The following is a 57,465-nucleotide window of genomic DNA, read 5'->3' on the forward strand; positions in this document are numbered from 1 at the left end:
GCTCCCGCCCCCGCACCCCCCTTCACCTGGACCGCCGACTCCCACACCTGGGAGAACGGCTGCGGGCACATGTACCTCGTCGACCGCGCCCCGAGCGGCGTGGCCCCGCCCCCGCCGCCGGCCGACGCCGCGCCGTGGGCGGGGGCGCACGGGGCGGTGCACGGCGGCGAGACGCTCGTCCGGATCTCCCTCCAGGGCAGGTCGCCGTCGGCCTCCGTCGTGCTCCAGGCCCTCCATGTACGGGTCGTCGGCCGTACCGCGCCCCTCCCCTGGACCGCGTACCGGATGGACAACGGCTGCGGCGGCGCCGTCACCCCGCGCCACTACGCCGTCGACCTCGACGCGTCGCGCCCGCTCGCCCGGCCGGTCGACGGCTACGACGCCTCCGGCTCCGAGGGCCGGAGGATCCCCGCCGTCCCCTTCCCCTACACCGTGACCTCGTCCGATCCCGAGGAGCTGCTCGTCACCGCCGGGACGACGGGCTGCGACTGCCGCTGGTACCTGGAACTGGTGTGGAGCTCGGAGGGCCGCTCGGGCACGGTCCGGATCGCGGACTCGGCGGGGAGACCGTTCCGCACCAGCGGGATCAAGGGGCGGCCGGTCCAGGAGTACGACGTGATCGGTAGGCGCTGGATCACAGGCGAGGGCTCTGGACAGAGCGGGTGACCGCTGGGTAACTTCGAGGAGCAAGGCTGAGCAAGCGCTTAGACAAGCGCGAAGCGGACCAGGACCGGACACCGGACACGAAGGAGGCGGCTCGTGCGCCGTACCGTATTCAACGAGGACCACGAGGCGTTCCGGGAGACCATCCGCGCCTTCATCGAGGCCGAGGTCGTCCCGGTCTACGACGAGTGGTTCGCGGCCGGCCAGGCGCCGCGCGAGTTCTACGAGAAGCTCGGCGAGCTGGGCATCTTCGGCATCAACGTGCCCGAGGAGTTCGGCGGCGCGGGCCTGGACACCCACAAGTTCGAGGCCGTCCTCTACGAGGAGACCTCGCGCGCGGGCGTGCAGTTCGGCGGCTCCGGTGTCCACGTGCTGCTCGCCCTGCCCTACATCAAGATGCTCGCCACCGGTGACCAGAAGAAGCGCTACCTGCCGAAGTTCGTCACCGGCGAGGAGATGTGGGCCCTCGCGATGACCGAGCCGGGCACCGGCTCCGACGTCGCGGGCATGAAGACCACCGCCAAGCTCTCCGAGGACGGCACGCACTACGTCCTCAACGGCGCCAAGACCTTCATCACCGGTGGCGTCCACGCCGACCGCGTGATCGTCTGCGCCCGTACGTCCGCCCCGACGGCCGAGGACCGCCGCTTCGGCATCTCCCTCTTCGCCGTGGACACCAAGTCCGAGGGCTACTCCATCGGCCGCAAGCTGGACAAGCTGGGCCTGCGCACCTCCGACACGGCCGAGCTGGCCTTCGTCGACGTCAAGGTGCCCGTCGAGGACCTCCTCGGCGAGGAGGGCAAGGGCTTCTCCTACCTCGGTCACAACCTGGCCTCCGAGCGCTGGGGCATCGCCTTCGGCGCGTACGCGCAGGCCAAGGCCGCCGTGCGCTTCGCCAAGGAGTACGTGCAGGACCGCACCGTCTTCGGCAAGCCGGTCGCGCACTTCCAGAACACCAAGTTCGAGCTGGCCGCCTGCCAGGCCGAGGTCGACGCCGCCGAGGCCGTGGCCGACCGCGCCCTGGAGGCCCTGGACACGGGCGAGCTGTCCCCGGCCGAGGCCGCGAGCGCCAAGCTCTTCTGCACCGAGGTCGCGCACCGCGTCATCGACCGCTGCCTCCAGCTGCACGGCGGCTACGGCTACATGAACGAGTACCCGATCGCGCGTCTGTACGCCGACAACCGCGTCAACCGCATCTACGGCGGCACCAGCGAGATCATGAAGTCGATCATCGCCAAGTCGATGGGCCTGTAGGTCCAGGTGCCCGACGCGCACAGCGCCCTGGATGGCCTGCTCGATCTGCTCGACCTGGAGCGGATCGAGCGGGACATCTTCCGGGGTGAGTCCCGCTCCGCGCTCGTCCCCCGCGTCTTCGGCGGCCAGGTGGCCGCCCAGGCGCTGGTGGCGGCCGGCAGGACCGTACCCGCAGACCGCCTGGCGCACTCGCTCCACGCGTACTTCCTGCGCCCCGGGGACCCGGGCGCGCCGATCGTCTACACGGTCGACCGCATCCGGGACGGACGCTCCTTCACCACCCGCCGGGTCGTCGCCGTCCAGCACGGGCAGCCGATCTTCCACCTCTCGGCGTCGTTCCAGACGTACGAGGAGGGGCTCGACCACCAGGCGGACATGCCGGCCGCACCGGACCCGGAGTCGCTCCCGACCCCGGCCGAGATGCTGCCCCGTCACCTCCCCCGCGAGGTCGCGGACCGGCTGATCGAGGCCAGGGCGGCCGTCGACCTCCGCTATGCCGAGGTCCCGCCGTGGGGCTCGGTCGGGGAGCCGCGCGAGCCGCGCTCGCAGGTCTGGTTCCGCACGAACGGCAAGCTGGCCGACGACCCTCTCCTCCACGTCGTCCTCGCCACGTACGTCTCCGACATGACGCTGCTCGACTCCGTCCTGCTCGCGCACGGGCGGGGCGGCTGGGCCGTCGGGGACGTCGTCGGGGCGTCCCTGGACCACGCGATGTGGTTCCACCGCCCCTTCCGGGCCGACGAATGGCTCCTGTACGACCAGGAGTCGCCGACCGCGTCCGGCGGGCGCGGCCTGGGCCAGGCCCGGATCTACACGCAGGACGGCAGGCTCGCGATCTCGGTCATCCAGGAGGGTGTCGTTCGCGTGCCGCGCTGATGACCGGACATAGCGTCCGATGTCATGGCAGAGCAGTCGGGCAGCGGTGAGAGCACGTTCACGGTGATCGTGGCGGCGGTGGCGAATCTGGGGATCGCCGCCGCCAAGGCCGTCGCCGGTGTCATCAGCGGATCCAGCGCGATGCTGTCGGAGGCCGCCCACTCGGTCGCCGACACCGTCACCGAGGTCATGCTGCTCACCGCGCTGAAGCGGAGCGAGAAGCCGGCCGACGAGGACCACCCGGTGGGCTACGCGGGCGAACGATACGTGTGGGCGCTGCTCGCGGCCGTGGCGACCTTCGTGGGCGGCGCGGTCTTCTCCGTCTACGACGGCATCCACACCCTCACCCACGGCGAGGAGCTGGGCGACCCTCTGGTCTCGTACATCGTGCTCGGCGTCGCCTTCGTCCTGGAGGGCTACTCGCTCCGGACCGGCGTCCGGCAGATGCGGGCCGAGGCGGACCGGGCCGGGACCGCCTTCGCCCGCTACCTCCGCCTCACCCCCGACACCACGGTGAAGGCGGTGGTGATGGAGGACTCCGCCGCCCTGGCCGGCCTGATGCTCGCGGCGGGCGGCCTCCTCGGCGGCGAGATCACCGGCTCCGGCGTCTGGGACGGCATCGCGTCGATCCTCATCGGCGCGTTGCTCGTGTACGTGGCCTGGGTCCTGGGCCGTTCCAACGCCGAGCTCCTCATCGGCCGGCCGCTGCCGAAGCACGTGCGGGCCGAAGTCCGCGAGGAGCTGCTCTCCGTCCCGCACATCGTGGACGTCCTCGACCTGACGACCCTCATCCAGGGGCCGGACGAGGTCCTGATCGCGGCGAAGGTCGACTTCCGGGACGTGGCGTCGGCGGAGCAGGTGGAGTGGGCGTGCGAGGACGCGGAGTCGCAACTCCGCGAACGCTTCCCCCAGATCCGCCGTGTCTACCTGGACCCCACCCCGGCCCTGACCCAACACCGCCCCCGCACCTGACGCGTCCGCGGGCCCGGCAGCAGCGGGCGCGGGGCCTGGAGGGGGCCTGGGATCAGAGCAGGCCGGCCGCGTGCAGGGTGTAGGCCGTCATCGGTTCGTAGAAGCGCGGGTCCAGGACGTGGTCGTCCAGGGGGATCGTGACCTGCATCGTGCCCTCGGCCTCGCCGATGAAGAGGGCGGGGTCGTTGCAGTCCGCGTATCCGACGGAGTCGATGCCCCGCTGACCGGCCCGTCCGGCCCACCCGTGGTCCGCGATCACCAGGTCGGGCCGTCCGTCCTCGCCGAGCGCGTCGAGGATCGCGTTCATCGGCTCCGGCGAGTGGGTGTGCCAGAGGCTCGCGCCCCGCTCGAAGACCGCGACGTCGGCGAACTGCACGACGTACCCCTCGTCGGCGACGAGCCCACCGGGGATCTTCACGATGTCGCAGCCCTGGGCGCGCAGCCCGGCCGCGACCCGGCTGTGCACGTCGATCAGCGCGCCGGGGTGGCCGGTCGCGAAGAGGACCCGCTCCTTGCCGGCGGCGGCCTTGCGCAGCCGGGCGGCCATCCGCTCCAGGCCGTCCACGGTGAGCTCGGGGTCGATGGTGTCCTGGCCGGCCCGGTGGGCCGGGTCGTCGATGACACCGCAGCGTTCGGCCATCACGGCGAGCACGTCCTGCTCGTCGGTCCAGCGGTCGCCGAGCTCCAGGCCGAGCCAGTAGTGCCGGTCGCCGTTGGCGAGCTTGCGGTAGTGGGAGAGGTTGTTGTCGCGCGGGGTGGCGACGTCTCCCGCGATCCGGGTGCGGACGAGGTGCTCGACAAGGGCGGGGCGGCTGAGTATCGGCATGGGGCTCATTCTGGACGACGGCCTGCCGTTGTGGGCAATCGTTCCGTCCCGTGGACCCGCCCGGAGCCGGACGCCACTCAGCTCCGGAGCGCCCCGAAGGCCCCGTGGGCCAGGCGCCGGAGCAGCTCCTCCATGGTCCGGCGACCCACCGCGTCGAGGTGCGGCGTCGAGTTGAGCAGGCCGAACACCGCGTGGACCGCCGTCCGCGATTCCGACTCCCCCGCGTCCGGGTACAGCTCCCGCACCACCGTCACCCACAGTTCCACGTACTGCCGCTGGAGCTGCCGTACCCGCTTGCGGTCCTCGTCCTTGAGGCGGTCGAGCTCGCGGTCGTGGAGGGTGATCAGCGGCCGGTCGTCGAGGGCGAAGTCGATGTGGCCGTCGATGAGGGCGCCGAGCAGGGCCTCGGGGTCGCCCGTGGTCTCGCCGACCCGCAGCCGGCCGCCGTCGAGGAGCCGCTCGCTGATGCCGACGAGGAGTTCGGCGAGCATCGCGTCCTTGCCGGGGAAGTGGCGGTAGAGGCCGGGGCCGCTGATGCCGACGGCGGCTCCTATCTCGTCCACGCCCACGCCGTGGAAGCCGCGCTCGGCGAAGAGGCGGGCGGCCTCCTTGAGGATCTGCTGGCGCCGCGTCGGGGCGTCGGTCCTGCCGGTGGCGGTCCGGGTCGTGGCCGAGGTCGTGGTCATGGATTCGATTCTAGACAACCCGGTTAGCGGTCGTTAACCTGAACGACATACGTTAACGCTCATTAACCGAGCAAGGGAGCTCGAGGGATGCAGCAGGCACCTGTGCTGGCGAGTGCGGCGGATCCCGCCTCGCCGGCCTGGCAGGCGAACGAGGCGGCGCACCACGAGCTGGCGGCCGTCCTGCGCGCCAAGCTCGCGGCGGCGGCGCTGGGCGGCGGTGAGAAGTCCCGGGCCCGGCACACCGCGCGCGGGAAGCTGCTGCCGAGGGACCGGGTGGACACCCTCCTCGACCCCGGCTCCCCCTTCCTGGAGCTGGCGCCGCTCGCGGCGAACGGGATGTACGGCGACGCGGCCCCGGCGGCCGGGGTCATCGCGGGCATCGGCCGGGTCTCGGGCCGCGAGTGCGTGATCGTCGCCAACGACGCGACGGTCAAGGGCGGCACGTACTACCCGATGACGGTGAAGAAGCACCTCCGGGCCCAGGAGGTGGCGCTGGAGAACCGTCTCCCCTGCCTCTACCTGGTCGACTCGGGCGGCGCGTTCCTGCCGATGCAGGACGAGGTCTTCCCCGACCGGGAGCACTTCGGCCGGATCTTCTACAACCAGGCCCGGATGTCCGGCGCGGGCATCCCGCAGATCGCGGCGGTCCTCGGCTCGTGCACGGCCGGTGGCGCGTACGTGCCGGCGATGAGCGACGAGGCCGTGATCGTACGGAACCAGGGCACGATCTTCCTCGGCGGTCCGCCGCTGGTGAAGGCGGCGACCGGTGAGGTCGTGACGGCGGAGGAGCTGGGCGGCGGCGAGGTCCACTCGCGGATCTCCGGCGTCACCGACCACCTCGCCGAGGACGACGCCCACGCGCTGCGGATCGTGCGGAACATCGTCGCGACGCTCCCCGACCGCGGCCCGCTGCCCTGGTCGGTGGAGCCGGTCGAGGAGCCGAAGGTGGACCCGGCCGGGCTGTACGGCGCGGTGCCGGTGGACTCCCGTACCCCTTACGACGTGCGCGAGGTCATCGCCCGGGTGGTGGACGGCTCCCGTTTCCAGGAGTTCAAGTCCGAGTACGGGCAGACGCTGATCACCGGTTTCGCCCGGATCCACGGGCACCCGGTCGGCATCGTCGCCAACAACGGCATCCTGTTCGCCGAGTCCGCCCAGAAGGGCGCGCACTTCATCGAGCTGTGCGACCAGCGCGGCATCCCGCTGGTCTTCCTGCAGAACATCACCGGCTTCATGGTCGGCAAGGCGTACGAGCACGGCGGCATCGCCAAGCACGGCGCCAAGATGGTGACGGCCGTGGCCACCACCCGGGTCCCGAAGCTGACGGTCGTCGTCGGCGGCTCGTACGGCGCGGGCAACTACTCGATGTGCGGCCGGGCGTACTCGCCGCGCTTCCTGTGGATGTGGCCGAACGCCAAGATCTCGGTCATGGGCGGCGAGCAGGCCGCGTCCGTCCTCGCGACCGTCAAGCGCGACCAGCTCGGCGACGAGTGGAGCGCGGAGGACGAGGAGGCCTTCAAGGCCCCGATCCGCGAGCAGTACGAGACCCAGGGCAGCGCCTACTACGCGAGCGCCCGGCTCTGGGACGACGGCGTCATCGACCCGCTGGAGACCCGGCAGGTCCTCGGCCTCGCCCTGACCGCCTGTGCCAACGCGCCCCTGGGAGACCCCCAGTTCGGCGTCTTCCGGATGTGAGGGTGTGAGGACGTCCATGTTCGACACAGTGCTCGTCGCGAATCGCGGCGAGATCGCGGTCCGGGTCATCCGCACCCTGCGGGCGCTCGGTGTGCGTTCGGTCGCGGTCTACAGCGACGCGGACGCCGATGCCCGGCACGTACGGGAGGCGGACACGGCGGTACGGATCGGCCCGCCGCCGGCCTCGGAGTCGTACCTGTCGGTGGAGGCGCTCCTCGACGCGGCCCGCCGGACGGGCGCGCAGGCGGTGCACCCCGGGTACGGCTTCCTCGCGGAGAACGCGGGGTTCGCGCAGGCGTGCGCGGACGCCGGGCTCGTCTTCATCGGCCCGCCCGCCTCGGCGATCTCCCTGATGGGCGACAAGATCAGGGCGAAGGAGACGGTGAAGGCGGCGGGTGTCCCCGTCGTCCCCGGCGCAGCCGATCCCGAACTGGAGGCCGCGGCACGCGAGTTGGGTGCCCCGGTGCTGCTCAAGCCGAGCGCGGGAGGCGGCGGCAAGGGCATGCGGCTGGTCCGCGACCTGTCGACGCTGACGGAGGAGATCGCGTCCGCGCGTCGCGAGGCCCGCGCCTCCTTCGGTGACGACACGCTGCTGGTGGAGCGGTGGATCGACCGGCCCCGGCACATCGAGATCCAGGTCCTGGCGGACGCCCACGGAAACGTGATCCACCTGGGCGAGCGCGAGTGTTCGCTCCAGCGCCGCCACCAGAAGATCATCGAGGAGGCGCCGAGCGTCCTGCTGACCCCGGAGATCCGGGCGTCGATGGGCGCGGCGGCGGTCGAGGCGGCGCGCTCGTGCGGGTATGTGGGCGCGGGCACGGTCGAGTTCATCGTGCCGGGCGGCGACCCGTCCTCGTACTACTTCATGGAGATGAACACCCGCCTCCAGGTCGAGCACCCGGTCACCGAGCTGATCACGGGCGTGGACCTGGTGGAGTGGCAGCTGAGGGTGGCGTCGGGCGAGCCGCTGCCCTTCACGCAGGAGGACATCACCCTCACGGGCTGGGCGATCGAGGCCCGGATCTGCGCGGAGGACCCCTCCCGCGGCTTCCTGCCCTCGGGCGGCACGGTCCTGGCCCTGAACGAGCCGGCCGGCGAAGGAGTCCGCACGGACTCGGGCCTCTCGGAGGGTACGGAGGTCTCGTCCCTCTACGACCCGATGCTGTCGAAGGTCATCGTCCACGCCGAGGACCGCCCGACGGCCCTGCGCCGCCTGCGCGCGGCCCTGGCGGACACGGTGACCCTGGGGGTCCCGACGAACGCGGGCTTCCTGCGTCGCCTGCTGGCCCACCCGGACGTCGTCTCCGGCGCCCTGGACACGGGCCTGGTGGAGCGGGACGCGGAGAGCCTGGTCCCGGAGGGCGTCCCGGAGGAGGTGTACGCGGCGGCGGCGGCCGTACGGCTCGCGGAGCTGGATCCGGCACCTCGGGGCGGCTGGACCGACCCGTTCTCGGTGCCCAGCGGCTGGCGCCTGGGCGGCAGCCCGGCTCCGCTCCCCTTCCCCGTACGGGCGGCGGGACTCGAAGCCGTCATGGCGGAGGCGCCGGCCGGCGCACGGGTCACGGACACCTCGGTGACGGTCACGGTGGACGGCATCGTCCACCGCTTCCACCGGGCCGGCCGCTGGCTGGGCCGCGACGGCGACTCCTGGCACGTCATGGACCATGACCCCGTCGCCGCCGCGCTCTCCGGCGCCCGCCACGGGGGCGCCGACACGCTCGCCGCTCCCATGCCGGGGACCGTGACCGTCGTCAAGGTGGCCGTCGGGGACGAGGTCGAGGCCGGGCAGAGTCTGCTGGTCGTCGAGGCGATGAAGATGGAGCACGTCATCTCCGCCCCGCACGCCGGCACCGTCACCGAGCTGGACGTCACGCCCGGTTCGACCGTCGCCATGGACCAGATCCTGGCCGTGGTGACGCCCCGCGAGGAGGAGGACGCGTGAGCCTGCCGATGACCGTGGGGGACCCGTCCCTCCCCGCCCGGGTGCGGATCCACGAGGTCGGGGCCCGGGACGGGCTGCAGAACGAGAAGACGGCCGTCCCGACCGACGTGAAGGCCGAGTTCGTCCGGCGGCTCGCCGCCGCCGGGCTCGGCACGATCGAGGCGACCAGCTTCGTGCACCCCAAGTGGGTGCCCCAGCTGGCGGACGCGGAGGACCTGTTCCCGCTGGTCCGCGATCTGCCGGTCCGGCTCCCGGTGCTCGTGCCCAACGAGCGGGGTCTCGACCGCGCCCTCGCGCTCGGGGCCCGCGAGGTCGCCGTGTTCGCCTCGGCGACCGAGTCCTTCGCGAAGGCCAACCTGAACCGGACCGTGGACGAGGCGCTCGCGATGTTCGCGCCGACCGTCACGCGGGCCATAGAGTCCGGGCTGAAGGTCCGCGGCTATCTGTCGATGTGCTTCGGCGACCCGTGGGAGGGCGCCGTCCCGATCGAGCAGGTCGTCCGCGTCACCAAGGCCCTCGCCGAGATGGGCTGCGACGAGCTGAGCCTCGGGGACACGATCGGCGTCGCCACTCCCGGCCACGTCCAGGCGCTGCTGACGGCCCTGTACGAGGCCGGTGTCCCCGCCTCCCGTATCGCCGTGCACTTCCACGACACCTACGGCCAGGCCCTCTCCAACACGCTCGCCGCGCTCCGCCACGGAGTGACCACGGTCGACGCCTCCGCCGGCGGCCTCGGCGGCTGCCCCTACGCGAAGAGCGCGACCGGCAATCTCGCCACCGAGGATCTCGTGTGGATGCTCGACGGCCTCGGCATCGAGACCGGGGTCGATCTGGCCGCCCTCACCGCCACAAGCGTGTGGATGGCCGACCAGCTGGGCCGGCCCAGCCCCTCCCGTACCGTCCGCGCCCTCTCCCACAAGGAGTGACGTCCCCCATGTCTCTCGACCACCGGCTCTCCGCCGAGCACGAGGAACTCCGCCGTACCGTCGAGGCGTTCGCCCACGACGTCGTGGCGCCGAAGATCGGCGACTACTACGAGCGGCACGAGTTCCCGTACGAGATCGTCCGTGAGATGGGCCGTATGGGCCTGTTCGGGCTGCCGTTCCCCGAGGAGTACGGCGGCATGGGCGGTGACTACCTGGCGCTCGGCATCGCCCTGGAGGAGCTGGCCCGGGTCGACTCCTCCGTCGCGATCACCCTGGAGGCGGGTGTCTCGCTCGGCGCGATGCCCGTGTACCTCTTCGGTACGGACGAGCAGAAGCGCGAGTGGCTGCCGAGGCTCTGTGCCGGCGAGCTGCTGGGGGCCTTCGGTCTCACCGAGCCGGGCGCCGGTTCGGACGCGGGCGGCACCCGTACGACGGCCGTGCGCGACGGCGACCACTGGGTCATCAACGGTTCGAAGTGCTTCATCACCAACTCCGGTACGGACATCACGGGTCTGGTGACGGTCACGGCGGTCACCGGCCGCAAGCCCGACGGCCGTCCGCTGATCTCCTCGATCATCGTCCCTTCCGGCACCCCCGGTTTCACCGTGGCCGCCCCCTACTCGAAGGTCGGCTGGAACGCCTCGGACACCCGTGAGCTGTCCTTCGACGACGTCCGCGTCCCGGTGGAGAACCTGCTCGGCGAGGAGGGCCGCGGCTACGCGCAGTTCCTGCGGATCCTCGACGAGGGCCGGGTCGCGATCGCGGCGCTGGCGACGGGTCTGGCGCAGGGCTGTGTCGACGAGTCGGTGAAGTACGCGAAGGAACGTCACGCCTTCGGCCGGCCGATCGGCGACAACCAGGCCATCCAGTTCAAGATCGCCGACATGGAGATGCGGGCGCACATGGCCCGGATCGGCTGGCGGGACGCGGCCTCGCGGCTGGTCCTCGGCGAGACGTTCAAGAAGGAGGCGGCGATCGCGAAGCTGTACTCCTCGACGGTGGCCGTGGACAACGCCCGTGAGGCGACCCAGATCCACGGCGGCTACGGCTTCATGAACGAGTACCCGGTGGCCCGGATGTGGCGCGACTCGAAGATCCTGGAGATCGGCGAGGGCACGAGCGAGGTCCAGCGGATGCTGATCGCCCGGGAGTTGGGCCTGCAGGCCTGACCCGGTCCGGTCCGCACGGAGGGTCCGCCGCCCCGAGGGGGTGGCGGACCCTTCCCCCCTTACCGGCTTATGTGAGGTTAGGCTAACCTATGTTTTCATGACGAACCCCGAGACCGCCCCCTTCCAGTTCTTCCACCTGCGGGTGGACCGGACCCGGCGGCTCGGCCCGTCCCTGGTCCGCGTCACCTTCACCGGCGACGACCTGAAGAACTTCGCCGCCGGCGGCCGCGACCAGTCGCTCTCCCTCTTCCTGCCGCACCCCGGCCAGGACGCGCCCGCCCTGCCGCCGCTCGACAACCCGGACATGTACGCGATCCTCGGCGCCTGGCGCGCGATGCCCGACGACGTGCGGGCCGTGATGCGTTCGTACACCGTCCGCGAGCAGCGCACCGAGCAGGAGCACGCCGAGAACGCCGTCGACATCGACTTCGCGATCCACGAGGACGGCGGCCCCGCCTGCCGTTGGGCCTCCCGGGCCACCCCCGGCGACCGTGTGGTCGTCCTCGGCCCGGCGATCGCCGAGAACACCGGCGTCCGCTTCCAGCTGCCCGAGGACGCCGACTCCGTCCTGATCTGGGCGGACGAGACGGCCCTTCCGGCCGCCTCGGCGATCCTGGAGTGGCTGCCGGCCGGGATCCGCGCCCAGGTGTTCCTGGAGGTGCCGTACTCCGGCGACCGTACGGAGCTGGCGACACAGGCGGACGCGACCGTCACCTGGCTCGTACGCGAGGAGGGGGCGCCGTCCGCCGTGGACGCGGTGCGCGGCGTCGAACTGCCCGGAGAGGCCCCGTACGTCTGGATCGCGGGCGAGTCGGGCGCGGTGAAGGCGCTGCGCCGGCACTTCGTGCGGGACGGTGAACTCGACCGGCGCCGGGTGACGTTCGTCGGCTACTGGCGCAAGGGCCTGTCCGAGGACGCGCTGCGCGAGGTCCCGGACGAGACGCAGGAAGAGGCATAACCCGGGACACACCAGCCCGGTGCACACCCCGCCATAACCGGACAGTCCGGTCGATGGCGATCGTCAACTCCCGTGACACATGAGGGGCGAGGGTCGTTGCGGTGGAAAGTTAGGTTAGGCTAACCTTGTTTTCACCGCGTCGCCCCTCGCCCCTTTCCCCTGTCCGGAGGGCGCGACCGAGCCCCGTACCTGGAGGCCCCCCACATGCGCTCTCACCTGCTCAACGACGCCACGGCGGAGAGCTACCGGCGCTCCGTCACCGAAGGAGTCGAGCGGGTGGCGGACAAACTCGCCGCGACGCGACGTCCGTTCACCGGAGTGACCCCCGCCGAGCTCGCCCCCGTCATCGACGCCGTCGACCTCGACCGTCCGCTCGGCGACTCCTCCGCCGCGCTCGACGAGCTGGAGAGCGTCTACCTCCGGGACGCCGTCTACTTCCACCACCCCCGCTACCTGGGCCACCTCAACTGCCCGGTGGTCATCCCCGCCGTCCTCGGCGAGGCGGTGCTCTCGGCGGTCAACTCCTCCCTGGACACCTGGGACCAGAGCGCCGGCGGCACCCTCATCGAGCGCAAGATCGTCGACTGGACCTGCGGCCGCATCGGCCTCGGCCCCGCCGCCGACGGCGTGTTCACCAGCGGCGGTACGCAGTCCAACCTCCAGGCACTGCTCCTCGCCCGCGAGGAGGCGAAGACGACCGACCTGTCGAAGCTCCGGATCTTCTCCTCCGAGTGCAGCCACTTCAGCGTCCAGAAGTCGGCCACCCTCCTCGGCCTCGGCCAGGACGCCGTCGTCTCCATACCCGTCGACCGGAACAAGCGGATGCAGTCCGTCGTCCTCGCCGCCGAGCTGGAGGCCTGCCGCGCCGAGGGCCTCGTCCCGATGGCGATCGTCGCCACCGCCGGCACCACCGACTTCGGTTCCATCGACCCGCTGCCCGAGATCGCCGCCCTGGCCGACGAGTACGGCGCCTGGATGCACGTGGACGCCGCCTACGGCTGCGGACTGCTCGCCTCCCCGACCCGCCGCCACCTCCTGGACGGCATCGAGCGGGCCGACTCGGTCACCGTCGACTTCCACAAGTCCTTCTTCCAGCCGGTGAGTTCCTCCGCCGTCCTGGTCCGCGACGGGGCGACCCTGCGGCACGCGACCTACCACGCGGACTACCTCAACCCGCGCCGCACCATCGCGGAGCAGATCCCCAACCAGGTCGACAAGTCCCTCCAGACCACCCGCCGCTTCGACGCGCTCAAGCTGTGGATGACGCTGCGCGTGATGGGCGCCGACGGTGTGGGGCAGCTCTTCGACGAGGTCTGCGACCTGGCCGCCGAGGGCTTCGCGCTGCTCGCCGCCGACCCGCACTACGACGTCGTGGTCGAGCCGCAGATCTCCACCCTCGTCTACCGCTACATCCCGGAGAAGGTCACGTCCCCCGAGGACATCGACCGGGCCAACCTGCACGCCCGCAAGGCCCTCTTCGCCTCCGGCGAGGCCGTCGTCGCCGGCACCAAGGTCGACGGCCGCCAGTACCTCAAGTTCACCCTGCTCAACCCCGAGACCACCGCGGCCGACATCGCCGCCGTCCTCGATCTGATCGCCGGCTACGCCGAGCAGTACCTGGGAGAGACCCTTGTCCACGCCTGAGACGACCGAGATCCACGACTTCATCGGCATCGGACTCGGTCCGTTCAACCTCGGACTCGCCTGCCTGACGGAGCCGATCGACGAGCTGAACGGCCTCTTCCTGGAGTCGAAGCCCGACTTCGAGTGGCACTCGGGGATGTTCCTGGAGGGCGCCCACCTCCAGACCCCGTTCATGTCGGACCTGGTCACGATGGCCGACCCGACCTCGCCGTACTCCTTCCTGAACTACCTGAAGGACAAGGGCCGGCTGTACTCGTTCTACATCCGCGAGAACTTCTACCCGCTGCGGACCGAGTACAACGACTACTGCCGCTGGGCCGCCGGACGCCTCTCCTCCGTCCGCTTCTCGACCACCGTCGCGACCGTGACGTTCGACGAGGGCGCCGAGGTGTACGTGGTGACCACCGAGGGCGGAGAGACGTTCCGCGCGCGTCGTCTGGTCCTCGGCACCGGCACCCCGGCCTACGTCCCCGAGACCTGCCGGGGCCTCGGCGGCGACCTGATCCACAACTCGCGCTACCTCCCGAACAAGGAGGAGCTCCAGAAGAAGAAGTCGATCACCCTGGTCGGCAGCGGCCAGAGCGCCGCCGAGATCTACTACGACCTCCTCGGCGAGATCGACGTCCACGGGTACAAGCTCAACTGGGTGACCCGCTCCCCGCGCTTCTTCCCGCTGGAGTACACCAAGCTCACCCTGGAGATGACCTCCCCGGAGTACGTGGACTACTTCCACGCCCTCCCCGAGCAGACCCGCTACCGCCTGGAGACCCAGCAGAAGGGCCTCTTCAAGGGCATCGACGGCGAGCTGATCGACGCCATCTTCGACCTGCTCTACCAGAAGAACCTGAACGGCCCCGTGCCCACCCGCCTCCTCACCAACTCCGCGCTGCACACCGCCGCGTACGAGGAGTCGACGGGCACGTACACCCTCGGCTTCCGCCAGGAGGAGCAGGAGAAGGACTTCACCCTGGACACCGAGGGCCTGATCCTCGCCACCGGGTACAAGTACGCCGTCCCCGCCTTCCTCGAGCCGGTCCGCGACCGCCTCAACTGGGACGGCCAGGGCCGCTTCGACGTGGCCCGCAACTACGCGATCGACACGACGGGCCGCGGGGTGTTCCTGCAGAACGCCTCCGTGCACACCCACTCGATCACCTCGCCCGACCTCGGCATGGGGGCGTACCGCAACGCGTACATCATCGGGGCGATGCTGGGCTACGAGTACTACCCCGTCGAGAAGACCATCGCTTTCCAGGAGTTCGCGGCATGACCGTATCGATACGTCCCTTCGATCCCCTGAAGGACGCGGAGCTGATCCACCCCTGGGTCACCCACCCCAAGGCCGCCTTCTGGATGATGCAGGACGCCACGCCGCAGGACGTCGAGCGCGAGTACACGGCGATCACCGCCCACCCGCACCACGACGCCTTCATCGGCGAGGTCGACGGCGAGCCGGCCTTCCTCATGGAGCGGTACGACCCGTCGGAGCTGGAGCTGGTCGGGCTGTACGAGCCGCAGCCCGGTGACGTCGGCATGCACTTCCTCGTCGCGCCCACCGACACCCCCGTGCACGGCTTCACCCGCACCGTGATCACCGCCGTGATGGCGGAGCTGTTCGCCGACCCGGCGACCCTCCGGGTGGTCGTCGAGCCGGACGTGTCCAACAAGGCCGTCCACACGCTCAACGAGGCCGTCGGCTTCGTGCCGGAGCGCGAGATCCAGAAGCCGGAGAAGAAGGCTCTGCTGAGCTTCTGCACCCGGGAGCAGTTCCAGGCCGCTGTGGGAGTCGCCGTATGAGCACCATCGATGTGTCGAACCCCGTCGCGCACCTCACCCCCGAGCTCTGGGCGGACGCCAACCGCGCACTGATCCGCAAGGGGCTCGCGGAGTTCGCCCACGAGCGGCTCCTCGACCCGCGGGAGCTCGGCGAGAGCCGCTACGCGGTCCTGTCGGACGACGGCACCACCGAATACCGCTTCACCGCGGACCGGTACGCCCTCGACCACTGGCAGGTCTACGCCGAGTCGATCAGCCGCCACCGCGGTGACGAGCAGCTCCCGCTCGACGCGCTCCGGTTCATCACCGAGCTGCGCGGCGCCCTCGGCCTGAGCGACGAGGTCCTGCCCGTCTACCTGGAGGAGATCTCCTCCACGCTCGCCGGTACGGCGTTCAAGGCGACCAAGGAGCCGGTCACCTCCTCCGAGCTCACCCACGCCGGTTTCCAGGCGATCGAGACGGGGATGACCGAGGGCCACCCCTGCTTCGTCGCCAACAACGGCCGGCTCGGCTTCGGCGTGGACGAGTTCCGCGCGTACGCCCCCGAGGCGGCGAGCGAGATCCACCTGATCTGGCTGGCGGCGCGGCGCGACCGCACCACCTTCACGGCCGGCGCGGGCATCGACTACGAGGCCTTCGTCCGCGCGGAGCTGGGCGACGCGACGGTGGACGGCTTCGCGGCGACCCTGGCGGCCCGCGGCCTCGACCCGGCCGACTACCTCCTCATGCCGGCGCACCCCTGGCAGTGGTGGAACAAGCTGTCCGTCACCTTCGCGGCCGAGGTCGCGCAGCAGCGCCTGGTGTACCTGGGCGAGGGCGACGACACGTATCTGGCGCAGCAGTCGATCCGTACCTTCTTCAACACCTCCGACCCGGCCAAGCACTATGTGAAGACGGCCCTCTCCGTCCTCAACATGGGCTTCATGCGGGGTCTTTCGGCCGCGTACATGGAGGCGACTCCGGCGATCAACGACTGGCTGCACACGCTGATCGAGTCGGACGCGACGTTCCGGTCGGCGCGCTTCTCGATCATCCGCGAGCGGGCGGCCGTCGGCTACCGGCACCTGGAGTACGAGGCCGCGACCGACCGCTACTCGCCGTACCGCAAGATGCTGGCGGCGCTCTGGCGCGAGTCCCCGGTGCCGACCCTCGCCGAGGGCGAGCGGCTCGCGACGATGGCGTCCCTCCTGCACGTGGACCACACGGGCGCGTCGTTCGCGGGTGCGCTGATCAAGGAGTCGGGCCTGGAGGCCCCGGTCTGGCTCCGCCAGTACCTGGACGCCTACCTGCTCCCGGTCCTGCACAGCTTCTACGCGTACGACCTGGCGTTCATGCCGCACGGCGAGAACGTGATCCTGGTCCTCGACGAGCGCGGCGCGGTGTCGCGGGCGATCTTCAAGGACATCGCCGAGGAGATCGTCGTCATGGACCCGGCGGCGGTCCTGCCGCCGGCGGTGGAGCGGGTCCGGGCGGAGATCCCCGAGGACATGAAGCTCCTCTCGGTCTTCACGGACGTCTTCGACTGCTTCTTCCGCTTCCTGGCGGCGACGCTCGCCACGGAGGGCGTCCTCGACGAGGACGGCTTCTGGCGGACGGTCGCGGAGTGCGTACGCGGCTACGAGCAGTCGAAGCCGGAACTGGCGGACCGGTTCGCGCAGTACGACATGTTCGCGGAGACCTTCGCCCTGTCGGCCCTGAACCGCCTCCAGCTCCGCAACAACAAGCAGATGGTCGACCTCTCCGACCCGTCGGCGGCCCTCCAGCTCGTCGGCGACCTGGTGAACCCGATCGCCCGCTTCGCCTGACGGAGCGCGCCCGCCGGGCGACCCCGGCCACGCACCCCGCGTGACCCCGAGACCGGTGTGAGCCCCGGCGGAGTACGGTCCTCCGCCGGGGCTCACACCTGTTCTCCCCGAAGGGGCACCCGCACGGCGTGGAGCCTCACCCGGCTACGGCTCGGTCACGTCGCGGGAGAAACGGCCCGGAAGATCGAATCCGGCGCACAGGATGAGGGGCATGAGTCGTCACTCCCTCCGCGCCGCCGCCCTCGGCACGCTCCTGCTCGCCGGTCTCGTCCCGCTCGTCGGCGGCTGCGCCGACCCCGGCGACGACCCGCGTGCGACGGCCTCCCGCGAGGGCATGCGGTACTGCCCGGGCCCCAACGAGCCGCCACTCGAACCGCAGACGCCGTGCATCTCGCAGGACCCCGCGCAGAAGTACGCGGAGAACCACGGCTACCGGCGTCAGATGGAGATCACCGAGGAGCAGCGCGCCGGGGCACGGGACAGGGCGGAAGCCCTCGCCAAGGCGCTGTGGCGCATCAAGGACGAGCCGGCCGGCGAGTCCGAGATCCGGGCGGCTGCCGCCGCCGCCCTCGGCCTGGCGCCGCACGAGCTGGAGTACCGGGAGGGCGCCCGGGGCGAGCGCCCCCAGAACATCGACGTCGGTGGCGGCGAGGGCAAGGTCTGCGTCAACGGCCGCATCGACGACCAGGGGCAGGCCACCGCCGAGGTCGCGGGCCGCACGATGGACGGAACGTGCCTGCCGGGCCTCGGAGGCCACTGACGATCCGCTACTCCGCCGGCCAGGGCACCTCCGGGGACCGGTAGTAGTCGATGCCCAGGGCGTCGAACCTCGGGGCCTGTTCCGCGAGGCGGACCTTGTAGGTGTCCCAGTCGTGGGTCGCCGCCGGTGACCAGCCGAGTTCCGCCAGGCCCGGCAGGCGCGGGAAGGCCATGACGTCGAGGTCGTCCGTGGTGGCCAGGGTCTCCGTCCAGAGCGGGGCCTCGATGCCGCGGACGGTTTCCTCCGGGGCGCCCGCGAGGTAGGTGGCCGGGTTCCAGTCGTACGACGTGCGGACCTCCACGTAGCCCGCCCAGGCGAGGCCGAGCTTGGTGTCCTTCGTGTACTTCATGTCGAGATACGTGCGGTCGGCCGGGGAGAGGATCAGGCCGGTGCCGTTCCGGGCGGCGGCCGCGACCCGCTCCTTCTCCTCCGTGGGGGTGCGGTCGAGGCCCCAGTACTGGACGAGTGCGCCGTCCGCCGGGGTCGTGCCGGTCAGCTGGTGCCAGCCGACGACCTTCTTCCCGTACTTCGCGACGACCGGCTGCACCTTGTCCATGAAGGTCACGTAGTCCGCGTGGCTGGTGGAGTGCGCCTCGTCGCCGCCGATGTGGATGTACCGGCCGGGGGTGAGCGCGGCGATCTCGCGGATCACGTCGTCGACGAAGTCGTACGTGACGGGCTTCGGCACGCACAGGGAGCTGAAGCCGACCTTGACGCCGGTGTAGAGCGGCGGGGCGACGCCGTCGCAGTTGAGCTCGGCGTAGGAGGCGAGGGCGGCGTTGGTGTGGCCGGGGAGGTCGATCTCGGGAATCACCTCCTGGTAGCGGGAGGCGGCGTACCGGACGATCTCCTGGTACTGGTCCTTGGTGTAGAAGCCGCCGGGTCCGCCGCCGACCTCGGTGGAGCCGCCGTGGGTGGTGAGCCGGGGCCAGGAGTCGACGGCGATGCGCCAGCCCTGGTCGTCGGAGAGGTGCAGATGGAGGGTGTTGACCTTGTAGAGCGCGAGCTGGTCGATGTACCGCTTCACCTCGTCGACGGTGAAGAAGTGGCGGGAGACGTCGAGCATGGCGCCCCGGTAGGCGTACCGCGGGGTGTCGGTGATCGTGCCGCCGGCGATCTTCCAGGGCCCGTTCTGGACGCTCTTGCGTTCGACGGCGGAGGGCAGCTGCTGGCGCAGGGTCTGGACGCCGCGGAAGAGCCCGGCGGGTTCGCGCGCGGTGAGGACGACGCCGTCGGGGGCCGAGTGGAGCCGGTAGCCCTCGGCGCCGAGCGCGGTGTCGCCGGGGCTGAGGCGGAGCCGGATGCCGCCGCGGGCGGCGACGTCCTCGACGACGGGCAGCGGGAAGCCGGTGGCGGGGCGGAGCAGTCCGGCGAGGTAGCGGCCGAGCTCCTGGGTCTCGCGGTTCGTGCCGTCCACGCCGATGCGGGTGGTCCGGGTGAGGGTGTAGGGCTCGCCCTCGGGGGTGACGGAGGCGGGTACGGGCACGATGCGGCCGAGCGGGCGGACCTCGGGCTCGGCGGCGGCCGTGGCGTTCTTGCCGTCCGTCGTGCTGTCGGCGGCGGCCTCCCCGCAGCCGACACCGGCGGCGGCGACCAGGAGCAGGGATCCGATCAGGCGCGGAATCCTTCGGCGCTGTGTCACAGGCTGGTCCCCTTCGGGCGTTGGATCAGGCGTTGGACGCGTCTGTCGAGTTCTATATCCGAACCGTCACCATGCGTACCGCCGAGGTATCCACGCGTCAAGGTCTGGACCAATCACCCCGGATGACGGGTGGATCATGGCACGCCTGCCCGATATCGGGCAGGATTCTTGCGAATCGAGACAGGTACCCCCCAATATTCATGGGTGCTCGAACGCCGCCCGTCGCACGACGACCTCATCGACCACCTGGTCCGCAGCACCGCGCTCCAGCGCGGTGAGGCCGCCCGGGTGGTACTCGATGTGCTGGCGTACTTCGACGAGACGACCGAGGAGTTCGTCCGCCGCCGACACCGCGAACTGCAGTCCGGCGGGGCCGTGAACGCGGAGATCTTCGAACGGATCTCGGCGGAACTGCCACACCGGGCCGTGGCGCCGCCGGAGCTCTCGCTCCGGCAACTGCGCCGCATCGTCTACGGCTGAGTCACGAACGAGCACGGCGAGCACGTTCACCAACCTGGAGGGGTTTCACCTTTATGTGCGGAATTGTCGGTTACATCGGAAAGCGCGACGTCGCCCCGCTGCTCCTTGAGGGCCTGGCGCGTCTGGAGTACCGGGGATACGACTCGGCCGGCATGGTCGTCACCAGCCCGAAGGCCTCCGGCCTGAAGATGGTGAAGGCCAAGGGTCGTGTCCGTGACCTGGAGGCCCGTGTCCCCAAGCGCTTCACCGGTACCACCGGCATCGCCCACACCCGCTGGGCCACCCACGGCGCGCCGAGCGACATCAACTCGCACCCGCACATGGACCCCGAGAACAAGGTCGCCGTCGTCCACAACGGCATCGTCGACAACGCCCAGGAGCTCCGCGCCAAGCTGGAGGCCGACGGCGTCGTCTTCGCCTCCGAGACGGACACCGAGGTCATCACCCACCTCATCGCCCGCTCCCAGGCCACCACCCTCGAGGAGAAGGTCCGCGAGGCGCTCAAGGTCATCGAGGGCACCTACGGCATCGCCGTGATGCACGCCGACTTCAACGACCGCATCGTCGTGGCCCGCAACGGCTCGCCGGTCATCCTCGGCATCGGCGAGAAGGAGATGCTCGTCGCCTCCGACGTCGCCGCCCTGATCGCCCACACCCGCCAGGTCGTCACCCTCGACGACGGCGAGATGGCCACCCTGAAGGCCGACGACTTCCGCACGTACACGACCTCGGGCGCGACCACCACCGCCACCCCGGAGACCGTGGAGTGGGAGGCCGCCTCGTACGACATGGGCGGTCACGACACGTTCATGCACAAGGAGATCTCCGAGCAGCCCGACGCGGTCGACCGCGTCCTGCGCGGCCGGATCGACGACCGCTTCTCCACCGTGCACCTGGGCGGCCTGAACCTGGACCCGCGCGAGGCCCGCACCATCCGCCGGATCAAGATCCTCGGCTGCGGCACCTCGTACCACGCCGGTCTCATCGGCGCCGGGCTCATCGAGTCCATGGCCCGCATCCCCGCCGACGCCGAGCCGGCCTCGGAGTTCCGCTACCGCAACCCGGTCGTGGACCCCGACACCCTCTACATCGCCGTCTCCCAGTCCGGTGAGACCTACGACGTGCTCGCCGCCGTCCAGGAGCTGAAGCGCAAGGGCGCCCGCGTCCTCGGCGTGGTCAACGTGGTCGGCTCCGCCATCGCCCGCGAGGCCGACGGCGGCGTGTACGTCCACGCCGGCCCCGAGGTCTGCGTCGTCTCCACCAAGTGCTTCACCAACACGGTCACCGCCTTCGCGCTGCTCGCCCTGCACCTGGGCCGCATCCGCGACCTGTCCGTCACCGACGGCAAGCGGATCATCGAGGGCCTGCGCAAGCTGCCCGCGCAGATCCAGGAGATCCTCGAGACCGAGGACGAGATCAAGAAGATCGCCGCGGAGTACGCCGGCGCCCAGTCGATGATGTTCATCGGCCGCGTCCGGGGCTACCCCGTCGCCCTCGAGGCCTCCCTGAAGCTCAAGGAGATCTCCTACATCCACGCCGAGGCCTACCCGGCCTCCGAGCTGAAGCACGGCCCGCTGGCCCTCATCGAGCCGGCCCTGCCGACGGTCGCGATCGTCCCCGACGACGACCTGCTCGAGAAGAACCGCGCCGCCCTGGAGGAGATCAAGGCCCGCAGCGGCCGCATCCTCGCGGTCGCGCACCAGGAGCAGGCGAAGGCCGACCACACCATCATCGTGCCGAAGAACGAGGACGAGCTGGACCCGATCCTGATGGGCATCCCGCTCCAGCTCCTCGCGTACCACACGGCGCTCGCCATGGGCCGCGACATCGACAAGCCGCGCAACCTGGCCAAGTCCGTCACGGTCGAGTAGCGGCGACCTCGGGGCCTGTCCCCCCGAGCCGCGCCGCCGGGCCTGTCCCCCGGCGGTTCGACCGGACACGAAGCGGTCCCCCCGTGCATCCCAGGTGCACGGGGGGACCGCTTTCTTTCGGGGGCTCGTTCACCTCCCGGGGTGCGACGGTCGGCGGCCGTGCGCCCCTCCGGTTCACTCGCCAGGGCCTGGAGGCGCCCCGGTCAGCTCGCCGCGGCCGCGCTGCGGTTCGCCCGGCCGAGCGCGGTCGGCCAGCCGGCCACCGCCGCCGTGGCGCCGTACCAGGCGACCAGACCCGCGACGGCCGCCACCCAGCCGCCCGCCTTCGCGAGCCCGCCGTTGTCGGCGAGCGCCCCGATGCCGAGCAGCAGGAGCGCGACGAACAACAGCCCGTACACGCCCTGTCCGAACAGTCCGCTGCCCGAGGCGGCCAGCGTCAGCGTGAGCGCCAGGAGCGCCCACAGGAGCAGGAAGACGCCCACGGCGTCGGCGGACGCCCCGCCGCCGGCCGCGGTGCCCCAGGTGAACCAGAAGGCGCCGAGCGCCGCGAACGCCGTGCCCTCACCCTTGTCGCCCGCACGGAGGGCGAGCAGACCGACGAGGAAGAGCGTCACCCCGCCGACCCAGGTGGCGAGGCCCGCGGCATCCGCTGCCGCGACGTTGTCGATGACACCGGTGCCGCCCAGGCCGAAGGCCAGCAGGGTCAGTCCGAGTGCGAGGTGGCCGAGAGTGGAAGTGGTGTTTCCCGCGGCGACTTCGTTGTTCACGGCGGGCTCCCTTCAAGTGCGCAGGTGTACTGCGTGAGCTGCTGTGTTCCAGTGACCCTTATATGCCCTTCACAAGCGCACAATTCACCTGAGGAAGGCCGAAATTATGGCGGGATGACGGCAGTTGAGGGTGAGACCTGACGGGTCGTACGGGACGGAAGGGTTCCCGTACGCGACGGAAGGCGTTGTCCCGTACGCGCCGAAGGGGTTTCTCGTACGCGCCGAACGGGTTCTCGTACGCCCTACGGGATGACGATCACGGGCCGCTGGGCGCGGCGCGCGAGACGGCCGGCCACCGAGCCGAAGATCCGGCCGACGATCCCGTGCGTGGAGCCGACCACGATCGCGTCGGCCGAGTACTCCCGGCCGACCTCCTCCAGCTCGTGGCAGATGTCGCCGCCGCGCTCGACGAGGATCCAGGGCACCTCGGAGAGGTGCTCGGCGCAGGCCAGCTCAAGACCGAGGACCTCGGTCCGGTGATCGGGCACGTCGACGAAGACGGGGGGCTCGCAGCCGGCCCACACCGTGGTGGGCAGCCTGTTGGCCACGTGCACGATGATCAGGCCCGATCCGGAACGCCTGGCCATGCCGATGGCGTACGCGAGGGCGCGCTCACTGGACGTGGAGCCGTCGAAGCCGACGACGACGCCGTGCCGGAAGGCCGGGTCGCAGGCGTGACGTGGCTGTTCGACCGCGAGGGGGTCGACCGTGGAATCGGCGACGCGCTTGCGGTCCGCGGGTTCGGGGAATTCGTGACCGGCCATCGGTGTCTCGGCGAAGAGAGTCCTCGTGGGAAGGGACGGGGAACGGAGGGGACGGAACAACGGGTGGCGGCGGAGCTGTGTCCGGGAATCATCTTCCCAAGCCCATACCCCCAAGGGTACGGCGACACTCCTCTCCTGCCCAGAGCCCGCCGTGCCACTCCCCGGCGTGCGCCCCGCTCGCGCGCGGCGTTCCAGGGAGCATGCACGAGCGGCTCGGGATCTGGCAATGCCGGTTGTGCCCTACAGGTGTCCGTACGGGGGCCAAACGGACGTCGCCGAGAGTGACCGTAACGTTCCGCTTCTCGTTGCCACAGGTCCAGCCCACCGTCGCAGGGAGACCGCCCGTGCACGCACCATCGACCGCCGCCGGCCAGACCCCCACAGCCCCCGCCGCCCCGCGCGCCACCGCGCTCGGAGGGCCCCGCGCCCGCCGCCGGGCGCCCGTCCTCCGCCCGGCCGCCGCGACCGACCCGGATCCGGGCAACGGGCGGGGAGCGTCGGGAACGGTCCCGCGCGCGGAGGCCGACGCGGGTGCGGGGGCCGGCGCGGGGACGGGTGCGACTGCGGGTGCGGGGACGGGTGCGGGAGTCGGCGGGGCCGCCTCGGACCCGACCGGTGACGTCGTCCGCTGGGCGGTCTTCTGCTGCGTACTGGTCCCGGTGGTCCTGCTCGTCTACGGCAGCTCCCTCGGCGGCGCCGCCGGGACCGCGCTCGGCCTCGCCTCGGTGACGGCGGCCTGCCGGGTGCTGCTGCGCCGCTCGGAGCGGGGGATGCGGAGCGAGGGCGTCCGCGGCAGGCGGCGCGGCTGGGACGCCCCCTAGTTTTCCGGGGGTGCAAATCGGCCCGAAACGGGGCGCCCATCGGGCCCGCCCCTCGTGGAGTTGACAGGTTCGTACACGCGAACCCATATGTTTTCAGCCAACTTCCATCCGTCGGCGAGTCCTTGGCGGAACGGTTGGCCAACCCTGGCTCCGACACCCGGAAATGCCTTGCCCCAAGGGCTCGCACCCCCCGCGTACGGGGGCGTTCGCCACCCTGCCCCTTCCCCCGGGGGCCTCCCGGGGGAAGACTTCGCGATCGATCGCTTCACGCCAAGTGGCCTTGTCGACAATCCACCGGATGGAGAACTTGTCACGCCGGCGCCACGGGACGCAGTAGATTCGATCATGGGTACCGAAGACTGGGGTCTCGTGCAAAACCGAGGGGAAACGTGCAGGAGCGACACGACCAGGGAGACGCGAACACCGAGGGGGGCTTAGCGTCATGAGCCAGGACTCCACCGCACCGGAGGCCGCACGGAAGCTGACCGGGCGCCGCCGTCGCGAAGTCGTCGCGGTGCTGCTGTTCAGCGGCGGCCCCATCTTCGAGAGCTCCATCCCGCTCTCCGTGTTCGGCATCGACCGGCAGGACGCCGGAGTGCCCCGCTACCGACTGCTCGTCTGTGCGGGCGAGGACGGACCGCTGCGGACCACCGGTGGACTCGAACTGACCGCGCCGTACGGCCTGGAGGCGATCAGCAGAGCGGGCACCGTCGTCGTGCCGGCCTGGCGGTCGATCACCTCGCCGCCACCGCCGGAGGCGCTCGAAGCACTGCGCCGTGCCCACGAGGAGGGCGCGCGGATCGTCGGTCTGTGCACCGGGGCGTTCGTCCTCGCCGCGGCCGGCCTGCTCGACGGCCGCCCGGCGACGACGCACTGGATGTACGCGCCGACGCTCGCCAAGCGCTACCCGTCGGTCCACGTGGACCCCCGGGAGCTCTTCGTCGACGACGGGGACGTGCTGACCTCCGCGGGCACGGCGGCCGGAATCGATCTGTGTCTGCACATCGTGCGGACCGACCACGGCACGGAGGCCGCGGGCGCCCTGGCGCGCCGGCTGGTCGTCCCGCCGCGGCGCAGCGGCGGTCAGGAGCGCTACCTCGACAGGTCTTTACCTGAGGAGATCGGCGCCGACCCGCTGGCCGAGGTCGTCGCCTGGGCGCTGGAGCACCTCCACGAGCAGTTCGACGTGGAGACCCTGGCTGCCCGCGCGTACATGTCACGGCGGACCTTCGACCGCCGGTTCCGCTCGCTGACCGGTTCGGCCCCCCTGCAGTGGCTGATCACCCAGCGGGTGCTGCAGGCGCAGCGGCTGCTGGAGACCTCCGACTACTCGGTCGACGAGGTCGCGGGCAGGTGCGGTTTCCGCTCGCCGGTGGCGCTGCGCGGTCACTTCCGGAGGCAGCTCGGCTCCTCGCCGGCCGCCTACCGGGCGGCGTACCGTGCGCGGCGACCGCAGGGCGATACCGCCACCGCGGTGCTCGACCCGGTCGTGCCCGCCCAGGTCGGGGCCGGAATCCGGCGCCCGGCGTCCCCGCTGGACCAGGGGAAGCCGCAGTCCGACGCCTACGCTCCGGGGCGCCCCTCGCTCCCGGGCCAGCGCAGCGCGCCGTAGGAGAAGACCGCCGCCGCCACAAGCGGCGCGACGCAGGAACGACGGGCCTTCGGGGACATCTCCCCCGGGGGCCCGTCGGCGTGCGCCCCGGCACTCCGTTCCTCCCGTGTCCGGCCCGCCGAAGCCCCGCGCCGGCCGCCGGTGCCCTGGATCTGCGCCGGCCGCCGCCGCCCGTGCGGGCACGACGCGGGCCCGGCGGCGACTCGGCCCGCTCCGACACGGGGAAGAGCCCCTAAGGTGGACGCATGAACGATCGCATGGTGTGGATCGACTGCGAGATGACCGGGCTCTCGCTGACGGACGACGCACTCATCGAGGTGGCCGCACTGGTCACCGACTCGGAACTGAACGTGCTCGGCGACGGGGTGGACATCGTGATCCGTCCGCCGGACACGGCCCTGGAGACCATGCCCGAGATCGTGCGCCAGATGCACACGACCTCGGGGCTGCTCGACGCGCTCGCCGACGGCACGACGCTCGCCGACGCGGAGGCCCAGGTCCTCGCGTACATCCGCGAGCACGTCAAGGAGCCCGGCAAGGCGCCCCTGTGCGGAAACTCGGTCTCCACGGACCGCGGCTTCCTCGCCCGGGACATGCCCGCCCTGGAGAGCCACCTGCACTACCGGATCGTCGATGTCTCCTCGGTCAAGGAGCTGGCCCGCCGCTGGTACCCGAGGGCGTACTTCAACAGTCCGGAGAAGAACGGCAACCACCGGGCGCTCGCCGACATCCGCGAGTCCATCGCGGAGCTGCGCTACTACCGCGAGGCGGTCTTCGTCCCGCAGCCCGGCCCCGACTCGGAGACCGCGAAGCAGATCGCGGCCCGGCACGTCGTACCCGCCGAATAATCCCCTTCGCGCAGGGCCGCTCGTGCCCGCACATCAATGCGGGCGCGAGCACCCTCCAGGACCCTGTAGACTTCTTCTCGGCCGGTCAGGGAAACCTTCGGGAAAACCGCCGGTCATGGTGGGTATAGCTCAGATGGTAGAGCACCTGGTTGTGGTCCAGGATGTCGCGGGTTCGAGTCCCGTTACTCACCCTGTCGGTTCAGGCCCCGGTTCGTTTCGAACCGGGGCCTGAGTCGTTCCCGGCCCACGGCCCCTGGCTACGTTCCCGGTGTGCAGGTGAGGTCCGGGGGCGGGTTGGTGCCGGTCCAGGTGCCGTTGAAGCCGAAGGCGGTCGAGCCGGCCGCGGGGAGCGCCGCGTTGTACGCGAGGTGGGTGGCCGTCACCTCCGCCGCGGTCTGCGTCACCGTCGCGTTCCACGCCTGGGTCACCCGCTGGCCCGCGGGCTGGGTCCAGCGGACGGTCCAGCCGTTCAGCGGGGTCGTACCCGTGTTCCGGAGGGTGACCTGGGCCGTGAAGCCGCCCGTCCACTGACTGGTGACGGCGTATGTGACGGAACACACACCCGGGGTGGGTGGGGTCGCCGGGGCGAGGGTCTCGGCGATCCCGGCGTACGCGGGCTTGGGCTGGAGGTTCTCGTCGTACGGCGTCGCCGCGCCCTGGCCCGGGAAGAAGTCCGGGATCCAGGAGTCGGAGTCGGTGAAGCCCCAGACGGTGACGCCCGCGCAGCGGGTGACGGCGAGGCAGGCGCGCAGGACGGAGGCGTAGTCCGCCTTCTGCTGGGCGAGCTTCGCGGCCGTGGCCGGCAGGGTCGTCCTGATGTCGAGTTCGGTGATCGCCACGTCCACGCCGAGCTCGGCGAAGCGGCGCAGGTTCGCCTCCAGGGAGGCGGGGACCTGCCCGAGGACCAGATGGGCCTGGAAGCCGACCCCGTCCACCGGGACGCCCTGTGCGAGGAGCCGCTTCACCAGGGCGTACATGCCGTCGCTCTTCGCTCCGACGGCGTCGGTCGAGTAGTCGTTGAGGTAGAGCTTCGCGGCCGGGTCTGCGGCGCGGGCCGCGCGGAAGGCGTCCGCGATGTACGACTCGCCGAGGGCCGCGCCCCAGAGGGACGGGCGCAGGGTGCCGTCCTCGGCGAGCGGTTCGTTGACGACGTCCCAGTGGTCGATCCGGCCCTTGTAGCGGCCGGCCTCCGCGGTGACGTGGTCGGTCATGAGGGTGCGCAGCTGGGCGGCGGTCCAGCTGCCGCCGGTGAGCCAGCCGGGGAGCTGGCTGTGCCAGACGAGGGTGTGGCCGCGCACCCGCTGGCCGTGGGCCTCGGCGAAGGCGACGACGCGGTCGGCGCCGGTCCAGTCGTGGGTGCCCCTGGTGGGCTCCACGGAGTCCCACTTCATCTCGTTGCCGGGGGTGAGTGAGCCGAACTGGGCCCCGGCGACGTCCGCGTATCCGCCGGTGAGCCTCCCGGCGGTGACGGCGCTGCCGAGGTAGACGCCGTGCGCCTCGGCGAGGTCCCGCAGCGGGGTGTCGGCGGCGGAGGCGGGGCCGGCGGTGGTGAGGACGGCGGCGAGCAGGGCCGCGCCGGTGATCAGGCGACGGAGCATGTCGTCCCTCCGAGGGTGAAGGCGGCCGGTACGGGGTTGGTGCCGGTCCAGGTGCCGGTGAAGCCGAAGGAGGCGGAGGCGCCGGCGGCGACGGAGCCGTTCCAGCCGGCGTTCCGGGAGGTGACGGCGGTGCCGGACTGGGTCGGGGCCGCGTTCCACATCTGGCCGATCCGCTGCCCGGCGGGGTACTCCCAGCCGAGGGCCCAGCCGGTCCAGGCGGTGGTGGAGGTGTTGGTGAGGGTGACGTCGGCCTGGAAGCCGCCCTGCCACTGGTTGGTGACCTTGTAGGCGACCTTGCAGGCGCCTCCGGCCGGGGGTGTGCCCGGGTCGGTGCCGCCGTCGCCGCCGCCGGTCTCGCTCGTGTCGCCGTAGACGATGCCGCGGCCGTTGGTGGAGACGTACACGCGGCCGTAGACACGCGGGTCGCCGGTGATCGCACCGCCGGTCCAGCCCCACTGGTGGGCGTCGTCGTTGACGCGGACCCAGCTCGTGCCCGCGTCGGTGGAGCGGAAGATGCCGCGTACGCCGCCGATCTTCGCGCTGGTGAAGAGGGTGGGGTACGCGGCTCCCGGGGCGGCCTTGCCGAAGCCGACGGTGTCGGCCTGCTCGACGCCGGAGACCCTGGTGAAGGTGGCGCCGCCGTCGGTGGAGTGCCAGAGGCCGTAGGCGGCGTCGGGGGCGCCGCCGGAGAGCCAGATGTCGCCCTTCCTGCCGGGGACGGCCTTGAAGCGGGCGTCGCCCTTGGCGGGGAGGCCGCCGGCGCGGGCGGTGAAGGTCGCGCCGCCGTCCGTACTGGCGTAGAAGGTGCCGTCCTTGAAGCCGTAGAAGGTCTTCGGGTCGACGCGGTCGGACTCGACCGTGGCACCGGCGGGGATGCCCGTGGAGGCGGTCCAGGCGCCTCCGGTGCCGGTGTGGACTCCGGTGCCGTCCGGGCTCCAGACGAACCGGCCGCCGTCGGCGGAGACGGCGACGGTGCCGCCGCCGGTGACGCCCGAAGGTTCCTGTCCTGCGGACCAGTTGGCGCCGTTGTCGGTGGAGAAGGCGACGCGCGGGCCGCCGTCGAGGTGACCGGCCCGCACGACGGAGTCCGGCTTGGTCTCCGCGAAGTCGACGCTGGTGGTGGAGGTGAAGTCGGGGCCGGTGAACATCATCGAGGGGACCGTGGTGAGGTCCGTGTGCCGGAAGCCGCCGATGTCGCCGAGGGCGCTGATCAGCGGGGCGCCGGAGGGCGGCGAGGCGAGGTCGAGGACCGCGGTCTCCTCAAGTCCCTTCACCATGGGGCGGATGGTGAAGTTCGTGCCCGTGTCCCACTTGGCGAGCTCGGTGGTGCCGTAGATCGTGGCCCCGGTGCCGTACATCATGCGGTTCGAGTCGAAGGGGTCGATCTCCAGGGCCTCGGTCATCCAGCCGAGCTTCGGGGTCTGTTCGGGCGGGGCCGGGTCGTCGCCCCAGGTCAGCCAGGGCACGGAGGAGACGTCCATCGTGTAGCGGTTGGCGCGGTTCGGGTACGAGGTGTAGTCCCAGGCCCTGGTCCAGCTGCCGCCGCTGTCGGTGGAGCGGAAGATCTGGGTGTCGGGGTACCAGGAGCTGTAGCCGGAGACCATGACGGTGCCGGGGTGCTGCCGGTCGACGGTGAGGCCGCCGAAGCCGTAGTAGGTGTCGGCCTCGGCGACGGGGCTGATGTCCGTCCAGGTGCCGGTGGCGGTGGCGTACCGCCAGACCTGGCCCCTGCCGCCGTCGTACGGGCCGGCGGTGTCGCTGTACGCGAGGTAGAGGTAGCCGTTCTCGGCGTCGAGGACGCCCTTGTGGGCGAGGTACCCGGTGGGCTGGCCGGGGAGCCGGGTCCAGGTGGCGCCCGCGTCGGTGGAGCGGTAGACGGCGTTCTGCTTGTCGGCGACGCCGACGTAGACGGTGCTGGTGGCGCTGCCCGCCGTACCGGTGGACTCGTCGAAGGTCACCCAGACGATGCCCTGTTCGTCGGAGTTGTAGCCGCTGGTGTCGGTCGGGTCCTGCTGGTGGTTGCCGGGGTTGGTGAAGGAGGTGACCTTCGACCAGGTGACGCCGGAGTCGGTGGAGCGCCAGAGGCCGTTGCCGCTGGGGGTGCCGAGGTAGAGGACGCTGTTCCGGTGCGGGTCGACGGCGAGGCGTTCTCCCATCCCGCGGCCCGGCATGTTGCCGCCGAGCTTGAAGGGGAGGTCGGTGCGCTGCCAGGTGGCACCGCGGTCGGCGGAGCGGAGGACGGCGCCGTTGCCGGGGTCCCAGTCGTTCGTGTACGTGCCGACGGCGGCGTACACCCGGTCGGGGTCCACGCCGTCGGAGGCGAGGCCGACGACACCGGTGTGGCCCCAGTGGTCCCAGTCGACGGAGTCGAGAAGCGGGGTCCAGGAGGCGGTGGCCTGGTTCCAGCGGTAGGCGCCGCCGATGTCGGTGCGGGCGTAGACGAGGTTCTTCTCGGTCCGGTTGAAGACGATGCCGGGGACGAAGCCGCCGCCGTCGATCCGGACGTTCCTCCAGGTGTACGAGGAGGCGGCCGCGGCGGCTTCCGGTGGGGCGGCCGTGGCCGGTGCCGCTCCGGTGAGGGGGGCCGCCAGGAGACCGGCGGTGAGGGCGAGCCCCGCGAGGACATGTCGTGTGCTGCGCATGGGGGATCCCGTCGAAGATTGAATGGGAGCGCTCCCACTATTGAGCCGGTGTCAGAACACGGTCAAGGTCCGGGAATCGTCGAAGACGTTCGACGGGGGTCGAGCCGCCGCGGAGCCCCGTACGCGATCGAGCGCTTCGCCCGACGGCGCGCGGACACAGGGGTGCGCGCCCCGGCCGGGAGGTGGGGTGTCTCCGGCCGGGGCGCGCGGTGTGGGGGGCGCGATGGCTCCTGGGTGCGGACCGACTGGTCCAAGCACCTACTTGTAGGCGGCGAAGGCCTTCGTGAAGGCCAGCGGCTGCTGGAGGATCGAGGAGCAGGTGGCGTCGGCGCGGTTGACGGCGCCGTCCGGGCACTGCTTGTCCCGGGTCGAGGACCACATCGAGAGCCAGCCGATGCCCTTGGACTTCGCGAACTCGACGAGCTGGGTGGCGTCGTCGACCTTGAAGATCTCGCTCAGGACGTCGTTGACGCCGATCATCGGGGTGACGGCGACGGCCTTCCAGGCCGCCGCGTCGGAGAGCCCGAGGACCCCCTTGATCTGTGCCTGGGTCGCGGTCGCGGCCTGGATGGCGTACGTGCCCATGTCGCCGCTGTAGGCCGGCCCGTAGTCCATCGCCATGATGTTGACGGCGTCGATGCGGACCCCGTTGCGCTTGGCGTCGGCGAGCAGGTCGACGCCCGGCTGGGTCAGGCCCTCGGGCATGACCGGCAGGGTGAAGGAGACGTTCAGCCCGGGGTGGGACTTCTGGAGCTGGGCGATCGCCTGCGAGCGGCGGGTGTTGGCGGCGGTGTCCGGCAGGGCCGCGCCCTCGACGTCGAAGTCGACCTTGGTCAGCTTGTACTGATCGATGACCTTGCCGTACGCGGCGGCCAGCGCCGAGGACGAGGAGCAGTTCAGGGCCAGCTCGTGCCCGGCGGCGCCGCCGAAGGAGACCCGGACGTCGCCGCCCTTGGCGCGCAGGGCGCCTATCTGGGCGGCCACCTTGTCGTTCGCCAGGTCCGTGACCCCGCCCCACAGCGGGGCGCAGGAGCCGCCGGAGGTGATGAAGGCGAGGTTGAACTCCTTCACGCCGGTGGCGTCGGCGGTCGCGAGGAGGTCGTACGCCGGGTAGAGCGAGGTGTCGACGTAGGGGGCGTACCCGGCGGCGGTGACGGGCCCGCCGGTCGCGGTCGCCGTGGGCGTCGGGGTGGGGGTGGCCGTGGGCTTCGGGGGCACCGTGGTGGTGGCGGTGGGGGTCGGCCTGGGGCTCGTGGTGGCCGTGGCGGTGGCCGTCGGCTTCGGGGTCGACGTGGGAGAGGGGGCGGTCGTGGTGGGGCGGCCGCTGGGGGTGGGGGTGGCGCCTCCGGCGGAGCAGGCCGCCTTGTTGATCAGGCAGTTCGAGGGGTCGCCGGCCTGTCCGGCGGCGGAGGTGACGAAGCCGACGGTGACGGACTGGCCGGGCGCGAGCCGCTTGTTCCAGTCGGCGGGCTTCACGGTGACGTGGCCGCCGGAGACGGTGTGCTCGCCGTTCCAGAGGGAGCCGATGGTCGTGCCGGCCGGGAGGTCGAACTCCAGGGTCCAGTCGGACTGTGCGGCCGAGGTCTCGTTGGTGACGACGTACTGCCCGGTGTAGCCACCGGTCCAGGAGCTGGTCCTGGTGTACGCGGCGCCGACCGCGGCGGCCTGGGCCGTACCCGTGAGCGCGAACGCGGCGCCGCCGACGACCGCGGCGGCGACGACCGCCCCGACGACCTTGGTCCTGGTGCTCGCCCTGCGCCGGTGCGAACTGGTGCCCATCGCGTGCCTGCCTCTGCGTGCTGGGGGGTGGGGAAGGGGTGCGGCAGCAAGCTAGCGACTGGAGAACGGACAAACCGGCGTCCGGGGACACCGGTGGGGATCCTTAGGCTCCGCTTAAGGAAGGCATCGGAACCACGAAAGGTTGGGAGCGGCCGGCCCCGGGCCGGGGCGTGGGCCCGGCGGGAAGTGCGGCCGACGCGGGACCGGGCGGGCGGGCCCGCGCCTGCCCGGCGGGCGGCCGACGCCGACAGCCCTCGGCGACCCGGTGGTGGTCCGGTACCGTCAACCCTCGGCGACCCGGCGGTGGTCCGGTGCCGTCAGCCCTCGGCGGCCCGGCGGTGGTCCGGTGCCGTCAGCCCTCGGCGGCCCGGCGGGTGCCGGTTCCCCCGCGCCGGCGGCGGGCCGGGCGGTGACCGCGGCGGCCGGTCGCGCCGCCCGTACGGCGCCCGTCGAGGCCGATCCAGATCCGGACCTCCGTACCGCCCAGCACCGAGTGCCCGATGCGGACGTCGCCGCCGGTGGTCTCCGCCATCCGCCGCACGATGTCCAGGCCGAGGCCCGTGGAGCCGTCCCGGGCCCCGCTGTTGCCCCGGGCGAGGGCGGCGGCCGGGTCGGCGATGCCGGGGCCCGCGTCGGAGACGAGGACGATGACGGCGTCCTCGCCGTTGTGGACGTCGATCGAGAAGGCCGTGCCCTCGGAGGTGTGCCGGAAGACGTTGCCGAGCAACGCGTCGAGCGCGGCGACGAGTTCGGGGCGGGCGACCGGGATGCGGACCGGGCGCTCGACGCCCGCGACCCGCACCCGGCGGCCCTCGTCCTCGGCGAGCGCCGACCAGAACTCCATGCGCTCGCGCACCACTTCGGCGGCGTCGCAGCCCGCGCCGGGTCCGGTCGCCTGCGTCTGCGGCTTCGCGTCCCGGGCGGTCCTGATGATGATGTCGACCTCGCGCTCCAGCTGCTCGACGGCCGCGCGGGTCTGCTCGGCGGCCGGGCCCGAGCCCAGCGAGGCCGCGTTCAGCCGGAGCACGGTGAGCGGGGTGCGGAGCCGGTGGGAGAGGTCGGCTGCCAGTTCCCGTTCGTTGGCGAGGAGCTGGACGACCTGGTCGGCCATCGAGTTGAACGCGACGGCGGCCGACTTGAGTTCGGGCGGCCCCTCCTCGGGGACGCGTGCGCCGAGCCTGCCCTCGCCGAGCTCGTGGGCGGCGCCCGCGAGCCGCTGCGCGGGCTGGACCATCCGGACGCCGAGCCGGTCGGCGACGGCGACGGAGCCGACGATCAGGGCGATGCCGACCCCGGCGAGGACCAGCCACGCGGTGGCGACACCGTTGGACACCTCGCCCTCGGGGACGAAGAGTTCGACGACGGCGACCTCGCCGCTGCTGAGCGCGGTGGGCTGGAGCAGCGCGAAGCCGCCCGGCACCTCGGCGATGGACGCCCGGCCGAGCCGGCGGGTGGCGGAGAGCTCCTCCTCGCCGGCCCGCCGCGTGCCGATCTCCAGGCCCGGGTCGCCGGGTTCGGCGGCCGGTACATGGACAGCGAGCCGCCCGGCGGCCCCGTCCTCGGTGGTGGCGACGGCCTTGTCGAGCTCGTCACGGTCGGTGGTGATGGCGAGTACGGGGGCGAGACCCGCGGCCCGCCGTTCGGCGTTGGAGAACGCCCGGTCGCGGGCCATCTCCTTGACGACGAGCCCGAGGGGTACGGCGAAGGCGACGACGACCATGGCGGTGACGGCGAGCGACACCTTGACGAGCGCCCATCTCACGGCTGCGGCTCCCGGGGCGGCTCCAGCTTCACGCCGACGCCGCGCAGGGTGTGCAGATAGCGGGGCCGGGCGGCCGTCTCGCCCAATTTCCGCCGCAGCCATGACAGATGTACGTCGATGGTCTGGTCGTCCCCGTACGACTGCTGCCACACCTCGGCGAGCAGCTCCTTGCGCGGGACGACGACCCCGGGCCGCCCCGCGAGGAAGGCGAGCAGGTCGAACTCGCGCCGGGTCAGGTCCAGGGGCGCCCCGTCGAGTTCCGCCTGGCGGCGCAGCGGGTCGACGGTGAGCCCGCCGACCCGGATCACCCGCGGCGGCGGTGCCTCGCCCGTGGCGGACCGGGCCCGGCGCAGGACGGCGGCCATCCGGGCCGAGAGGTGGTCGACCGAGAACGGCTTCACGAGGTAGTCGTCGGCGCCCGCGTGGAGGAGCCGTACGATCTCCGCCTCGTCGTCCCGGGCGGTCGCGATGATCACCGGTACGTCGGTGATCCCGCGCAGCATCTTGAGCGCCTCCGACCCGTCCAGATCGGGCAGTCCGAGGTCCAGGATGACCACGTCGAACCTGAAATGGGCGACCTCGCGCAACGCCTCCAGAGCCGTACCGACGCTCCGTACCGTGTGGGAGGCCTCGGAAAGCCGGCGGATGAGGGCGGAGCGCACGAACTGGTCGTCCTCGACCACGAGCACACTTGCCATGGGCCGCACCGTACGCCATTCGGGGGAAGGTGAGGCAAGGAGCACCCTGCGGTGAGGGCGGGGAGGGTGTGGTGCAGTATGGCCCGGATGCGAAGAGGACTCGTTCACGCCCTGGCCTGGTCGCTCGCCACCGGCGCGGCGGTCACGCTCTCCTGGTGGGGAGTGCACACGGTCCTGTCCGGGACGGTGTACGACCCGCCGCGCGCGCTGCCTCTCCCGGCGGGCAGCGCGGGTGAGACGGACGCGGCCGGCAGCGGTCCGCTGTCCTCGTCGACCCACCGGCCCGAGACCGTCGAACCCACCGCGGCCGTCACGAGGAAGCCGACGCCGAGCGGTGACCGTCCGACCCCGGCCGCCCCCTCCACGACGCCCGCGCGGACGGCGAGGCCGACGACGCAGGCGCCTCCCGTCACCACGCCGCCCTCCGACTCGAACGTGAAGACCTACACGGTGGACGGCGGGCGGGTCACCTTCGACCTGGGCGAGCACTCGGCCGAGCTGGTCTCGGCGATCCCCGCCTCGGGCTGGCAGATGCAGGTGTGGAAGCAGCCGACCTGGATCCGGGTCACGTTCACGGCGAACGGCCGTGAACTGTCCGTCTTCTGCGTCTGGCACGACACCGCGCCCCGCGTGGAGATCGACGACCGTACGGTCTGACCGGGCGCTCCGGGCGATCGGCCGGTCAGCGGAAGGCGGACGCGGGCGGCACAGGTGAGGGCTTGGCGCTCGCGTCGGAGACCGGCGCCGCTCCCCCGGCGAAGTCGGCGAGCGCCCGCCCGTGTTCGACCCGGCCCGGGTGCGGGTCGGTGGCGACCCGGCGGGTCAGCTCGGCCACCGGCAGTTCCCGGTCGGAGGCGAGCAGCACCGCGTTGCCGAAGCGGCGGCCCCGCAGCACCGTCGGGTCGGCGGCGAGCGCCAGCTCGGGGAAGACGGCCGCGGCGGTGGCGATCTGCCCGCGGAGATGGGTCAGCGGCGGGCCGTCGGCCAGGTTCGCGGCGTAGAAGCCGCCGGGCCGCAGCGCCCGCCGTACCTCGGCGAGGAACTCGGTGCTGGTCAGATGCGCCGGGGTGCGGGCCCCGCTGAACACATCGGCGATGACGAGGTCGGCCCAGCCGTCCTGGACCTTGGCGAGCCCGGCGCGGGCGTCGGTGGAGCGGACCCGGATCCGGGCCCCGGCGTCGAGCGGCAGCTCCCGGCGGACGAGCTGCACGAGGAGCCCGTCGAGTTCCACGATCTGCTGCGTGGAGCGGGGCCGGGTCGCGGCGACGTACCGGGCGAGGGTGAACGCGCCGCCGCCGAGGTGGACGACCTGCAGCGGCCGGTTCGGCGGGGCGACGAGGTCGGCGATGTGGCCGAGGCGCCGCTGGTACTCGAAGGTGAGGTGGGCCGGGTCGTCGAGGTCCACATGGGACTGCGGGGCGCCGTCGATGAGCAGGGTCCAGGCGCGGGGGCGCTCCCGGTCGGGTATGAGTTCGGCGAGCCCGCCGTCGACGGTCTCGACGACGGAGGCGGCGGACGCCGCCCGGTCGCGCTGTTTGTTCCTGGCCACGGGCCCATTATCGGGGCATTCGCCCCGGCCCCGCCCGACGGCCCCCGGGCCGTGGCGACGGGACCCCGGCGGCCGGCGTCAGTGGCAGCCGTCCGCCGCCTCGATGAGCCGCGCCGCCTCGCCGAGCGCCTCGCGCAGGACGACGGGGTCGGTGACGGGGTCGGTGTCGCCGGGGGGCAGCAGCCAGCCGGCGGGGCGGGGCGCGTCCCCGGCGGGTTCGGGCAGCTCCGGCAGCTCGGGGAGGCGCAGGCCCCGGCCCGAGGTCCGGGTACACGCGCTGCCGGGCATGTCCCAGGCGGCGGCCGTGCCGGGCGGGACGAGGAAGCCGAGGGTGTCGCAGGTGCCGTCGTGGACGACGGGGCCCACGGCGGGGACGGCGCCGCGCCGCAGGATGTCGACGGCCTCGAGACCCTGCCGGACCGGCACGGTCACGAGGTCCCAGGGCTCGGCGGGCTGCGGGGCCGCGGCCGGAACCGGACCGCGGTCCTGGGGGGTGGTCTGGGACGCGCGGACGTCCGGGGCGGGCGCCTGGCGCGTGGCCGACTGGGAACCGATCTCCGACATGGGACCCCTCCTCGCTCCTGAGGAGACACGTTCCGTCTCTCCCTTACGGTTCAACGCCCGTGCGCGTCAACGGCTACGGCGCCATGCCGCCGCAAAGGATGGCAGTTCATGGCAGATCACAGGCGAGATATCCGATTTGTAGCCAAACTCTGCGTACGCATCCGGTCACAGCAGGTACGTTCTTGCCGCCGGACCACCCGGCAGCACAGGAGAGGGCTCGGCCATGGCGATGTCACGGGCAGTTCCCAATCTCGCCTTCCGCCGGCTCCGCGGACAGCACTCGCCGGCGGAGTTCGCCGCGGCGGTCCGCCGGGCGGCGCGGGAGATCGGCGAACAGGTCGCGTGCGACGCCCGCTACATCGGGCGCGTGGAAGCGGGCGAGATCCGTTGCCCCAACTACGCGTACGAGCGGGTCTTCCTGCACATGTTCCCCGGTCTGGGTCTCTCCGACCTGGGCTTCTCCGCGCGGGAGACGGTGCGCGGCCGGCGGCAGCCGGTCGCGGCCGGGGCTCCGGCTCCCGCGGCACCACCGACCCGGAACGATGAGGAGAGCGACGTGCTGCGTCGCGCATTCATGACGAGCGGCTCCGCCACCCTGGCGGCCGCCTCGCTGGGACTCGGCGGCCCCGCCGTCGCGATCCCCGCCCCCCGCGGCACCCACCGGATCGGCGACGCCGAGGTGCGGGCCGTCGAGGACGCCGTACGGCAGATCCGTCTGCTCGACGACCGGCACGGCGCCGACGGGCTCTACAAGGTCGCCGCCCACCCGCTCCGGGCCGCGTACGCGCTGCTCGACACGGGCACCATGACCCGCCGCTCCACCGAGGACCGGCTGCACGCGGGCGCGGGCGAGCTCTCCCTCTCGGTGGGCTGGCTGGCCCACGACTCGGGCCGGCACGACGACGCCCGCTCGCACTACGCCGAGGCCCTCGCCACCGCGCGCGTGTCGGGGAACGCGGCCCTGGAGGCGCACGCGTTCTGCAACACGTCCTTCCTCGCCCGGGACACCGGCCGGTTCCGCGAGGCGGTGCGGGCGGCGCAGGCCGGCCTGCGGGCCGCTCAGCCGCTGGACTCGGCACGGCTGCTGTCGCTGCTCTCGCTGCGGGAGGCGGCCGCGTGGGCCGGGCTCGGCGACCGGTCGGCCTGCGAGCAGGCCCTCGGCCGCGCCCACGGCTTCTTCGACCGGGGCGCGACGGACGACGACCCCGAGTGGATGTCGTTCTTCGGGGAGCCGGAGCGGGAGGCCCTGGAGGCCCAGTGCTGGTCGGCCCTGGGCGACTGGGGCCGGGCCGCCCGGCACTCCCAGCGGGCCACGGTCCTGCAGAACCCGCACTTCGCGCGGAACCTGGCGCTCTACCGCGCCCATCTCGCCAAGAACCTGGCGCACGCGGGCCGCCCGGACGAGGCCGCCGCGGAGGCGAAGCGGGTCGTGGACTCCCTGGAGGGCATCGCCTCGGCCCGGATCCGCGGGATGCTCGTCGACACCCGCCGGGCCCTCGCCGCGTACTGACCGACGGCCGGGAGGCCGCTGCTCCAGGGGCCCGGTGCCGCCTACTCCAGGTGCCCGGTGTCGTTCCAGCGCTCGACCGCGGGGGCGCCGTACGCCCAGCCCAGGACGGACAGGCTCGTCGGGTCGAGGCGGATGCGGGAGGCGAAGGAGACGTCCTCACCCAGCCAGCGGGCGCCGATCGACCGCAGGATGTGGCCGTGGGCGAAGACCAGGACGTCCCGGTCGGCCGAGCGGGCCCAGTTCACGATCTCGTCGGCTCGGTCCGACAGCTGCGCCAGGGTCTCTCCGTCCGGCACTCCGTCGCGCCAGATGAACCAGCCCGGCCGGATGTCCTGGATCTGCGGCGGGGTCAGCCCCTCGTACGCCCCGTAGTCCCACTCCATCAGCGCGTCCCAGGGCTCCGCCCGCTCGGCGAAGCCGGCGATCTCGCAGGTCTCGCTCGCGCGGACCAGGGGGCTGGTGCGCACCTCCACACCGGGCAGCCCCTGCCAGGGGCCGCGGTGGAGACGCTCGCCCAGGAGCTTCGCGCCGCGCCGCCCCTCGTCGAGCAGCGGGATGTCGGTCCTGCCGGTGTGCCGGCCGAGAAGCGACCACTCGGTCTGGCCGTGCCGGGCGAGCAGGATGCGCGGTGCCATGGGAAGGATCTCCAGGGGTTCACGGTGCGGGCGTGCCTCTTCCATCATCGCCCACGTGGATTCGGGGTGACGTCCGGGCAACCCCCGGGCGGCATCCGGCGTCCCCTCCCCCGGGGCGATCACCGGTTGGGGGACCTTTTCGTATGCGCAAGCCACGCTGGTGGGCCGAACTGGCGCTGATCGCGGTCGTGTACGCGGCCTACTCGGGCGGCCGGCTGCTCGTCCGGGGCGACGAGGCCGCGGCCGTCGAGCACGGCCTGGCGATCCTGCGCCTGGAACGGCTCCTCGGGATCGACGCCGAGCACCCGCTGAACCGGCTGTTCACGGACGTGCCCGCCCTCGGGATCCCGGCGGACTTCGCGTACGCCTCGCTGCACTATCTCGTCACCCCGGCGATCCTGATCTGGCTCTTCCGCCGCCGCCCCGCCCACTACCGGGCCGCCCGCACCTGGCTGATGCTCTCCACCCTGCTCGGTCTGGTCGGCTTCACCCTGCTGCCCACGTGCCCGCCCCGGCTGCTCGACCCGGCGTACGGCTTCACCGACACGATGGCGTACTTCAGCGCGTACGGCTGGTGGGGCGGCGAGGCCAGCGCGCCGCGCGGGCTCGGCGGTCTCACGAACCAGTACGCGGCCATGCCCAGCCTGCACGTCGGCTGGGCGCTGTGGTGCGGGGTGATGCTCTGGCGGTACGGGCGGACCCCCGTCACGAAGGCGCTGGGGGTGGCGTATCCCCTGGTCACGACGGTGGTCGTGATGGGGACGGCCAACCACTATCTGCTCGACGCGGTCGCCGGCGCGGCCGTGATGGGTGCCGGTCTGCTCCTCGCCCCGCACGCGCTGCGGCTCGCCCGGACACTGCGCGGGACGGCGGAAGCGCCCCCGGTTGTCAGTGGCGGATGCGAGACTTCCACGGGTGAGCGCATCCCCGGACAGCGGTCTGTCCCGACCTCAGCAGACGACACGTCGAAAGCTGCTCGCTGAGCTGCGCGGACCGGCCACTCCGCCGCGTCCGCTGGACGCGCGGGCCCTCGCGGCGCTGGCCGCCAACCCCGGCTGCCGGCGCCGGGCCCTGCTCGACGGCGCGGGGGTCGACAAGTCCGCGCTGGCCGCGAAGCTCGGCTCGCCGGCGCCGTTCGGGCAGTCCCAGTTCGCGATCGTCCGGGGCAACTCCTTCGAGGCGAAGGTCAAGGCGGACGGCGGCCGCGAGCTGCTGCGCCTGATCGGCGTCGAGGAGCCGGGCACGGTGTCCGTGCCCGAGCTCGCGGCCGCCGGACCCGAGGGGCGGGTGGCGCGCACGGCCCTCGCCCTGCGGGAGGCCACCGCGGCGGGGGCGTGGACGCTGCTCGACCACCCGCTGCTCGCCCTGGAGGTGGCGGGTTCGCCGGTGTACCTGGAGCCGGACGCGGTGGTGGTCCGTCCCGACGGCGGGTGGACGGTCGTGGAGATCAAGTCCTTCCCGATGGTCGACGGCGCGGCCGACGCCTCGAAGGTCGGGGCGGCGGCCCGGCAGGCCGCCGTGTACGTGCTCGCGCTCGAACGGGTGGCGGCGGTGACCGAGGGCGCCCGGGTCGCCCGGTCGGTGCTGCTCGTCTGCCCGAAGGACTTCTCCAACCTGCCGACGGCCTCCGTCGTCGACGTGCGCAAGCAGCGTGCGGTCACCCGGCGCCAGCTCGACCGGCTGACCCGGATCGACGAGATCGCGGCCGCCCTGCCGGAGGGCGTCAGCTTCGATGTGGCGGAGCGCTCGGCCGAGGAGCTGACGGCCGCCGTGGAGTGCGTGCCCCATCAGTACGCGCCGGAGTGCCTGGCCGCCTGCGAGCTGGCCTTCCACTGCCGGTCGCGGGCCCGGCAGGCGGACGCGGTGGAGACCCTGGGCCGTTCGGTACGGGGCGAGCTGGGCGGCCTGACGACGGTCGGCGCGGTCCTCGCGGCGGCGCGGGGCGAGGAGGGCGACCCGGAGGACCCGGCGGTGGCGGCTCTGCGCAGGGCGCGGGCGCTGCGGCAGGAGGCGCTGGAATCGGCGCCCGCCCGTACGCCTCGGGAGCAGGTCGAATGCCCCTGCTGACGCCCGTTTCCCGTACCGCGCCCCGGGAGGGCCTCGCATGTCGCTGATCTCCACCCTCGCCCGCATGGAGGCCGTCGAGTCCGGCCGTGCGCAGCCCCTCGCGACCGTCCGGCACCGGCGGGTCTCCGAGCGGCCGCTCGTCCTGGTGCCGCTGACCACGGCCGGTGAGGCGGGCGCCCCGCTGGGCGCGCTCGTCGGCACCGACCCGGAGGAGCCGCGGCTCCTGGTGGTGGCCCAGCCCCGGGACCGGGACCTGCGGTTCGCGTTCCTCGCCGACCTGGCGGAGGAGGTCCTGCCGTACATCGACTCCTTCACGGAGGCCGTCGAGGCGGCGGAGAAGAGCGAGGTCGACCCCGAGACCGGCAAGAAGGTGAAGGTCGAGGTCGAGCTGTGCGCGGACGCGCCGCAGCTGATCGTGCCGAGCCGGGCGGGCATCGAGTACGTCCGGCTGCTCGGGCGGTCGACGCGGTTCCGGCGGACCGCCGAGCAGGACCCGGAGACGCCGTTCCCCGCGCCGCCGCGCGTCCCGCTCCTCGGGCGCTGGCTGACGCACTTCGGCGACCGGGCCCGGGTGCCCGGCTCCTCGCTGCTGCTGTCGGCGACCGATCTCCTCAACCGGCACTGGGCGACCGGCCAGTCCTCCCTGGAGGACCAGCACCTGGGCGCGCTGCTCGCGTGGATCGATCCCCGCGACGGTGAGCCGGGCGCCGAGGCGGCGCTGCGGGCCGAGGCCGGGCGGGACTCCGAGGGGCAGTTGCTGTGCCCGCCGGCCGGTCCGGCCACCGATCCCGCCTTCGACAACCGGCTCCTCGCGCCGGCGATCGAGCGGTACGACCGGGCCCGGCAGGCCGTCGGCGCCGCCGAGGACGGCGAGGCGGCCGAGCGCGGACTCGGCGAACTGCACCGGGCCGAGCGGGAGCTGCGCCGCCTGGTCGTCTCGCAGATGAAGCCGACGTGGGACGCGGTGTGGCGGGCGATCGGCCTGCTGCGGGAACTGCCGGAGGGGGCCAGGGTCGAGGACCGCTGGACCCGCGACCGCTGGTCCTTCACCGCCCACCGGGACCGGGTCACCTCCGGTGAGCCGCCGCAGCCGCGCCGGGACGACGCCGTGACGGCGGCCCGGAAGCTCGCCGCGCGCGAGCAGGCGCAGGGTCAGCTGGAGGCGCAGGAGGCCCTCGACGATCCGCTGGTGCTCGCCGGACGGCGGCTGTCGGGCGAGGCGTTCACGGCCGAGGTGGTCGAGGTGACGATGGCGTGGACGGAGTCCAAGCGGCCCGCGCCGCGCCCGCTCCTCACGGTCCGCACCGAGGACCGGCCGCATCTGGGCGAGAAGGTGAAGGTGTACCGCTCGCTCGAAGGGAAGCCGCAGTCGGCGGAGTTCGTGCGGTACGAGGAGGACGGGGCGCTGCTGCTGCGCCTCCTCGACAAGATGGGCCGCTCGAAGGAGCCCGCGGAGGGTTCGGTGCCGGAGAAGGGCGAGCGGATCGCCTGGACGCTGTTCGAGCACGACCAGCGGGTCGGGCCGCAGCTGCCGGAGGCGGAGGAGACGCCCTGGACGCACGGCGGTCCTCCCCGGGCCGACGTCGTGGAACTGCCCGACGCCGTGACCGCGGAGGATGTGCTGTGACCGTGTTCGACCTCTCGACGCCGCCCGTCGGCGACGCGGCGCCCTTCGATCCCTCGGCCGCCGCGGGCCAGGCGACGGCCGACATCCTCGCGGCCACCCTGCACGGCACCGCCCGCGGTGTCGTCGTGGACTCCCCGCCGGGTGCGGGGAAGTCGACGCTCGTGGTGCGGGCCGCGCTCGAACTGGCCGCGGCCGGACGCCCCCTGATGGTGGTGGCCCAGACGAACGCGCAGGTGGACGATCTGGTGCTGCGGCTCGCCGAGAAGGAGCCGGACCTGGAGGTCGGCCGGCTGCACTCCAACGACAGCGACCCGTACGACAAGGCGCTCGACGACCTGGAGAACGTAAGGAAGTCGGCGAAGGCCGGTGAGCTGACCGGGCTTCCGGTCGTGCTCTCCACGGCCGCCAAGTGGGCGCACGTGAAGAACGTCGAGCCGTGGGCGCATGCGATCGTCGACGAGGCGTACCAGATGCGTTCGGACGCGCTGCTCGCCGTGGCGGGGCTCTTCGAGCGGGCGCTGTTCGTGGGCGACCCCGGTCAGTTGGACCCGTTCTCGGTGGTGGGCGCCGAGCAGTGGGCGGGACTCTCGTACGACCCGTCGGCGAGCGCGGTCTCCACCCTGCTCGCGCACAATCCGGAACTGCCGCAGCACCGGCTGCCGGTGTCCTGGCGGCTGCCCGCCTCGGCGGCGCCGCTGGTCTCGGACGCTTTCTACCCGTTCACGCCGTTCCGCAGCGGCACCGGGCACGGGGACCGGAAGCTGTCCTTCACGGTCGCGTCGGACGGTTCGGGCCCCGACCGGGTCCTCGACGAGGCGGCGGAATCGGGCTGGGGCCTGCTCGAACTGCCCGCCCGGCACACCCCCCGCACCGACCCGGAGGCGGTCGGCGCGGTCGCCGTCGTGGTGCGCCGGCTTCTCGACCGGGGCGGCGCCGCGGTCTCGGAGCGTTCGGAGACCCCCGTGCCCCTGACGCCCGACCGGGTCGCGGTCGGCACCGCCCACCGCGACCAGGCGGCGGCGGTCCGGGCGGCCCTCGCCGAACTGGGCGTCACGGGCGTGACGGTGGACACCGCGAACCGGCTCCAGGGGCGTGAGTACGACGTGACCGTCGTCCTCCATCCGCTGTCCGGGCGCCCCGACGCGACCGCCTTCCACCTGGAGACGGGCCGGCTGTGCGTGCTCGCGTCCCGGCACCGGCACGCGTGCATCGTGGTCTGCCGGGCGGGCGTCACGGGCCTGCTCGACGCGCACCCGTCGACCGAGCCGGTCCAGCTGGGCGTCGCCGTGTCGTTCCCGGACGGCTGGGAGGCGAACCACGCGGTCCTCTCCCACCTGGAGGAACACCGGGTCGCCTGGACGCCCTGAACTCTCCGGGGCGCCCCGAGTTCCACGGTCGCCGCCGCCGAGGCCGCCGTGAGTTCTACGGGGTGCCCGAGTTCCGCAGGGCCGGTTCCGCCGCCAGGGTGAGGAGTTCGTCGACCGACCACTGGTCGTAGATGTGCTCGCCGTACTTCACGGCGGCGACCCGGCCGTCGGACGTGATCAGGAAGTCGGCGGGGAGGCCCAGGCGACCGGCCGGCTGCTCGCCGGCCGGCAGCCGGCCCCTGCCCCGGAGCAGCTCCCAGGCGTCGCGGAGCACGCCCCTGGCGATCGCGGGCCAGCCGCGCGGGTCGAGCAGGGCCCGGCGGTGGGACTCCACTCCGAACTCGGCGTACAGCTCCTTGTCGGGGTCCGCGACGACGGCGAACGGCAGGTGGGCCACGTGCTCGCGGAGCTCGTCGGCGGGCGAGTGGAAGAACACGACCTCGCGGATCCCGGCGCGCTCGATCTCGTCGTGGCGTCGGGCCACCGAGCGCAGATGGAGATTGCAGACGGGGCAGCCCGCGAAGCGCCGGAACTGCACGTGGGTGGTCCGTCCGGGGTCGGGGAGGGTCAGCGCGGGACCGATCACCGGGGTGAGGGCGCGGCTGGGCACGAGGTCGCCGGGGGCCGGCCGGGTGCGGCGCGGGGGCGCGGGGGGCATCGCGGGCGAGGTCGCTGAAGAGGCCGTCTGGGGCATGCGCATGGGACACCATCCTCGTAGGCGTACGGCGTACTCCTACTAGCGTAGGCGTAGGGCGTACGCTGTCAACCGTCATGCCACGACCCCGCTCCCTCACCCCCGACCGGCTGGCCGCCGCCGCCCTCGCCGTCATCGACCGCGACGGACTCGCCGCCCTCTCGATGCGCACCGTCGCCAGGGAACTCGGCATGAGCCCCATGGGGCTCTACCGCTACGTGTCCGACCGCGAGGAGCTGGAGGGGCTCGTGGTCGACCGCGTCCTGGGCGACCTCGACACCACCCCGCCCGCCGCGGACGCGCCCTGGCGGGACCGGATCGAGACCATGGTCGGGCGACTGCGCGACGCCGTCGTCCGCCACCCGGAGGCCATCCAGCTGACCCTCACCCACCGGCACCGCGCACCCGGCGGACTGCTCTGGTCGGAGACCGTCCTCGGCATCCTGGCCGAGGCCGGCATCGACGGAACGCGGCGGGTCGTCGCCCTGCGCGCGCTCCACGGGTACGTCACCGGGGCCATCCGGCTCGAACACCTCGGGCCGCTGGCCGGAACCGGCACCTCGGCCATCGCCGCGCTGCCCGAGGACCGGTTCCCGTATCTGACGCAGACCGCGCGGACGGCCGGCGAGGTCGGCCCCGACCAGGAGTTCTTCGGCGGCCTGCGGCTGCTGCTGCGCGGCCTCGACGGCTGACCACGGCCCGGCCCCCGACGCCCTCTTGCGGGGCGCGGGACAATGGGAGACGGCCCGGGGTTCCGGGCCGCCCGTGTGCGAGGAGCCGGTGCGCGACGCGCCGGTGCGTGCAGCGTGAACGTGAGCGTGAAGAGGAGAGCGACGATGGCGGAACCCGCGGAGCGGAGCGGACAGCGGCGGCTCAGGCCGGCACCGCTGGTCTTCGAGCCTGCCGAGGCGACCGCCGACCCGGAGCACTTCTTCGACCTGGAGTCGATAGAGGATCCGCGGGAGCTGCTGTCCCGCGCGACGGAGCTGACGCTGGCGTTCCGCGCGGCGACGGACCGGGCGACCGAGTTCCAGGCGATCGCGGCGGCGCAGCTGGCGGATCCGCGCCGGTTCGACCGCCTGACGCCGGCGGACGTCGCCGAGCGGGCGCAGTGGACCGAGGACTACGCACGGAAGATGATCGAGTTCGGCCGCGACCTGATCAGGACGAACGGCAGGCCGGCGGAGGACTGAGCCGCTCGGCGGTGTCGAGCCCTCCGGCGGGCCCACGCGGGCCGCCCGGAGGGCTCCGTCACGGGTGGCCGAAAAAGCACACCTGGCATATGCCGGGAGGGCACGATACTCCTCACCCTCCCGCTCTGTCCGGAATTCCGTGAACTCTCGGCGACCGATCTGTGACAGCCGGTAGACCTGGACACATGACGACGTGGACGCGCGACGAGACCCAGCACGACATCTTCCGGTTCCTCCGGGAGGGCGACGAGGGGCGTCACCAGACCGCCCGGGTGACCGCCGACGGTGCCTCCTGGCTCGCCTCCGCCACCGGAAGCCGGGAAGCCGCGCTGACCCGCTGGGAGTCCCGGCCGGACTCCCCCGCGGCGCTGCCCTGCGGGGCCGTCTTCGACGTCGTCAACGTGGACCCGGTCTTCGGGCGCCGCATGCTGGACCGGCTGTGGGAGGAGGGGCCCGGCTCGGGGCCCGTCGCGGTGCACCGGGGCCGGATGATGCTGTTCGCCGCGCCGGGCACGGCCCAGCGGCTGCCGGCCCTGCTCGACTGGGAGGAGTGGGGTGATGCCGTCCCCCGGCCGCTCTGTCATGGCATCGGGGACGCGGTGACCGTGCCGCCACTGGTGCCGTCCGGTCCCGCAGGACCCCGCTGGGTGGTGGCGCCCGACACCCGGAACCCCTGGCTGCCCGGGCCGGAGGTCGTGCTCTGGGCCTGCGTGCGGGCCGTCCGGGCGGCTTCCGCCGCCGACGTGCGGGTATCGATTTTTCCTCCCGCCGATCCGGGTGCTAATGTCTACGACGTCAGCAGGCGCCGCTAGCTCAGTTGGTTAGAGCAGCTGACTCTTAATCAGCGGGTCCGGGGTTCGAGTCCCTGGCGGCGCACCGACAGAAGAAGCCCCTCGCGCAAGCGAGGGGCTTCTTCGTGTTCCCGGCGCGTTCCCGGTGCTGTTCCCGGTCCCGGCCGCTCAGTCGACGGCGGGCGGCGTGATCCTGACCGTCCAGGCACCCGTCCCGGTGCGTTCCGTGACCTCCACCCGTACCCCCGTCCCGGGCACGGTGAACGTCTCGCCCTCCTCCAGCGGGGCGTCCGCCAGCGGCGGGTAGACCGAGCGCTCCCAGCAGGCCTCGGTACGCGGGTGCGCGTCGACGACCTCGACGGGGCCGTCGCCGGAGGCCGCGCTGCCCCGGACCCGGTAGACGAGGACACCCTCGGTGCAGGTCTCGGCGTTGTTCCCGGCGCTGCCCCGGGCCTCGACCGCGAGGACGCTGTCGGGGCCCGTGCGGACCACGGCGAGCCGGGTGCCGAGGCTTGCGCCGGGCGCCGGCTGGGTGTCGGTCGGTTCCAGGCTCACCATCCGGGGACCCGTCCCCTGGACGCAGGCGATCTGGGCGCTGGAGAGCCAGCCGAGCTTCCACTTGTGCCAGCCGAAGAGGTCCGGGGAGAGCCCGAACTGGCTGCCCATGACGTCCCAGTCACCCACATGGGTGTCCCAGTCGCCCTTGCCGTCCGCAGGACGGTGGTAGAGGTCGGGCAGGTCGAAGACGTGCCCGGTCTCGTGGGCCAGGACGTTCCGGTCGGGCGGATGCCGCTCGAAGACGGTGACGACCCGCTTGATCTCGGTGCCGTCGACCTCCATCGGCTTCTCGAGGTTCACGACCTTGGTCGCGTCGGAGTCCACGCCGGGCGCGTCCGGGTCGGCGACCAGGTAGACGATGTCGTACCGGGAGAAGTCGACGCTCGCGTCGGCGGCGCCGATCGCGTCCCGGAGGTAGGCGGCGCGCTGCCCGGCGTCCCAGTCACGCCGTATGTCGTACGCGCTCGACTCCTTCGGCATCGGGGTCCAGACGCGCTGGGGGTGCGGGCGCAGGAGGAAGCGCCCGTAGGAGGCGCGGGTGAAGTACTCGCTGGTGGCGGGGAAGTGGTCGGCGGCCAGTTCGGCCGGATCGGTGAGCGGCTCGGAGTCCGGGAACGACAGGAAGATCATGACCGCGTCGAGGGTGTGGTCGGGGCGCGGATACGACCTGTTCCAGGTGTCGAGCCCGAGCGAGTGATGGGCCGCGGTACGGGGCAGGGCGCAGGGACTCCCCGCGGGGGCGCCGACGGCGGGGCCGGCGACGAGCCCGGTGGCGGCCAGGGCGGCGAACGAGGTGAGGGCCGCCGCGCCGGCGCGGAGCCGCGAGCGGTCCACTCCCCCGGGTGGCTGCTGACCCCTCACGTGGACCTCCGGATCGGGAATGCGGGACACTCCACCCACCTTGTGACGATTTGCGGCGTTTCGCACGTTTCCGCTGCCCCGGTCGGGTGAGGGTGCGCCACGCGGTCGACGCGACACGAGCGCGCTTCAGCTCACGGAAAGTCACATTCGGTCACGTCGGCATCGACCCGTGTCAGACCCGCGCAGAAACGATCGGGCGGGGTGGGGCGGTGGCCGGTCTCACAGCGGCGGCCACTCCCCGCCGGCGCCTCGAAGCTGGAAGGCTCCCCCGTACGGGCTCTATGATCGGCACACTCTTCCTTGGCCGACCGTCCCGACCACATGTGACCGGCCCGACTGCACTACGGGAGCGAGCGGTGAGCGGAACCCCCGAAGGACCGGTGCACCCAGAGCCGCCGGAGACGCGCGCGGCGGAATCCGCACTCACGGAGCGTCACCCCCCGTACGGCGCCGAGCCACGTGTCGGCTGCTCCCCCTCCGAACTCCGGGACTACCGCGCCGCGTTCCGCGTCGCCCAGCTCGCCATGGCCGTCATCGACCAGGACGGCGTCGTCGTCGCGGCCAACGACTCCTTCGGCACCCTCCTCGGTGCCGAGCCCGAGGCGCTCCGGGAGCAGGCCGCCGCCGACCTCGTCGACCTCGCGTCCGACGGGCGCACCTGGCACGCGTACCGCGAGGTGCTGCGCGGCAGGCGCTCCCGCTTCCGCTGCACCCGCCGCCTCAAGCACGCCGACGGGCGCTCACTGTGGGCCGAGGTCACCGTCGCCCCCGTGCCCGACAGCCGGCGCGTTCTGCTGTCGATCGCGGACATCAGCGACCGGCGCGAGCTCCAGGCGCGGCTGCGGCACCTCCAGATGCACGACCCGGTCACCCGGCTGCCCAACCGCGCCCTGTTCTTCGAGCGCCTCTCGGCGGCTCTGGAGGCCTCGGCGCAGGACGCGGCGGACGTCGCGAGCGCCGCGGCCATCGCGGGCACCGCGAGCGCCTCGGCCCCCGCCGCCACGAGGGGCGCGGCGTGCCCGGGCGGGACGGTCAGTTCGTCGTACGAGTCGTACGGGTATGGCAGAACAGGGCGGATCGGTCTCTGCTACCTCGATCTCGACGGATTCAAGGCCGTCAACGACACCCTCGGCCACCGCGTCGGCGACCGGCTCCTCGCCGCCGTCGCCGCACGCCTCACGGAGTGCGCGGACAGCGACGGATACACCCGCAGCGGCGGCCATCTCGTGGCGCGGCTCGGCGGTGACGAGTTCGCGATCCTGGTCGAGGAGTCCACCGGCACGGAGCAACTCGCCGATCTGGCCCGCTCGGTGCTGTGCGCGCTCCAGAGGCCCTTCGACCTGGGCGGCCAGCGGCTCTCGGTCTCCGCCTCGATCGGTGTGGTCGAGCGCTCCGGGTCCGGCACGACGGCGACGGCCCTGATGCAGGACGCCGACACCACGCTGTACTGGGCGAAGGCGGACGGCAAGGCCCGCTGGACCCGCTTCGACCCGGAGCGCAACGCGCACCGGATGACCCGGCAGGCGCTCTCCTCCACCCTGCGCCCGGCCGTGGAGCGCGGGGAGTTCGCCCTGGAGTACCAGCCGCTGGTGGATCTGGCGGACGGCGCGGTGCGCGGGGTGGAGGCGCTGGTGCGCTGGAACCACCCGCAGTTCGGCGTCCTTCCGCCGAATCGGTTCGTCGGGATCGCCGAGGAGGACGGCTCCATCGTGGAGCTCGGCCGCTGGGTGCTGCGCACGGCCTGCCGGCAGGCCCGCCAGTGGCAGAAGGACCATCCGCGCGAGCGTCCGATCTTCGTCAGCGTCAACGTGGCGGTGCGTCAGGTCTGGGACTCCGACCTGGTCGCCGACGTGGCCGGCATCCTCGCGGAGACGGGGCTCGCCCCGCACCTGCTCCAGCTGGAGCTCACCGAGTCGGCCGTGATGGGATCCGCCGGCCGGCCGCTCCAGGCGCTCCAGGCGCTCAGCGACATGGGGGTGCGGATCGCGATCGACGACTTCGGCACCGGCTACTCGAACCTGGCCTATCTGAGCCGGCTGCCGGTCTCCGTGCTCAAGCTGGACGGCTCCTTCGTCCGCGGCTTCCAGGACGAGGAGCACGCCAACCCGGCCGACGAGCTGATCGTCGAGGCGCTGGTGCAGCTGGCGCACCGGCTGGGGCTGACGGTCACGGCAGAGTGCGTCGAGACCTCGGGGCAGGCGAGCCGGCTGCGCAGGATCGGCTGCGACACGGGGCAGGGCTGGCTGTACTCGCGGGCGGTGACGCCGGAGCGTATCGCGGAGCTGATCGGCACGGAGCCGCTGCCCGTCTGAGGCCCGTACGTCGCGCGTACGGGCCCCGGAGTCGGTGCCGTCTCCGGCCGGGGGCATGGAACTGCCCCCGGCCGGAGGGACATTCCGGGCGGGGGCAGTGGTTCATGCGGGGTTCAGCGGGTCACCCGAGGTTCCCCGGAGCGGCCTCAGCAGGCGCCCTGGTCCTTCCAGACACCCCACTCGCCGGTGGTGCCGGGGGTCTCGTTCTGGGTCCACCACTGGGCGAGCCACTTGCGGCCGTTGTGGGAGACGACGGTGCCGCCGTTGTAGACCGTGCCGGCCACGTACGCCGGGACCGTGCCGCAGCCCGTGGGCGGGGTGGTCGGAGGCGTGGTGGGCGGGGTGGTCGGGGGCGTCGTCGGCGGGGTGGTCGGCGGGGTCGTCGGCGGGGTGGTGGTGGAGCCGAGCGCCGTGTTGATCTGCTTCAGCAGGGTGGCGTTCTCGTCCAGGCCGAGGAGCGAGTACATCATCGCGCCGGCCAGGCCGCGCTGCTTGGCGTAGTCCACCCGGGCCTGGATGGAGCGCTGGTTGAGGCCGGTGAAGAACTCGCCGTCCTTGTAGAAGTACGAGGACTTCGCCTGGTCGTCCCAGAAGGTCGTCGACGCGTTGTCGACGATGCCGCCGAGCTCCTTGTAGTGCGCGATGCCGGCCTGCTGGCTCAGCGGGCGGGCGTTGGAGCCGCCGGTCGCGGTGCCCGCGAGGCCGTTGGCGGAGCCGGCCGGGACGCCCTTCCAGCCGCGGTAGTAGAACTCGTAGCCCAGGGTCAGCTTGTCGGCGGGGAAGCCGCCGGCGATGCCGTAGGCGGGCTTGCCGTCGATCCAGGAGTCGATGGCGTTGTCGATCGAGTACTTCTCGGTGCCCGGCGCGATCACGTCGGTCGGGTCGTTGGAGCCGGAGTACAGCGGGGACTGGTGGTACGTCGGCCCGTCGCCGTCCCAGGCGCCGTGCATGTCGTACGTCATGATGTTGGCGTAGTCCAAGTACTGGCCGATCTTGTCGGTCTCGATGTACTTGATCTTGTCCTGGCCGGCCGGGAGGGCCGAGGTCAGCAGGTACTTCTTGCCGCCGTTGGCGGCGCCGTACTCGTCGAGCTGCTTGCGGAACTCGGCGAGGAGCAGGGTGAAGTTCTGCTTGTCCTCGGGGGCGTAGTGGTTGCCCAGGTGACCGCCGGAGGAGCCGGGGTACTCCCAGTCGATGTCGATGCCGTCGAAGATGCCGGCCGCCGTGCCCGCGCCGCCGAAGCCGCCCTCGACCGGCAGGTTGCCCTTGATGTACTGGTCGATGCAGGAGGAGACGAGCTTCTTGCGGCTCGCGTCCGTCTTCGCCGCGTCGCTGAAGTACTTGGAGTACGTCCAGCCGCCGAGCGAGATATTGATCTTCAGGTGCGGGTACTTCGCCTTCAGTTCCTTGAACTGGTTGAAGACGCCCACGATCGGCTGGTTCCACGTGTCGGCGACGCCGTCGACGCTGTCCGCCGCACCGAAGGACTTCTGGTAGTCGGCGTACGAGTCGCCCGCACCGTCACCCGCGTTGGGGTTGTTGTCGTCACCCGCGGCCTTGTTGGCCATGAAACAGGTGAGGTTGGTGGGGTGGATGTTGCCGAACGAGTAGTTGATGACGTCCAGCTGGCCCGCGATGCCCCGGGTGTCGAGGTGCTTGGGGTAGAACGCGTTGCCGTAGACGCTCCACTGGTCGTAGTACGCGATGCGCACACCGCCCGCAGCGGCAGTGGTCGTCGTGTCGGCCGCCTGGGCGGAGCCGAGGCCGACGGTCGCCGCGAGGGCGCCGGCGGCGAGGGCCGTGCTGAGGAGCGCGGCGATCAAGGGCTTACGGGGGTGCACGTGCGGCCTCCATCGGGGGGAGTGCGGGGGTGGTGCCGTACAGGAGCTGGAGCAGTGATAACCGGCACGTGAACAGTGCGTCAATGGTCTGAACCAGATTGAGGACTAGACCAATTCGAGGGAGAAAGGCCTCGTCAGAGGCGCGCAGCATAAAACGGAACCGCCCGCCACCATCGGTGACGAGCGGTTTAAGGTTCACTTAGGGGTGGGGCGGGGACGGATCCGTGCAGGAACCAACCGGCCTTCGGGACCAGGGTTTTTACCCGGCCGCCCCCGGCCCGGAACAGGTGTCGCGACCTACTCCTCCGGGAGCTCGGGGAGTTCGTACGCGTCCGCGATGAGCTCGTAGCTCCGCAGCCGCGCCTCCCCGCCGTGCGCGTTGGCCGTGATCATCAGCTCGTCCGCGCCCGTCCGCTTCCTGAGGTCGTCCAGGCCGGTGCGGACCTCGTCGGGGGTGCCGTACACGATGTTCGCCAGCCAGTCGTTCACGAACTCCCGCTCGGCGGGGCTGTACCCGTACGCCTCCGCCTCCTCCGGCGTCGGCACGAGACCGGGCCGGCCGGTGCGCAGCCGCAGCATCGCGAGGGCGCCGGAGAGGACCTGACGGCGGGCCTGCGCCGCCTCGTCGGCGGCGAGCGCCGAGACGCCGATCATCGCGTACGGCGCGTCGAGCACCCCGGAGGGCCGGAAGGACTCCCGGTAGAGGTCGAGCGCCGGGATCGTGTTCCTGGCCGAGAAGTGATGGGCGAACGCGAAGGGCAGCCCCAGCAGGCCGGCGAGGCGCGCGCTGAAACCGGACGAGCCGAGCAGCCAGATCGGCGGCCGGCCCTTCGGGCCCTGCACCGGGCCCGGCACGGCGTGGATCCGGGCGTACCGGTGGCCGTCCGGGAAGTCGTCGTCCAGGAACCGGGTCAGCTCGGCGAGCTGCTCCGGGAAGTCGTCGGCGCCCTCGTTCAGCGTGGCGGTGCGGCGCAGTGCCGCCGCGGTCGCCCCGTCGGTGCCGGGCGCCCGCCCGAGGCCGAGGTCGATCCGTCCCGGGGCGAAGGCCTCCAGGGTGCCGAACTGCTCGGCGATGACCAGCGGGGCGTGGTTGGGCAGCATGACGCCGCCCGAGCCGAGGCGGATGCGCCGGGTGTGGGCGGCGAGGTGGGCGAGGATCACCGCCGGGGACGAGGAGGCGACGCCGGGCATGGAGTGGTGTTCGGCCACCCAGTGCCGGTGGAAGCCGCGCCGCTCGGCGAGCCTGCTCAGCTCGACGCTGGTGGCGAGCGCCTGGGTCGCGGTCCTGCCGCTGCCGACGGTCACCAGGTCCAGCACGGACAGCGGCACGGGCGCGGAGCCCCGCGCCTCTCCTCGAATAGCGTCGGTCACCTTCGGGACCCTCCTCGGCACACGTACGGACTCATGAACGACTCATGGATCGGCTGAACGACCCGTGGATCGGCGTGGACTCGATGACAACAGGAGGGTGTCTCCGTTTATTCCGGCGGTTCCGCGCGGGCTTTCCGATGCTTCTCGGCCACTCCATGGGGCCGGAAGGCGGCCGGAACGACCGCTACCGCGTCCGTTTCCCCATAAAAAATCTCACGTTCTCCCAGGGCCGAACGCATGGGCGAATCCCCTCACGCACGGCCCTGACCTGAGACTCTCCGGGCCACTCATGACCTGGGCATATGCCAGAGTGGTGCGTCCAAGGCCAGGGCCCGGATGCTCCGCATCATTCTCGCCAACAGCCGCCCCGTAAACGGCGCTTGGCGGCTATCGTGGTACGAAAGCTTGCGGTCACAACCTGGTAGGGGGAAACCGTGGCGCTGAAGCCCGAGCCCACCGCGCCGTTCCACTCGGTGCAATACGCCTTGCGCGTCCTCGAGACGATCTCACGGCACGGTGGCGGAGTGACAGACGTCCAGATCGCGCGCGAAGCCGGCCTGCCCGTGGCCCACCTCTCCTCACTGCTCCTCATGCTCCGCCGTGAGGGGTACGTCGAGCAGGTCGCCGACGGCGCGTACGTGATCGGGGACTCCCTCGTCCTCCTCGGCTCCGGCATGACCCGCCGGGAAGCCCTGGAGGCGAAGCTCCAGGAGACCCTGACCGAGCTGCGCGACTCCGTCGGCGCGGCGGTCTACATCAGCCGGTACATCGACGGCGAGGTGAAGATCACCCAGTTCGCCGACGGTCCGCGTACGCCCAAGGTCAACGAGTGGGTCGACTTCCGCTCGGCCGCGCACGCCAGCGCGGTCGGCAAGTGCCTGCTCACCCAGCTCGACCAGAACGGACGCCGGGACCACCTGTCCCGGCACAAGATCGCCCGGCTGACCTCCCGGACGATCACCAACGAGCGGATCCTCTTCTCCAAGCTGGACAGCCAGCCGCCGACCGTCCCGGTGCTCGACCTCCAGGAGTACGCGGTGGGCACGGTCTGCGCGGCCGTTCCCCTGACGGCCGGCTCCGCCGTGGGCTGCCTGGCCCTCTCCCTGCCGATCGAGCACGCCCACCGGCTGCGCGCGGCGGCGGACACGCTGAACCGGCGGGCGGCGCCGGTGGTCATGGCGCTGGCGATCTGAGAGACCCCGGGCCCCGGGAAGCCGAGGAGACACGCGGCATCCGGGGCATTCGGGGGTCCCGACGGCGCGGCCGCGCGGGCTGGTCATGAGCACCCCGCGGGACCGGGTAGTATTTTCTCTGTCAGCAGGCGCCGCTAGCTCAGTTGGTTAGAGCAGCTGACTCTTAATCAGCGGGTCCGGGGTTCGAGTCCCTGGCGGCGCACAGACGGAAGAAGCCCCTCGCGGAAGCGGGGGGCTTCTTCGTGTTCGCTGTGGACCAGGCGGTGTGGTGCCGCTCGGGCCGGACCAGCCGAGGGCCCGGCCCGAGCGGCACCACACCCCTAGGCCCGGAGGTAGGTCAGGACGGCGAGGACCCGGCGGTGGGTGTCCTCGGCCGGGGGCAGATCCAGCTTCGCCAGGATGTTGCCGATGTGCTTGCCGACGGCGGCCTCGGTCACGACCAGGCGGCGGGCGATCGCACCGTTCGAATGGCCCTCCGCGACCAGGCCCAGGACCTCGCGCTCGCGCGGGGTCAGCGCCTCCAGCGGATCGCGGTGCCGGCGCAGCAGCTGCCGTACGACCTCGGGGTCGACGACCGTCCCGCCGTCCGCGACCCGGGCGAGCGCGTCGAGGAACTCCTCCACCTGACCGACCCTGTCCTTGAGCAGATAGCCGACGCCGGTGCCGTCGCCCGCGTCGAGCAGATCGGCGGCGTAGCTGCGCTGCACGTACTGGCTGAGGACGAGGACCGGCAGGGCGGGGCGCTCGGCGCGGAGCGCGACGGCGGCGCGCAGCCCCTCGTCCTGGAAACCGGGCGGCATCCGGACGTCGGTCACGACGACGTCCGGATCGTGGGCGGTGACCGCCTCGCGCAGCGCGTCGGCGTCCTCGACGGCGGCGACGACCTCGTGGCCGAAGCGGGCCAGGAGCCCGATCAGCCCCTCCCGGAGGAGGACGCTGTCCTCGGCGAGGACGACGCGGAGCGTTCGCTCAGTGCGGGGCATGGGATCTCCACTCGGAGGAGGGTCGGCCCGCCCGGCGGGCTCATGATCGTCAGTGTGCCATCGAGGACGGCGATCCGGTCGGCCAGGCCGGTGAGGCCGGTGCCCCCGGCCGGGTCGGCGGCGCCGCGCCCGTCGTCCTCGACGTCGATCCGTAGGACACCGCCGGTGTGCCGGGCGGTGATCGAGGCCCGGCTCGCCCCGCTGTGCTTGCCGATGTTGGCGAGGGCCTCGCACCCGGCGAAGTAGCCGGCGCTCTCGACGGCCTCCGGCAGCCGGGGCAGTTCGACGTCCGTGGCGACGGGCACGGCGGACCGGTCGGCGGCGTCGGCGAGGGCCGGGCCGAGTCCGTAGTCGGCGAGGACCTGCGGGTGGATGCCGTGGATGAGTTCGCGCAGCTCGGTCAGGACCTGCCCGGCCTCCGCGTGCGCCTTCGCGAGCTGGTCGGCGAGCGGTCCGCCCGGCGGGGCGTCGAGGCGGGCGAGCCCGAGGGTCATCGTGAGGGCGACCAGGCGCTGCTGGGCGCCGTCGTGCAGATCGCGCTCGATCCGGCGCCGCTCGGCCTCGAAGGCGTCGACGAGCCGGGCGCGGGAGGCGATGACCGCGCCGATCGCGCCCTGCTGCCCGGACTCCCGGGGGGTGAGCAGGGCGCGGACGAGGGCGGCGCGGGCGCCGGCGACGGCGGCGAGCGGATAGGCGAGGGCGACGAGGAGCACGGCGCCGAGGAGGGCCGCGGCGAAAGCCTCCGGATAGGAGGTGACCAGGTACGCCTTGACGACCTTGGCCTCCTGGCCGTCCACGGCCAGCTGGACAGGGGCGCCGAGGAGCAGGACGGGCAGGCCGATGCCGACGGCGACCGCGAGGAGGTCGAGCGGCCACAGGACGGTGGCGAGGAGCAGGGCGTACGCGAGCTCCCGCCAGGTCGCCTGCTCCCCCGCCCGGAGCCGGAGCCAGGCGGCGAGGCCGGGTGCGGCGGGGACGCGGTGCGGGTCGGGGGCGGGGTCGAGGTCGACGAGGCGGAGGCGGCGGCGCTCGATGCCGCCGAGGGCGAGGCCGGAGAGGAGGAGCGGGGGCAGCCCGACGAGCAGGAGGGAGAACAGCCCGAGCAGCACGAAC

General features: G+C 72.3%; 48 protein-coding genes, 3 tRNA genes and 1 pseudogene (1 of these 52 only partly in view). 33 read left to right on the forward strand and 19 right to left on the reverse strand.

Going from position 1 to position 57,465, the window contains the following annotated elements; genetic code table 11:
* The 4 genes and pseudogenes from IF00_RS0133720 to IF00_RS0133735 all read left to right on the forward strand — a co-directional run.
* Positions 1–666, forward strand: a pseudogene (locus IF00_RS0133720) (helix-turn-helix domain-containing protein); the annotation flags it as partial.
* A gap of 93 nt (positions 667–759) precedes the next feature.
* Entirely contained in the window at positions 760–1,917 is a 1,158-nt protein-coding gene (locus IF00_RS0133725; RefSeq protein ID WP_030324720.1) for an acyl-CoA dehydrogenase family protein, read from the forward strand.
* Positions 1,918–1,923: 6 nt separating this feature from the next.
* On the forward strand, positions 1,924–2,793 hold the full coding sequence (locus IF00_RS0133730) for an acyl-CoA thioesterase (RefSeq protein WP_030324722.1): 870 nt from the start codon (positions 1,924–1,926) through the stop codon (positions 2,791–2,793).
* A gap of 24 nt (positions 2,794–2,817) precedes the next feature.
* The gene (locus tag IF00_RS0133735; RefSeq protein WP_030324724.1) at positions 2,818–3,765 is read left to right on the forward strand and encodes a cation diffusion facilitator family transporter; all 948 of its coding nucleotides are present in this window, start codon (positions 2,818–2,820) and stop codon (positions 3,763–3,765) included.
* A 52-nt stretch (positions 3,766–3,817) separates the two neighbouring features.
* Here IF00_RS0133735 and IF00_RS0133740 read toward each other — a convergent pair whose 3' ends face one another.
* Positions 3,818–4,591 (reverse strand): phosphatase, encoded by a 774-nt coding sequence (locus IF00_RS0133740; RefSeq protein WP_030324726.1) that lies wholly within the window; start codon positions 4,589–4,591, stop codon positions 3,818–3,820.
* A 77-nt stretch (positions 4,592–4,668) separates the two neighbouring features.
* Positions 4,669–5,277, reverse strand: a complete 609-nt coding sequence (locus IF00_RS0133745; protein WP_030324728.1) for an SACE_7040 family transcriptional regulator — start codon at positions 5,275–5,277, stop codon at positions 4,669–4,671.
* An 87-nt stretch (positions 5,278–5,364) separates the two neighbouring features.
* On the opposite strand from IF00_RS0133745, the gene IF00_RS0133750 reads away from it, so the two are divergent.
* The 10 genes from IF00_RS0133750 to IF00_RS0133795 all read left to right on the forward strand — a co-directional run bounded on the left by IF00_RS0133750 (position 5,365) and on the right by IF00_RS0133795 (position 17,952).
* The gene (locus IF00_RS0133750; RefSeq protein WP_030324730.1) at positions 5,365–6,972 is read left to right on the forward strand and encodes a carboxyl transferase domain-containing protein; all 1,608 of its coding nucleotides are present in this window, start codon (positions 5,365–5,367) and stop codon (positions 6,970–6,972) included.
* A 16-nt stretch (positions 6,973–6,988) separates the two neighbouring features.
* Entirely contained in the window at positions 6,989–8,914 is a 1,926-nt protein-coding gene (locus IF00_RS0133755) for an acetyl/propionyl/methylcrotonyl-CoA carboxylase subunit alpha (RefSeq protein WP_030324732.1), read from the forward strand.
* On the forward strand, positions 8,911–9,840 hold the full coding sequence (locus IF00_RS0133760) for a hydroxymethylglutaryl-CoA lyase (RefSeq protein WP_245234704.1): 930 nt from the start codon (positions 8,911–8,913) through the stop codon (positions 9,838–9,840). The genes IF00_RS0133755 and IF00_RS0133760 overlap by 4 nt, the downstream gene beginning before the upstream one ends.
* An 8-nt stretch (positions 9,841–9,848) precedes the next feature.
* Entirely contained in the window at positions 9,849–11,009 is a 1,161-nt protein-coding gene (locus IF00_RS0133765; protein WP_030324736.1) for an acyl-CoA dehydrogenase family protein, read from the forward strand.
* Between the two features lie 97 nt (positions 11,010–11,106).
* Positions 11,107–11,967 carry a siderophore-interacting protein gene (locus IF00_RS0133770; protein ID WP_030324738.1) on the forward strand — a complete coding sequence of 287 codons (861 nt, stop codon included), beginning with the start codon at positions 11,107–11,109 and terminating at the stop codon, positions 11,965–11,967.
* Between the two features lie 204 nt (positions 11,968–12,171).
* Entirely contained in the window at positions 12,172–13,611 is a 1,440-nt protein-coding gene (locus IF00_RS0133775) for a pyridoxal phosphate-dependent decarboxylase family protein (RefSeq protein WP_030324740.1), read from the forward strand.
* A complete protein-coding gene (locus tag IF00_RS0133780; RefSeq protein WP_030324742.1) occupies positions 13,598–14,881 on the forward strand; it encodes a lysine N(6)-hydroxylase/L-ornithine N(5)-oxygenase family protein in 1,284 nt (427 codons plus the stop codon). Before IF00_RS0133775 ends, IF00_RS0133780 begins: the two co-directional genes overlap by 14 nt.
* Entirely contained in the window at positions 14,878–15,408 is a 531-nt protein-coding gene (locus IF00_RS0133785) for a GNAT family N-acetyltransferase (RefSeq protein WP_030324747.1), read from the forward strand. The genes IF00_RS0133780 and IF00_RS0133785 overlap by 4 nt, the downstream gene beginning before the upstream one ends.
* Entirely contained in the window at positions 15,405–17,192 is a 1,788-nt protein-coding gene (locus IF00_RS0133790) for an IucA/IucC family protein (RefSeq protein WP_030324749.1), read from the forward strand. Before IF00_RS0133785 ends, IF00_RS0133790 begins: the two co-directional genes overlap by 4 nt.
* A 211-nt stretch (positions 17,193–17,403) precedes the next feature.
* Positions 17,404–17,952 (forward strand): hypothetical protein, encoded by a 549-nt coding sequence (locus IF00_RS0133795; RefSeq protein ID WP_030324751.1) that lies wholly within the window; start codon positions 17,404–17,406, stop codon positions 17,950–17,952.
* Between the two features lie 7 nt (positions 17,953–17,959).
* On the opposite strand, the gene IF00_RS0133800 is transcribed toward IF00_RS0133795, so the two are convergent.
* Positions 17,960–19,594, reverse strand: coding sequence for a beta-N-acetylhexosaminidase (locus IF00_RS0133800; RefSeq protein WP_030324754.1), 1,635 nt, complete (start codon positions 19,592–19,594; stop codon positions 17,960–17,962).
* Positions 19,595–19,798: 204 nt separating this feature from the next.
* Here IF00_RS0133800 and IF00_RS0133805 point away from each other — a divergent pair, with 204 nt between their 5' ends.
* Positions 19,799–20,074 (forward strand): hypothetical protein, encoded by a 276-nt coding sequence (locus IF00_RS0133805; protein WP_030324756.1) that lies wholly within the window; start codon positions 19,799–19,801, stop codon positions 20,072–20,074.
* 53 nt (positions 20,075–20,127) lie between these two features.
* Positions 20,128–21,945, forward strand: a complete 1,818-nt coding sequence (gene glmS, locus IF00_RS0133810) for a glutamine--fructose-6-phosphate transaminase (isomerizing) (RefSeq protein WP_030324758.1) — start codon at positions 20,128–20,130, stop codon at positions 21,943–21,945.
* Between the two features lie 203 nt (positions 21,946–22,148).
* On the opposite strand, the gene IF00_RS0133815 is transcribed toward glmS, so the two are convergent.
* Both IF00_RS0133815 and IF00_RS0133820 read right to left on the reverse strand, forming a co-directional pair.
* On the reverse strand, positions 22,149–22,712 hold the full coding sequence (locus IF00_RS0133815) for a GPR1/FUN34/YaaH family transporter (RefSeq protein ID WP_030324766.1): 564 nt from the start codon (positions 22,710–22,712) through the stop codon (positions 22,149–22,151).
* Positions 22,713–22,954: 242 nt separating this feature from the next.
* Positions 22,955–23,476, reverse strand: a complete 522-nt coding sequence (locus IF00_RS0133820) for a universal stress protein (RefSeq protein WP_015033782.1) — start codon at positions 23,474–23,476, stop codon at positions 22,955–22,957.
* Between the two features lie 344 nt (positions 23,477–23,820).
* On the opposite strand from IF00_RS0133820, the gene IF00_RS45820 reads away from it, so the two are divergent.
* From IF00_RS45820 to IF00_RS0133840, 4 genes are all read left to right on the forward strand, one after another.
* Positions 23,821–24,297: a hypothetical protein gene (locus IF00_RS45820; RefSeq protein WP_030324767.1), complete on the forward strand. Its 477-nt coding sequence runs from the start codon at positions 23,821–23,823 to the stop codon at positions 24,295–24,297.
* Positions 24,298–24,739: 442 nt separating this feature from the next.
* Positions 24,740–25,909, forward strand: a complete 1,170-nt coding sequence (locus tag IF00_RS0133830) for a helix-turn-helix domain-containing protein (RefSeq protein WP_030324769.1) — start codon at positions 24,740–24,742, stop codon at positions 25,907–25,909.
* Between the two features lie 245 nt (positions 25,910–26,154).
* On the forward strand, positions 26,155–26,757 hold the full coding sequence (gene orn / locus IF00_RS0133835) for an oligoribonuclease (protein ID WP_030324774.1): 603 nt from the start codon (positions 26,155–26,157) through the stop codon (positions 26,755–26,757).
* A gap of 118 nt (positions 26,758–26,875) precedes the next feature.
* A tRNA-His gene (locus IF00_RS0133840) sits at positions 26,876–26,948 on the forward strand.
* Positions 26,949–27,014: 66 nt separating this feature from the next.
* Here the strand turns inward: IF00_RS0133840 and IF00_RS0133845 are convergent.
* From IF00_RS0133845 to IF00_RS0133865, 5 genes are all read right to left on the reverse strand, one after another.
* Positions 27,015–28,355 (reverse strand): endo-1,4-beta-xylanase, encoded by a 1,341-nt coding sequence (locus tag IF00_RS0133845; protein ID WP_037639688.1) that lies wholly within the window; start codon positions 28,353–28,355, stop codon positions 27,015–27,017.
* Positions 28,340–30,997 (reverse strand): cellulose binding domain-containing protein, encoded by a 2,658-nt coding sequence (locus IF00_RS0133850; protein WP_030324778.1) that lies wholly within the window; start codon positions 30,995–30,997, stop codon positions 28,340–28,342. Before IF00_RS0133850 ends, IF00_RS0133845 begins: the two co-directional genes overlap by 16 nt.
* Before the next feature lie 258 nt (positions 30,998–31,255).
* Entirely contained in the window at positions 31,256–32,776 is a 1,521-nt protein-coding gene (locus IF00_RS0133855) for a glycoside hydrolase family 18 protein (protein WP_030324780.1), read from the reverse strand.
* 352 nt (positions 32,777–33,128) lie between these two features.
* Positions 33,129–34,538: a sensor histidine kinase gene (locus IF00_RS0133860; RefSeq protein ID WP_030324781.1), complete on the reverse strand. Its 1,410-nt coding sequence runs from the start codon at positions 34,536–34,538 to the stop codon at positions 33,129–33,131.
* Positions 34,535–35,236: a response regulator transcription factor gene (locus IF00_RS0133865; RefSeq protein ID WP_030324782.1), complete on the reverse strand. Its 702-nt coding sequence runs from the start codon at positions 35,234–35,236 to the stop codon at positions 34,535–34,537. Before IF00_RS0133865 ends, IF00_RS0133860 begins: the two co-directional genes overlap by 4 nt.
* Before the next feature lie 78 nt (positions 35,237–35,314).
* On the opposite strand from IF00_RS0133865, the gene IF00_RS0133870 reads away from it, so the two are divergent.
* On the forward strand, positions 35,315–35,893 hold the full coding sequence (locus IF00_RS0133870; protein ID WP_030324787.1) for a superantigen-like protein SSL4: 579 nt from the start codon (positions 35,315–35,317) through the stop codon (positions 35,891–35,893).
* 25 nt (positions 35,894–35,918) lie between these two features.
* On the opposite strand, the gene IF00_RS0133875 is transcribed toward IF00_RS0133870, so the two are convergent.
* Positions 35,919–36,785 carry a spermidine synthase gene (locus tag IF00_RS0133875; RefSeq protein WP_030324789.1) on the reverse strand — a complete coding sequence of 289 codons (867 nt, stop codon included), beginning with the start codon at positions 36,783–36,785 and terminating at the stop codon, positions 35,919–35,921.
* Positions 36,786–36,863: 78 nt separating this feature from the next.
* Entirely contained in the window at positions 36,864–37,349 is a 486-nt protein-coding gene (locus tag IF00_RS0133880) for a hypothetical protein (RefSeq protein WP_030324791.1), read from the reverse strand.
* Positions 37,350–37,572: 223 nt separating this feature from the next.
* Here IF00_RS0133880 and IF00_RS0133885 point away from each other — a divergent pair, with 223 nt between their 5' ends.
* On the forward strand, positions 37,573–38,859 hold the full coding sequence (locus tag IF00_RS0133885) for an NsdA family TPR-like regulatory protein (RefSeq protein WP_030324793.1): 1,287 nt from the start codon (positions 37,573–37,575) through the stop codon (positions 38,857–38,859).
* A gap of 41 nt (positions 38,860–38,900) precedes the next feature.
* Here the strand turns inward: IF00_RS0133885 and IF00_RS0133890 are convergent, their stop codons facing one another.
* Positions 38,901–39,494 carry a histidine phosphatase family protein gene (locus IF00_RS0133890; protein ID WP_030324795.1) on the reverse strand — a complete coding sequence of 198 codons (594 nt, stop codon included), beginning with the start codon at positions 39,492–39,494 and terminating at the stop codon, positions 38,901–38,903.
* A 143-nt stretch (positions 39,495–39,637) separates the two neighbouring features.
* Here IF00_RS0133890 and IF00_RS0133895 point away from each other — a divergent pair, with 143 nt between their 5' ends.
* From IF00_RS0133895 to IF00_RS0133910, 4 genes are read left to right on the forward strand one after another with little or no spacing between them, the layout of a single operon-like run.
* Positions 39,638–40,477, forward strand: coding sequence for a phosphatase PAP2 family protein (locus IF00_RS0133895; RefSeq protein ID WP_030324798.1), 840 nt, complete (start codon positions 39,638–39,640; stop codon positions 40,475–40,477).
* Positions 40,410–41,561, forward strand: a complete 1,152-nt coding sequence (locus tag IF00_RS0133900; RefSeq protein WP_030324801.1) for a hypothetical protein — start codon at positions 40,410–40,412, stop codon at positions 41,559–41,561. Before IF00_RS0133895 ends, IF00_RS0133900 begins: the two co-directional genes overlap by 68 nt.
* Positions 41,562–41,598: 37 nt before the next feature.
* Entirely contained in the window at positions 41,599–43,188 is a 1,590-nt protein-coding gene (locus IF00_RS0133905; RefSeq protein ID WP_030324803.1) for a hypothetical protein, read from the forward strand.
* Complete coding sequence (locus IF00_RS0133910; protein WP_030324805.1) at positions 43,185–44,555, forward strand: AAA domain-containing protein; 1,371 nt, start codon at positions 43,185–43,187, stop codon at positions 44,553–44,555. Before IF00_RS0133905 ends, IF00_RS0133910 begins: the two co-directional genes overlap by 4 nt.
* A 55-nt stretch (positions 44,556–44,610) precedes the next feature.
* On the opposite strand, the gene IF00_RS0133915 is transcribed toward IF00_RS0133910, so the two are convergent.
* Positions 44,611–45,255 (reverse strand): peroxiredoxin-like family protein, encoded by a 645-nt coding sequence (locus IF00_RS0133915; protein ID WP_342451062.1) that lies wholly within the window; start codon positions 45,253–45,255, stop codon positions 44,611–44,613.
* Between the two features lie 71 nt (positions 45,256–45,326).
* Between IF00_RS0133915 and IF00_RS0133920 the strand changes: the two genes are divergently transcribed.
* The 4 genes from IF00_RS0133920 (at position 45,327) to IF00_RS0133935 (ending at position 47,318) form a co-directional block, all read left to right on the forward strand.
* Positions 45,327–45,941 carry a TetR/AcrR family transcriptional regulator gene (locus IF00_RS0133920; protein WP_030324809.1) on the forward strand — a complete coding sequence of 205 codons (615 nt, stop codon included), beginning with the start codon at positions 45,327–45,329 and terminating at the stop codon, positions 45,939–45,941.
* Positions 45,942–46,085: 144 nt separating this feature from the next.
* Positions 46,086–46,442: a hypothetical protein gene (locus IF00_RS0133925; protein ID WP_030324811.1), complete on the forward strand. Its 357-nt coding sequence runs from the start codon at positions 46,086–46,088 to the stop codon at positions 46,440–46,442.
* A 185-nt stretch (positions 46,443–46,627) separates the two neighbouring features.
* Positions 46,628–47,254: a bifunctional DNA primase/polymerase gene (locus IF00_RS43255; protein WP_030324812.1), complete on the forward strand. Its 627-nt coding sequence runs from the start codon at positions 46,628–46,630 to the stop codon at positions 47,252–47,254.
* Positions 47,245–47,318 (forward strand) — tRNA-Lys (locus tag IF00_RS0133935). The genes IF00_RS43255 and IF00_RS0133935 overlap by 10 nt, the downstream gene beginning before the upstream one ends.
* 83 nt (positions 47,319–47,401) lie before the next feature.
* On the opposite strand, the gene IF00_RS0133940 is transcribed toward IF00_RS0133935, so the two are convergent.
* Complete coding sequence (locus IF00_RS0133940) at positions 47,402–48,682, reverse strand: M6 family metalloprotease domain-containing protein (RefSeq protein WP_388305134.1); 1,281 nt, start codon at positions 48,680–48,682, stop codon at positions 47,402–47,404.
* A 326-nt stretch (positions 48,683–49,008) separates the two neighbouring features.
* On the opposite strand from IF00_RS0133940, the gene IF00_RS0133945 reads away from it, so the two are divergent.
* Positions 49,009–50,964, forward strand: a complete 1,956-nt coding sequence (locus tag IF00_RS0133945) for a putative bifunctional diguanylate cyclase/phosphodiesterase (RefSeq protein ID WP_030324815.1) — start codon at positions 49,009–49,011, stop codon at positions 50,962–50,964.
* Between the two features lie 146 nt (positions 50,965–51,110).
* On the opposite strand, the gene IF00_RS0133950 is transcribed toward IF00_RS0133945, so the two are convergent.
* Together IF00_RS0133950 and IF00_RS0133955 are read right to left on the reverse strand one after the other, a co-directional pair.
* Positions 51,111–52,805, reverse strand: a complete 1,695-nt coding sequence (locus IF00_RS0133950) for a glycosyl hydrolase family 18 protein (protein ID WP_030324817.1) — start codon at positions 52,803–52,805, stop codon at positions 51,111–51,113.
* Positions 52,806–53,102: 297 nt separating this feature from the next.
* Positions 53,103–54,176: an LLM class flavin-dependent oxidoreductase gene (locus IF00_RS0133955; protein WP_030324819.1), complete on the reverse strand. Its 1,074-nt coding sequence runs from the start codon at positions 54,174–54,176 to the stop codon at positions 53,103–53,105.
* 434 nt (positions 54,177–54,610) lie between these two features.
* Here IF00_RS0133955 and IF00_RS0133960 point away from each other — a divergent pair, with 434 nt between their 5' ends.
* Both IF00_RS0133960 and IF00_RS0133965 read left to right on the forward strand, forming a co-directional pair.
* A complete protein-coding gene (locus IF00_RS0133960) occupies positions 54,611–55,369 on the forward strand; it encodes an IclR family transcriptional regulator (RefSeq protein WP_030324821.1) in 759 nt (252 codons plus the stop codon).
* A 128-nt stretch (positions 55,370–55,497) separates the two neighbouring features.
* A tRNA-Lys gene (locus IF00_RS0133965) sits at positions 55,498–55,571 on the forward strand.
* 118 nt (positions 55,572–55,689) lie between these two features.
* Here IF00_RS0133965 and IF00_RS0133970 read toward each other — a convergent pair.
* Both IF00_RS0133970 and IF00_RS0133975 read right to left on the reverse strand, forming a co-directional pair.
* Positions 55,690–56,352, reverse strand: a complete 663-nt coding sequence (locus IF00_RS0133970; protein ID WP_030324823.1) for a response regulator — start codon at positions 56,350–56,352, stop codon at positions 55,690–55,692.
* A protein-coding gene (locus IF00_RS0133975; protein WP_030324825.1) for a sensor histidine kinase crosses the window boundary here: on the reverse strand, positions 56,283–57,465 show its 3' portion. It continues 122 nt past the right edge of the window; the window shows 1,183 of its 1,305 coding nt (coding positions 123–1,305); its start codon lies beyond the right edge, outside the window; the stop codon is at positions 56,283–56,285. The genes IF00_RS0133970 and IF00_RS0133975 overlap by 70 nt, the downstream gene beginning before the upstream one ends.

This window comes from Streptomyces flavochromogenes (genome assembly GCF_000717595.1).
GTDB classification, from domain to species: Bacteria; Actinomycetota; Actinomycetes; order Streptomycetales; family Streptomycetaceae; genus Streptomyces; species Streptomyces flavochromogenes.

Bases quoted from the DNA above. Each gene is read 5' to 3' on its own strand.
- IF00_RS0133790 (WP_030324749.1), top strand. From the start codon at position 15,405: ATGAGCACCATCGATGTGTCGAACCCCGTCGCGCACCTCACCCCCGAG.
- IF00_RS43255 (WP_030324812.1), top strand. From the start codon at position 46,628: ATGACGACGTGGACGCGCGACGAGACCCAGCACGACATCTTCCGGTTC.
- IF00_RS0133775 (WP_030324740.1), top strand. From the start codon at position 12,172: ATGCGCTCTCACCTGCTCAACGACGCCACGGCGGAGAGCTACCGGCGC.
- IF00_RS0133895 (WP_030324798.1), top strand. From the start codon at position 39,638: ATGCGCAAGCCACGCTGGTGGGCCGAACTGGCGCTGATCGCGGTCGTG.
- IF00_RS0133845 (WP_037639688.1), bottom strand. From the start codon at position 28,355: ATGCTCCGTCGCCTGATCACCGGCGCGGCCCTGCTCGCCGCCGTCCTC.
- IF00_RS0133755 (WP_030324732.1), top strand. From the start codon at position 6,989: ATGTTCGACACAGTGCTCGTCGCGAATCGCGGCGAGATCGCGGTCCGG.
- orn (WP_030324774.1), top strand. From the start codon at position 26,155: ATGAACGATCGCATGGTGTGGATCGACTGCGAGATGACCGGGCTCTCG.
- IF00_RS0133850 (WP_030324778.1), bottom strand. From the start codon at position 30,997: ATGCGCAGCACACGACATGTCCTCGCGGGGCTCGCCCTCACCGCCGGT.
- IF00_RS0133770 (WP_030324738.1), top strand. From the start codon at position 11,107: ATGACGAACCCCGAGACCGCCCCCTTCCAGTTCTTCCACCTGCGGGTG.
- IF00_RS0133905 (WP_030324803.1), top strand. From the start codon at position 41,599: ATGTCGCTGATCTCCACCCTCGCCCGCATGGAGGCCGTCGAGTCCGGC.
- IF00_RS0133925 (WP_030324811.1), top strand. From the start codon at position 46,086: ATGGCGGAACCCGCGGAGCGGAGCGGACAGCGGCGGCTCAGGCCGGCA.
- IF00_RS0133915 (WP_342451062.1), bottom strand. From the start codon at position 45,255: ATGCGCATGCCCCAGACGGCCTCTTCAGCGACCTCGCCCGCGATGCCC.
- IF00_RS0133970 (WP_030324823.1), bottom strand. From the start codon at position 56,352: ATGCCCCGCACTGAGCGAACGCTCCGCGTCGTCCTCGCCGAGGACAGC.
- IF00_RS0133920 (WP_030324809.1), top strand. From the start codon at position 45,327: ATGCCACGACCCCGCTCCCTCACCCCCGACCGGCTGGCCGCCGCCGCC.
- IF00_RS0133745 (WP_030324728.1), bottom strand. From the start codon at position 5,277: ATGACCACGACCTCGGCCACGACCCGGACCGCCACCGGCAGGACCGAC.
- IF00_RS0133870 (WP_030324787.1), top strand. From the start codon at position 35,315: ATGGCCCGGATGCGAAGAGGACTCGTTCACGCCCTGGCCTGGTCGCTC.
- IF00_RS0133750 (WP_030324730.1), top strand. From the start codon at position 5,365: ATGCAGCAGGCACCTGTGCTGGCGAGTGCGGCGGATCCCGCCTCGCCG.
- IF00_RS0133765 (WP_030324736.1), top strand. From the start codon at position 9,849: ATGTCTCTCGACCACCGGCTCTCCGCCGAGCACGAGGAACTCCGCCGT.
- IF00_RS0133885 (WP_030324793.1), top strand. From the start codon at position 37,573: ATGGCGATGTCACGGGCAGTTCCCAATCTCGCCTTCCGCCGGCTCCGC.
- IF00_RS0133735 (WP_030324724.1), top strand. From the start codon at position 2,818: ATGGCAGAGCAGTCGGGCAGCGGTGAGAGCACGTTCACGGTGATCGTG.
- IF00_RS0133880 (WP_030324791.1), bottom strand. From the start codon at position 37,349: ATGTCGGAGATCGGTTCCCAGTCGGCCACGCGCCAGGCGCCCGCCCCG.
- IF00_RS0133820 (WP_015033782.1), bottom strand. From the start codon at position 23,476: ATGGCCGGTCACGAATTCCCCGAACCCGCGGACCGCAAGCGCGTCGCC.
- IF00_RS0133785 (WP_030324747.1), top strand. From the start codon at position 14,878: ATGACCGTATCGATACGTCCCTTCGATCCCCTGAAGGACGCGGAGCTG.
- IF00_RS0133855 (WP_030324780.1), bottom strand. From the start codon at position 32,776: ATGGGCACCAGTTCGCACCGGCGCAGGGCGAGCACCAGGACCAAGGTC.
- IF00_RS0133830 (WP_030324769.1), top strand. From the start codon at position 24,740: ATGAGCCAGGACTCCACCGCACCGGAGGCCGCACGGAAGCTGACCGGG.
- IF00_RS0133795 (WP_030324751.1), top strand. From the start codon at position 17,404: ATGAGTCGTCACTCCCTCCGCGCCGCCGCCCTCGGCACGCTCCTGCTC.
- glmS (WP_030324758.1), top strand. From the start codon at position 20,128: ATGTGCGGAATTGTCGGTTACATCGGAAAGCGCGACGTCGCCCCGCTG.
- IF00_RS0133865 (WP_030324782.1), bottom strand. From the start codon at position 35,236: ATGGCAAGTGTGCTCGTGGTCGAGGACGACCAGTTCGTGCGCTCCGCC.
- IF00_RS0133890 (WP_030324795.1), bottom strand. From the start codon at position 39,494: ATGGCACCGCGCATCCTGCTCGCCCGGCACGGCCAGACCGAGTGGTCG.
- IF00_RS0133740 (WP_030324726.1), bottom strand. From the start codon at position 4,591: ATGCCGATACTCAGCCGCCCCGCCCTTGTCGAGCACCTCGTCCGCACC.